General features: G+C 40.9%; 51 protein-coding genes (1 of these 51 running past the window's edge). 40 read left to right on the forward strand and 11 right to left on the reverse strand.

Annotated features, from left to right (window positions below):
• The first annotated feature begins 363 nt into the window (after nucleotides 1-363).
• The 5 genes from IEW76_RS08240 to IEW76_RS08260 all read left to right on the forward strand — a co-directional run bounded on the left by IEW76_RS08240 (nucleotide 364) and on the right by IEW76_RS08260 (nucleotide 8,079).
• Complete coding sequence (locus tag IEW76_RS08240; RefSeq protein ID WP_188652727.1) at nucleotides 364-1,023, forward strand: hypothetical protein; 660 nt, start codon at nucleotides 364-366, stop codon at nucleotides 1,021-1,023.
• A gap of 52 nt (nucleotides 1,024-1,075) precedes the next feature.
• Nucleotides 1,076-1,846 (forward strand): hypothetical protein, encoded by a 771-nt coding sequence (locus tag IEW76_RS08245; protein WP_188652729.1) that lies wholly within the window; start codon nucleotides 1,076-1,078, stop codon nucleotides 1,844-1,846.
• Between the two features lie 1,290 nt (nucleotides 1,847-3,136).
• The gene (locus tag IEW76_RS08250; RefSeq protein ID WP_188652731.1) at nucleotides 3,137-4,477 is read left to right on the forward strand and encodes an alkaline phosphatase; all 1,341 of its coding nucleotides are present in this window, start codon (nucleotides 3,137-3,139) and stop codon (nucleotides 4,475-4,477) included.
• Nucleotides 4,478-5,120: 643 nt separating this feature from the next.
• A complete protein-coding gene (locus IEW76_RS08255) occupies nucleotides 5,121-6,332 on the forward strand; it encodes a S8 family peptidase (protein WP_308422059.1) in 1,212 nt (403 codons plus the stop codon).
• 340 nt (nucleotides 6,333-6,672) lie between these two features.
• Nucleotides 6,673-8,079 carry a trypsin-like peptidase domain-containing protein gene (locus tag IEW76_RS08260; RefSeq protein ID WP_188652733.1) on the forward strand — a complete coding sequence of 469 codons (1,407 nt, stop codon included), beginning with the start codon at nucleotides 6,673-6,675 and terminating at the stop codon, nucleotides 8,077-8,079.
• Nucleotides 8,080-8,247: 168 nt separating this feature from the next.
• On the opposite strand, the gene IEW76_RS08265 is transcribed toward IEW76_RS08260, so the two are convergent.
• Complete coding sequence (locus tag IEW76_RS08265; protein ID WP_188652735.1) at nucleotides 8,248-9,561, reverse strand: HRDC domain-containing protein; 1,314 nt, start codon at nucleotides 9,559-9,561, stop codon at nucleotides 8,248-8,250.
• Nucleotides 9,562-10,099: 538 nt separating this feature from the next.
• Here IEW76_RS08265 and IEW76_RS08270 point away from each other — a divergent pair.
• Together IEW76_RS08270 and IEW76_RS08275 are read left to right on the forward strand one after the other, a co-directional pair.
• Complete coding sequence (locus IEW76_RS08270) at nucleotides 10,100-10,261, forward strand: hypothetical protein (protein ID WP_188652738.1); 162 nt, start codon at nucleotides 10,100-10,102, stop codon at nucleotides 10,259-10,261.
• 365 nt (nucleotides 10,262-10,626) lie between these two features.
• Nucleotides 10,627-10,791 carry a hypothetical protein gene (locus IEW76_RS08275; RefSeq protein ID WP_188652740.1) on the forward strand — a complete coding sequence of 55 codons (165 nt, stop codon included), beginning with the start codon at nucleotides 10,627-10,629 and terminating at the stop codon, nucleotides 10,789-10,791.
• A 101-nt stretch (nucleotides 10,792-10,892) separates the two neighbouring features.
• Here the strand turns inward: IEW76_RS08275 and IEW76_RS21055 are convergent, their stop codons facing one another.
• A complete protein-coding gene (locus IEW76_RS21055; RefSeq protein WP_373285967.1) occupies nucleotides 10,893-11,027 on the reverse strand; it encodes a DUF6904 family protein in 135 nt (44 codons plus the stop codon).
• 369 nt (nucleotides 11,028-11,396) lie between these two features.
• On the opposite strand from IEW76_RS21055, the gene IEW76_RS08280 reads away from it, so the two are divergent.
• The 3 genes from IEW76_RS08280 (at nucleotide 11,397) to IEW76_RS21065 (ending at nucleotide 13,638) form a co-directional block, all read left to right on the forward strand.
• On the forward strand, nucleotides 11,397-12,398 hold the full coding sequence (locus IEW76_RS08280) for a glycosyltransferase family 2 protein (protein WP_229721179.1): 1,002 nt from the start codon (nucleotides 11,397-11,399) through the stop codon (nucleotides 12,396-12,398).
• On the forward strand, nucleotides 12,395-12,826 hold the full coding sequence (locus IEW76_RS21060; protein WP_188652744.1) for a GtrA family protein: 432 nt from the start codon (nucleotides 12,395-12,397) through the stop codon (nucleotides 12,824-12,826). Before IEW76_RS08280 ends, IEW76_RS21060 begins: the two co-directional genes overlap by 4 nt.
• A 557-nt stretch (nucleotides 12,827-13,383) precedes the next feature.
• Entirely contained in the window at nucleotides 13,384-13,638 is a 255-nt protein-coding gene (locus IEW76_RS21065) for a 3-dehydroquinate synthase II domain-containing protein (RefSeq protein WP_373285968.1), read from the forward strand.
• Nucleotides 13,639-13,747: 109 nt separating this feature from the next.
• On the opposite strand, the gene IEW76_RS08295 is transcribed toward IEW76_RS21065, so the two are convergent.
• Nucleotides 13,748-13,927 (reverse strand): SE1832 family protein, encoded by a 180-nt coding sequence (locus tag IEW76_RS08295; RefSeq protein WP_188652746.1) that lies wholly within the window; start codon nucleotides 13,925-13,927, stop codon nucleotides 13,748-13,750.
• A gap of 338 nt (nucleotides 13,928-14,265) precedes the next feature.
• On the opposite strand from IEW76_RS08295, the gene IEW76_RS08300 reads away from it, so the two are divergent.
• The 7 genes from IEW76_RS08300 to IEW76_RS08330 all read left to right on the forward strand — a co-directional run bounded on the left by IEW76_RS08300 (nucleotide 14,266) and on the right by IEW76_RS08330 (nucleotide 18,957).
• The gene (locus tag IEW76_RS08300; protein WP_188652748.1) at nucleotides 14,266-14,727 is read left to right on the forward strand and encodes a hypothetical protein; all 462 of its coding nucleotides are present in this window, start codon (nucleotides 14,266-14,268) and stop codon (nucleotides 14,725-14,727) included.
• 238 nt (nucleotides 14,728-14,965) lie between these two features.
• The gene (locus IEW76_RS08305; protein WP_188652750.1) at nucleotides 14,966-15,133 is read left to right on the forward strand and encodes a hypothetical protein; all 168 of its coding nucleotides are present in this window, start codon (nucleotides 14,966-14,968) and stop codon (nucleotides 15,131-15,133) included.
• Between the two features lie 195 nt (nucleotides 15,134-15,328).
• Nucleotides 15,329-15,562, forward strand: a complete 234-nt coding sequence (locus IEW76_RS08310; RefSeq protein WP_188652752.1) for a hypothetical protein — start codon at nucleotides 15,329-15,331, stop codon at nucleotides 15,560-15,562.
• A gap of 71 nt (nucleotides 15,563-15,633) precedes the next feature.
• On the forward strand, nucleotides 15,634-15,831 hold the full coding sequence (locus IEW76_RS08315) for a hypothetical protein (RefSeq protein ID WP_188652754.1): 198 nt from the start codon (nucleotides 15,634-15,636) through the stop codon (nucleotides 15,829-15,831).
• Between the two features lie 19 nt (nucleotides 15,832-15,850).
• A complete protein-coding gene (locus tag IEW76_RS08320) occupies nucleotides 15,851-16,126 on the forward strand; it encodes a hypothetical protein (RefSeq protein WP_188652756.1) in 276 nt (91 codons plus the stop codon).
• A 218-nt stretch (nucleotides 16,127-16,344) separates the two neighbouring features.
• Complete coding sequence (locus tag IEW76_RS08325) at nucleotides 16,345-16,509, forward strand: hypothetical protein (protein ID WP_188652758.1); 165 nt, start codon at nucleotides 16,345-16,347, stop codon at nucleotides 16,507-16,509.
• A gap of 738 nt (nucleotides 16,510-17,247) precedes the next feature.
• Entirely contained in the window at nucleotides 17,248-18,957 is a 1,710-nt protein-coding gene (locus IEW76_RS08330) for a hypothetical protein (protein ID WP_188652760.1), read from the forward strand.
• An 89-nt stretch (nucleotides 18,958-19,046) separates the two neighbouring features.
• On the opposite strand, the gene IEW76_RS08335 is transcribed toward IEW76_RS08330, so the two are convergent.
• On the reverse strand, nucleotides 19,047-19,838 hold the full coding sequence (locus tag IEW76_RS08335; protein ID WP_188652762.1) for a zinc ribbon domain-containing protein: 792 nt from the start codon (nucleotides 19,836-19,838) through the stop codon (nucleotides 19,047-19,049).
• 23 nt (nucleotides 19,839-19,861) lie between these two features.
• The gene (locus IEW76_RS08340) at nucleotides 19,862-21,283 is read right to left on the reverse strand and encodes a TcaA NTF2-like domain-containing protein (RefSeq protein ID WP_188652764.1); all 1,422 of its coding nucleotides are present in this window, start codon (nucleotides 21,281-21,283) and stop codon (nucleotides 19,862-19,864) included.
• A gap of 197 nt (nucleotides 21,284-21,480) precedes the next feature.
• Between IEW76_RS08340 and IEW76_RS08345 the strand changes: the two genes are divergently transcribed.
• From IEW76_RS08345 to IEW76_RS08400, 11 genes are all read left to right on the forward strand, one after another.
• Nucleotides 21,481-21,627 (forward strand): hypothetical protein, encoded by a 147-nt coding sequence (locus IEW76_RS08345; RefSeq protein WP_188652766.1) that lies wholly within the window; start codon nucleotides 21,481-21,483, stop codon nucleotides 21,625-21,627.
• A 317-nt stretch (nucleotides 21,628-21,944) separates the two neighbouring features.
• The gene (locus tag IEW76_RS08350; protein WP_188652768.1) at nucleotides 21,945-22,487 is read left to right on the forward strand and encodes a 3-dehydroquinate synthase II domain-containing protein; all 543 of its coding nucleotides are present in this window, start codon (nucleotides 21,945-21,947) and stop codon (nucleotides 22,485-22,487) included.
• Nucleotides 22,488-22,620: 133 nt separating this feature from the next.
• Entirely contained in the window at nucleotides 22,621-22,770 is a 150-nt protein-coding gene (locus IEW76_RS08355; RefSeq protein WP_188652771.1) for a hypothetical protein, read from the forward strand.
• Nucleotides 22,771-23,111: 341 nt separating this feature from the next.
• The gene (locus IEW76_RS08360; protein WP_188652773.1) at nucleotides 23,112-23,621 is read left to right on the forward strand and encodes an IS3 family transposase; all 510 of its coding nucleotides are present in this window, start codon (nucleotides 23,112-23,114) and stop codon (nucleotides 23,619-23,621) included.
• A gap of 240 nt (nucleotides 23,622-23,861) precedes the next feature.
• Nucleotides 23,862-23,948 carry an IS3 family transposase gene (locus tag IEW76_RS21070; protein ID WP_188653021.1) on the forward strand — a complete coding sequence of 29 codons (87 nt, stop codon included), beginning with the start codon at nucleotides 23,862-23,864 and terminating at the stop codon, nucleotides 23,946-23,948.
• Between the two features lie 727 nt (nucleotides 23,949-24,675).
• On the forward strand, nucleotides 24,676-25,467 hold the full coding sequence (locus IEW76_RS08375; RefSeq protein ID WP_229721170.1) for an SDR family oxidoreductase: 792 nt from the start codon (nucleotides 24,676-24,678) through the stop codon (nucleotides 25,465-25,467).
• Nucleotides 25,468-25,505: 38 nt separating this feature from the next.
• Nucleotides 25,506-26,990: an FAD-binding oxidoreductase gene (locus IEW76_RS08380; protein WP_188652775.1), complete on the forward strand. Its 1,485-nt coding sequence runs from the start codon at nucleotides 25,506-25,508 to the stop codon at nucleotides 26,988-26,990.
• A gap of 5 nt (nucleotides 26,991-26,995) precedes the next feature.
• Nucleotides 26,996-28,429, forward strand: coding sequence for an FGGY-family carbohydrate kinase (locus tag IEW76_RS08385; RefSeq protein ID WP_188652778.1), 1,434 nt, complete (start codon nucleotides 26,996-26,998; stop codon nucleotides 28,427-28,429).
• Between the two features lie 17 nt (nucleotides 28,430-28,446).
• Nucleotides 28,447-29,739: an MFS transporter gene (locus IEW76_RS08390; protein WP_188652780.1), complete on the forward strand. Its 1,293-nt coding sequence runs from the start codon at nucleotides 28,447-28,449 to the stop codon at nucleotides 29,737-29,739.
• 112 nt (nucleotides 29,740-29,851) lie between these two features.
• Nucleotides 29,852-30,559 (forward strand): MurR/RpiR family transcriptional regulator, encoded by a 708-nt coding sequence (locus tag IEW76_RS08395; protein ID WP_188652782.1) that lies wholly within the window; start codon nucleotides 29,852-29,854, stop codon nucleotides 30,557-30,559.
• A gap of 286 nt (nucleotides 30,560-30,845) precedes the next feature.
• Complete coding sequence (locus IEW76_RS08400) at nucleotides 30,846-31,670, forward strand: transposase (RefSeq protein WP_188652784.1); 825 nt, start codon at nucleotides 30,846-30,848, stop codon at nucleotides 31,668-31,670.
• Nucleotides 31,671-32,194: 524 nt separating this feature from the next.
• On the opposite strand, the gene IEW76_RS08405 is transcribed toward IEW76_RS08400, so the two are convergent.
• Both IEW76_RS08405 and IEW76_RS08410 read right to left on the reverse strand, forming a co-directional pair.
• A complete protein-coding gene (locus IEW76_RS08405; RefSeq protein ID WP_188652786.1) occupies nucleotides 32,195-33,820 on the reverse strand; it encodes an L-lactate permease in 1,626 nt (541 codons plus the stop codon).
• Nucleotides 33,821-33,853: 33 nt separating this feature from the next.
• Nucleotides 33,854-34,807 (reverse strand): L-lactate dehydrogenase, encoded by a 954-nt coding sequence (locus IEW76_RS08410; RefSeq protein ID WP_188652788.1) that lies wholly within the window; start codon nucleotides 34,805-34,807, stop codon nucleotides 33,854-33,856.
• Nucleotides 34,808-35,427: 620 nt separating this feature from the next.
• On the opposite strand from IEW76_RS08410, the gene IEW76_RS08415 reads away from it, so the two are divergent.
• The gene (locus tag IEW76_RS08415; RefSeq protein ID WP_188652790.1) at nucleotides 35,428-36,912 is read left to right on the forward strand and encodes a methyl-accepting chemotaxis protein; all 1,485 of its coding nucleotides are present in this window, start codon (nucleotides 35,428-35,430) and stop codon (nucleotides 36,910-36,912) included.
• A gap of 177 nt (nucleotides 36,913-37,089) precedes the next feature.
• Here the strand turns inward: IEW76_RS08415 and IEW76_RS08420 are convergent, their stop codons facing one another.
• On the reverse strand, nucleotides 37,090-37,968 hold the full coding sequence (locus IEW76_RS08420) for a glycine betaine ABC transporter substrate-binding protein (protein ID WP_188652792.1): 879 nt from the start codon (nucleotides 37,966-37,968) through the stop codon (nucleotides 37,090-37,092).
• Nucleotides 37,969-38,147: 179 nt separating this feature from the next.
• Nucleotides 38,148-38,699, reverse strand: coding sequence for a choline uptake/conversion transcriptional regulator CudC (gene cudC / locus IEW76_RS08425; RefSeq protein WP_188652794.1), 552 nt, complete (start codon nucleotides 38,697-38,699; stop codon nucleotides 38,148-38,150).
• A 299-nt stretch (nucleotides 38,700-38,998) separates the two neighbouring features.
• Here cudC and betB point away from each other — a divergent pair, with 299 nt between their 5' ends.
• Both betB and betA read left to right on the forward strand, forming a co-directional pair.
• A complete protein-coding gene (gene betB / locus IEW76_RS08430; RefSeq protein ID WP_188653025.1) occupies nucleotides 38,999-40,471 on the forward strand; it encodes a betaine-aldehyde dehydrogenase in 1,473 nt (490 codons plus the stop codon).
• 61 nt (nucleotides 40,472-40,532) lie between these two features.
• A complete protein-coding gene (gene betA, locus IEW76_RS08435) occupies nucleotides 40,533-42,242 on the forward strand; it encodes a choline dehydrogenase (RefSeq protein WP_188652796.1) in 1,710 nt (569 codons plus the stop codon).
• Nucleotides 42,243-42,710: 468 nt separating this feature from the next.
• On the opposite strand, the gene IEW76_RS08440 is transcribed toward betA, so the two are convergent.
• The gene (locus IEW76_RS08440) at nucleotides 42,711-44,189 is read right to left on the reverse strand and encodes a S8 family serine peptidase (RefSeq protein ID WP_188652799.1); all 1,479 of its coding nucleotides are present in this window, start codon (nucleotides 44,187-44,189) and stop codon (nucleotides 42,711-42,713) included.
• Nucleotides 44,190-44,605: 416 nt separating this feature from the next.
• Here IEW76_RS08440 and IEW76_RS08445 point away from each other — a divergent pair, with 416 nt between their 5' ends.
• The 9 genes from IEW76_RS08445 to IEW76_RS08485 all read left to right on the forward strand — a co-directional run bounded on the left by IEW76_RS08445 (nucleotide 44,606) and on the right by IEW76_RS08485 (nucleotide 57,246).
• On the forward strand, nucleotides 44,606-46,708 hold the full coding sequence (locus IEW76_RS08445; RefSeq protein ID WP_188652801.1) for a BglG family transcription antiterminator: 2,103 nt from the start codon (nucleotides 44,606-44,608) through the stop codon (nucleotides 46,706-46,708).
• Between the two features lie 21 nt (nucleotides 46,709-46,729).
• Nucleotides 46,730-46,996 carry a PTS sugar transporter subunit IIB gene (locus tag IEW76_RS08450; RefSeq protein WP_188652803.1) on the forward strand — a complete coding sequence of 89 codons (267 nt, stop codon included), beginning with the start codon at nucleotides 46,730-46,732 and terminating at the stop codon, nucleotides 46,994-46,996.
• 30 nt (nucleotides 46,997-47,026) lie between these two features.
• Complete coding sequence (ulaA, locus tag IEW76_RS08455) at nucleotides 47,027-48,391, forward strand: PTS ascorbate transporter subunit IIC (RefSeq protein ID WP_188652805.1); 1,365 nt, start codon at nucleotides 47,027-47,029, stop codon at nucleotides 48,389-48,391.
• 687 nt (nucleotides 48,392-49,078) lie between these two features.
• A complete protein-coding gene (locus IEW76_RS08460) occupies nucleotides 49,079-49,456 on the forward strand; it encodes a YbaN family protein (protein ID WP_229721171.1) in 378 nt (125 codons plus the stop codon).
• Between the two features lie 1,130 nt (nucleotides 49,457-50,586).
• Nucleotides 50,587-51,795: a M20 metallopeptidase family protein gene (locus tag IEW76_RS08465; RefSeq protein ID WP_188652807.1), complete on the forward strand. Its 1,209-nt coding sequence runs from the start codon at nucleotides 50,587-50,589 to the stop codon at nucleotides 51,793-51,795.
• Nucleotides 51,788-53,089 (forward strand): amidohydrolase, encoded by a 1,302-nt coding sequence (locus tag IEW76_RS08470; protein ID WP_188652809.1) that lies wholly within the window; start codon nucleotides 51,788-51,790, stop codon nucleotides 53,087-53,089. The genes IEW76_RS08465 and IEW76_RS08470 overlap by 8 nt, the downstream gene beginning before the upstream one ends.
• On the forward strand, nucleotides 53,070-54,353 hold the full coding sequence (locus IEW76_RS08475) for a M20 family metallo-hydrolase (protein WP_188652811.1): 1,284 nt from the start codon (nucleotides 53,070-53,072) through the stop codon (nucleotides 54,351-54,353). The genes IEW76_RS08470 and IEW76_RS08475 overlap by 20 nt, the downstream gene beginning before the upstream one ends.
• Nucleotides 54,310-55,617 (forward strand): hypothetical protein, encoded by a 1,308-nt coding sequence (locus IEW76_RS08480; protein ID WP_188652812.1) that lies wholly within the window; start codon nucleotides 54,310-54,312, stop codon nucleotides 55,615-55,617. The genes IEW76_RS08475 and IEW76_RS08480 overlap by 44 nt, the downstream gene beginning before the upstream one ends.
• Nucleotides 55,618-55,704: 87 nt before the next feature.
• Nucleotides 55,705-57,246 carry an AbgT family transporter gene (locus IEW76_RS08485; RefSeq protein WP_188652813.1) on the forward strand — a complete coding sequence of 514 codons (1,542 nt, stop codon included), beginning with the start codon at nucleotides 55,705-55,707 and terminating at the stop codon, nucleotides 57,244-57,246.
• A 392-nt stretch (nucleotides 57,247-57,638) separates the two neighbouring features.
• On the opposite strand, the gene IEW76_RS08490 is transcribed toward IEW76_RS08485, so the two are convergent.
• On the reverse strand, nucleotides 57,639-57,671 hold the end of the coding sequence (locus IEW76_RS08490) for a hypothetical protein (protein WP_188652814.1). 1,173 nt of this gene lie beyond the right edge of the window; 33 of the gene's 1,206 nt are visible here — the last part of the coding sequence; its start codon lies off the right edge, out of view; it ends in the stop codon at nucleotides 57,639-57,641.

Below are 57,671 nucleotides of genomic sequence, written 5' to 3' on the forward strand. Positions count from 1 at the left end.
TAGGGCTTCGTAGTTTATCTCATCGATATAAATTTCTACGTCAAACTTAGGGAAACCGCCGAGTACGGGTCCGTACGCTCGGTGGTGTGAGAGGACGGAGGTTAGTCACCTCCTCCTACTCGATTAATTATGAATATCCTCATATTTATTTTAAAAAAAGAGGAACATTCTTATATCGCACACAGAAACTTCGTTTACTCAACGTAATAGGCTTAAACCATTTTTTGTATGATCCTGCATTAATGGTATAAATATAATACATCAACAAAACAAACCACTTACTTAAATAGATAGTAGCACGATTCCAAGAGTAGCCAAAAATGAATACACTAGATAGTTAAGCAAAGGATTGGAGAGGTGAAGATGCGACACATAAATAAAATCCCTTTTCTTTTATTAGTAATAATAGGAATACTAATCGTGCCTGGTTGCGTAGAAAAAACAGAACAATTAGAAATTAAGGATGGAGATTTAACTAAAGAATCTACTAAAAAAATGTATACAGAGAATGATAATGAAGTAGATATTGAGGAACCCCATGGTAAAGATGCTCTAACTTTTGAAGAATATCAACAGCTATTTATGGACATGTCAAAAGAGCTAGAGTTAAAAGGTTTAGAACTCAAGAAAGCTACTACTGGCAAGGATGTAAAGATTGTTGAAAAGGAAGCCACATTTGGAAAGCGAAAATATTTAACCTTAGATGGAACCTTAGACATGAGTAATGTCCGCTCAACTCAAGAAAGTCTTATCTATGAGGACCGGGAGTCCACTAAACACCTATCCATTACAATAGCCTACAGCAAGTACATGAATGGGAACGACTTACTTATGTGGCCTTCTATCCGAAAATATGAGGGTGTAAACGATAATCTCGTCGAACACGTTGATACAGCCACGTTAGCTTATAAGAATGTAATAATCTTTATATTACAATCTACTGATGGATCTGAAAAAGCTGATACTGTATTGACACATGATGTTATTACATCATTAATAGACTATCTAAATGAGAAAGAGTAAATAGCAATCATTTGCTTTTACTATAAAACACAATTACTAAGGAGGATTTTTCATGAAACTGAAAGGATTAATTTGCTCGACAGCGTTAGCCAGCTCGCTATTAGTTACAGGGATTACTACTGCTCATGCAGAGAGCAATAGCGAAATTCCCCAGCACGTATTAGACAAAGCAAAAAGCAAAGTGAATGAAGTTCAGTTTGAGCCGGAAAAGCAAGGTTTGTACAAGGTAATGCCGGACGGAAGTGAAGTAAAAGTAGATGATAACATTTTAAAAGATGGAAAGAAAACGATGACATTAAAGAAATCAAGTAGTAAGAACGGGGTTTCTACGCAATCAGTCCCAAATGATGGGTATCAATATGTTTATTTCGACTATCAAGCAGATGACGTAGATATTGACTGGAATTATAAAATTGCAGGCAGTGTCCGTGTGGAAAATCCATTGAGTGGTTCTACTGAAGTCACGTACACTCAATCCCAGACTGAGACTACTACTTGGAGTGTGGCAGGAGAGATTTCAGGTACAACAGAAATCGGTAATGATTTTATAGGAAGTGTTGAAGCCACGGCAAGTGCAAGTGCTGGTAGAGATCGAACGTTCTATAGTGGTAATTCATATGGTCTGAAAAAAGATATTACTGGGAAAACGGTAGCCTACTTAACCAATTATGCCGTTGGGGGAAATACTAACGGAGCTATTAGATACAAGAAATACTCTCCGTCTGGAACATCTTATTTAGGCATCTATAAAGACTATCAGGGTGGAACAGCAGTTATGGATACTTTTGATAACGTAGAAATCACATCTACCTCCCCATTGTAAGATGTACTAGAATACTAAAAACAGGCACACCTCATCATTACTATATGAGGTGTGCCTGTTTATATTAACCTAGTATTCTTCCGTAATTGCATTTGTAGTTCAAGTAGAATTAAAACGTCTTCCGTGCTTCTTTCTATATGAATATATTGGTTGTGGGGAAGCACTATAACCGTCCCTATGCTTCTCGTTAGAACCAAACGCTATTTTAAAGTAGATTAAAATATGTAAAATAATTTTTTTACTTATTTTGGTTACTAGAATATCATGAGCCGGTTTGGTTGTTTTGAAGACTTGCTCATATCAATAAACTTCTAGGAGGTAATAAAGTTGAAAAAATTTCTGGTTTCTATGATGACTTTAATTGTAGTTTCTATGGGTGGTCTTTTTACAAGCCAAAGCGTAGAAGCAACAAGAACAGTGGAAGGGCCGTTTTACACTACTTTTACAGGGGCAGAATTGACATCTTCTTATTATGGTACTCTAGCTAGGAGATGTGAATCAGCCGTAGAAGATTACGGTAGCACAATTAGATCCGATTCTAAATATACATGCCAATGGTATAATCGAATAGACAGAGGCAGGTCTTCTACTATAGGGGTAATAATTGATGTGACGTACTCTCCATACTATATCTATTACTAAATGCACATACATTTTTATTGAAAATATCCTTGTGTGGAAACGACCATATCAAAACATAGAATAATAGATTTCTACGACGGGAACGGTCCATTGGCATAAGTTATGAAAGCCAAGGGAGCCTCTAGTAATGTTAGAAGCACGGGGAGAATTCCTGTGCTTTTTTTATTGGTCAGGGGAAGCAGAGAGACGGTTGCTGCGTTTCCGTTTTACATTAAAAGCTTATGAACCATCTTTCTTGAAGCGCAAGAACCGTCCCCGTGCTTCAAAAAGAGAGGCAATAGCGCCCCTGCGGAAGCATTTCTATTCTACGAAGAATTCCGTATCAATATTTCTCTTTTTGACCTTATATGTTTTGTGAAGGGAGCGCTAGAACAGTCGAGTCGCTTTTAAATAACTAAACAGTTAATTAACAAAATATTGGCCATATTTTCCTTTGACTTTTTAACGGGTGAGAATAACAAGACTAATTTCAGGGTGAGGAAGTCCTGAATTTTTTGTCATCTTTATTAATCTAAGTGTTAAAATTACTTTCTATTAGGATGTTTGACTTATTTTTGGTCATGACTTCCATATTAACCTTTACTTTACATCCCCTTAAAATTAAGTTGCTATTATGATTGTGTAAAAAACTTGAAAGGGGATCTATTGATGTTTAAAAAAATGGCTACAGTTGCACTATGTGCAGGAGTGTTACTATCAGGAATGTACGTTAATGTAGGGTTTAATGAAGCTGAAGCAGATCATAAGGAAAAGGCCGGTAACGCTAACAGTAACGAGAAAGTCAAAAATGTAATCTATATGATTCCGGACGGTTACAACGCAGATTATGCAACAAACTATCGTTGGTTTAAAGGAGAAAAGTCTTCTTTCGACCCATACGTTAAGGGATTAATTCAAACCTATTCTGCTAATTCTGAAGTTACAGATTCCGCCGCAGCAGGTACAGCCATGGCAACAGGCGTGAAAACAAACAATGGAATGGTTAGTGTATCACCTGAAAAGGAAGAAGTAGATTCAATCCTCGATGCTGCTGAAGGTTCAAAGAAATCTACTGGATTGGTCGCAACTTCAACTATTACACACGCAACTCCAGCATCTTTTGGGGCAAGCGTGGTAGATCGTGGTGATCAGGCAAAGATTGCTCCACAATATTTTGATAATGATGTTGACGTCATCCTTGGGGGAGGTAGAGATTATTTCTTATCAACATCCGAAGGTGGAAAACAAACAGAAGGTAATTTAATCGAAGAAGCACAAAAGGATGGGTATGAATACGTAACCAATACGGATGAACTTTCTAAAGCTAGAGGAGAGAAAGTTCTTGGTTTATTTTCTGATGGGGCGATGGCCAGTGAACTTGAACGCCCGGAAACATCTCAACCTAGTTTGGCGGATATGACAGATGCTGCAATCAATGCCTTAGACCAAGATAAAGATGGCTTCTTCTTAATGGTTGAGGGTTCTCAAATTGACTGGGCTGGACATGCTAATGATGCAGCGTGGGCCATGCACGATTCAAAAGCTTTTGATGAAGCAGTAGCAGAAGCCATTGAGTTTGCGAAACAAGACGGTAAAACACTAGTTGTTGTAGCTGGAGACCACGAAACTGGCGGTATGTCAGTAGGAGCTAATGGCGAGTATGATGTGAAGACTGAAATTTTACGTGATGTTACGGCATCTGGTGCTTATATGGCTGAACAATTAAACGATAAACGCAGCAATGTAAAAGATGTTGTAAAAGAATACACAGGTCTTGAATTAACAGATAAAGAGGTTAAGCAAATTAAAGATGCTAGTGCTGCTGATAGCGCAATAAATAAAGTGATTAGCGACCGTGCTTTAATCGGCTGGACAAGCGGTGGACATACAGGCGTTGATCTCCCTATATATGCTTATGGTCCTCAATCCGAAAAATTTAATGGATTACTTAATAACGTTGATATTCCAATGATCATGGCAGAAGCAATGAAAATAGAACTTGAAAACTAATAGGAGGAAGTAAAAGGTGAATTCTCGCCTTTCGTGGATGGCGGACTCGATGCTATTTTAGGGGGTTACCATTCCATTATTATTAGTTCTTCTTTTAGTAATATATATCACTTGGCTCTATATATTTTGGTTAATTGTAAGCGTAAAAATAATAGATCTAGATTCATAGAGAGGTTGTTTGTTGCAACCTCTCTATTTTTTGATTATAGACTATTAAATATAGGGAACAGAGCGGTCCTAATATAAACCTTTTAATTCATCCATAATCATGAATTTCTTCGCCAGGAGGGATCTCCTCCAAACTGAGTAAGGTAGCTCAACGTGTGATATAGAGATAGTCGCCTTCTCCCTCGGTACTTTCACCATAATTTGCGCAAACAAACAGAATTTCAGGCGTTTTGGAAAAATGACATCGTTAAAGTACACCCCAGGTATACAAATGTTCCTATTTGAGGGGTGTAAACAGACGTTTTCCCAGTATTTACATAAATTCGCTCTTTTTTTAATAAATGCTAGCTGATTTCTGTCTGTTAATCCTTCAGTATTGCCTCATGTTTCCCAAGTGAGAGGAAGAGGGTTCTAGGGTCTAAGTGTGTAATTTTAACAATAAGTTAGACCGAAACTATGAGGGAGGAATGAGTTAATGAAAATGAAGATGAAAAAGCTTGCTGGTTTATCGTTAGCGGTTACGATGTTGGTGTCACCTGCGCTAGTGGAGGCTGCGCCTAAGGATGACGTTGACCAGCCAAAGCAAATTAAGGAAATCAATGTCCAAAAAGAAAAAGGAGCATTTGTAAAAGGAGAAGTCGTGGTTCAATTCAAGAAGGATACCCCTGGGAAAGCGAAGGACCAACTTTTAAAGGGGATGGGTGCGACTGAAGTTCCTGATACAGATGCTGTGAAATCCAAGTTTAGTGTTTTGAAGGTAGGAAATGTAGAAGCCGTTGTGAAAGCATTAAACAAGAATCCATTAGTTGAGTATGCTGAACCGAACTACCTTTTTGAAGCAACGTGGACACCTAATGATACGTATTATGCTGGTTACCAATACGGTCCTCAGAATACGGATACAGAGGCTGCATGGAATGTTACGAAGGGGAGTGCTTCACAAGAAATAGCTATTATTGACTCTGGCGTTGATTATAATCATCCTGATCTAAATGACAAAACTATCAGAGGATATGACTTTGTGGATAATGATTATTATCCAATGGATTTGAATGATCATGGTACTCACGTAGCCGGTACAGCTGCGGCAGAGACGAATAACTCAGCTGGGGTTGCGGGGATGGCTCCAAATACATCAATCCTTGCTGTCCGTGCATTGAATGCAAATGGAAGTGGTTCTCTAGCGGATATCGCTGATGCTATTACGTATTCTGCGGACTCAGGAGCGGAAGTCATCAACTTATCTCTTGGCTGTGACTGCAGTACGACCACTCTAAAGAATGCTGTGAATTATGCTTGGAATAGTGGTTCTGTTTTAGTTGCAGCGGCTGGAAATGATGGGGTTTCTACTACATTTGAACCTGCTTCTTATAGCAACGTTATTGCTGTAGGTGCAGTCGATCGTTACAACCGTAAAGCCTCCTTCTCAAATTATGGAACGTGGGTCGATGTTACAGCACCAGGCGTAAGTATAGCTTCCACTATGCCGTATAGTGGCTACGCTTATATGTCAGGAACTTCAATGGCTTCGCCTCATGTAGCTGGTTTAGCAGCTTTGTTGGCAAGTCAAGGGCGCAGCAATGCTGAGATTAGAGAAGCGATCGAAGTGACGGCTGATCCGATTTCGGGTACAGGGGTTTATTTTGAGCATGGGGTAATTAACTCGTTGGATGCTGTAAACTATTAATCTATTAAGGAAAGAAAGGGACTTAGGGACAGGTACATTGTCCCGTTTATAGAAGTATGAGAATAGAAATATATGATATAAATGAGTTGAGCAAGCTCTATATATGTCCCTTGTTGTTAGCAACAGATAAAGCAGCAGAGTACTCTTATGAGTACTCTGCTGCTTTTATATTGGGATGCGGGGACAGGTCCCTTGTCCCGCCACGCGTGAAATCCTTTTTTGTTATGAACCACCAAGATAAGAGAGACAACGTACCTGTCCCTTCATTTTCACATTATATCGTTCTAAATAACTATTTTAAGGTATAATATGGTTATGATATAGACAGGGGGAGGAGCTTATGAAGTGTCCGAACTGCCAATCTCAAAATATCCAACAAGCCCGTTTTTGTGTGAATTGTGGGTATTCGCTTACACGTGTTCCGAAACGAAACAACAAAATGTGGTGGGTTTTTGGTAGTATGTTGGTTGTCTTTTGTGTGATTTGGACAGCGGTGATCGTTGTGTATATGCAATCTCAAGAAGAAAAGGAAGTTGTGAAGTCGAGTGTGGAAAAGGCTGCCGTGCAAGAGGAACCTCCTGCTGAAGAGGAGAAGCCGGAAGCAGAACAGCCCCCGCAAGAGGAGGAAAAGGAGACGGTTGTTGCTCCTTCTAAGAAAGAATCCGAAACAAAAGAAGCGGCAGTAGAAGAAGACAAAGTCAATAAGAAAGAACTCATTGATCAGGCGCTTTCCAAAGTGTATACCGTTTTAACGAATGAAGGTCAAGGTTCAGGGTTCTTGTACCGGGATAGTGGCAAGGTTGTGACAAACGCGCATGTTGTTTATGGTTACTCCGACGTTATCGTGCAGGATCGAAGCGGGGTACGATATCCTGCGAGAGTTATAGGGGTATCAGATGAATATGATCTTGCCTTGCTATCTGTCGATGGCTTAAAAGGAGAGAAACCCCTTCCTATTGAATTAGAAAAGTCTATGACTGGAATGGAAGTCATTGCTGTAGGCAGTCCGCGCGGTTTACAGAATACTGCTTCCCCTGGATACCTGACAGGTGTAGGACGTCAATTCGATGATCCTCAGTATACCTACGAGAACCTATACCAAGTTGATGCTCAAATATCTCCCGGAAGCAGCGGTGGTCCGCTACTAAGCGCTGAAAACGGAAATGTGATTGGAATTAACTCGGCGATCCTCACAGATGATCAATCCATCGGGTTCTCCATGCCTATGTATACGATGGTGGACCTTCTGAATCAGTGGTCCCAATCGCCTATGACAGCTGCAGAGGTTAATGGAGTATACGGATATGATCAAGGATACGCTACGTCTGGTTCCTATGATACGTACGAGGGTGGTTATAACGATGAACCAGTGGAGGACGATTATCCCGATATAGGGAGAGAGTTGTCCGATTTCATTATCAGTTTTCGAAATAGCTATGAACAGGCTTTAGATTACCAGGACTTCTCCTATATTGAGGGTTTCTTAGAGTATGAGGGTGAAGCGTATTGGGAGCTTTATGATTATATTGAGGACACGAAAGGAAAGGGAATGAAGTTTGATTTCACTTCCAACGAGGTGACAAACGTCGTGGTCGAGGACGGCTATGCGATTGTTAGCACGTATGAGGTGTTTGATTTTATGAATGCTGCCGGGAATTGGAGTGTTTATGAGCGGGTTAAGGATTATACGGTTGTGGTGGATGAGTATGGGTATTATGTGATTTCTAGTATAGAGATTTATCAGTAGTGGTACAGGGGGACGGGTTCGTTGTCCCAGTGAGTATGACACCTTTACTAGTGGGCACAAAGGGCCTTCTGCTAAAAAAACCTTCTTGAGCGTCTGATCGTTCAAGAAGGTTTTTTATATACCATCAATTTAAGAGAAGTGGGCCAAGGTACCCGTCCCTATGCCCCATTAATTCTTGGTTTTTACAATATCTAAAATTTCCTGACCATAATCCTCGGCCTTTTTTGGTCCAATTCCTTCTATCTCTAAAAGTTCATTAATCGTTTGAGGGTTCTTATTGAGAATAGATTCTAAGGTGTTATTTGTGAAAATGTAAAAAGGTTTCACATTTAACTCTTTTGAACGTTTGGTTCGAAAGTCAGTTAAAGCTGTTTTTATTCCTTCTCTGCTGAGTTTTTGCGACTGGATTTTTGGATCCGGCTTTTTGGCTTCGTGATCATCGGTATGATTATTTTTTATAATAGCCAATAGATCCTCACCAAATTCCTCTACCTTTTTAGGACCAATCCCTTCAATTTCTAACAGTTGATCTTTGGTTAATGGTTTTCTCTCTAGGAGACTATCTAATATTTTATTCGTAAATATATGATAAGGCTTTACGTTAAGCTCTTTTGAACGGGTTAAACGATAAGTTGTTAGGGATGACTTTAAATTTAAATCAACACTACTGTTGTTAGTAACACTTGCATTAGGTTGCTCGTTTGTTAATTCCTTCTGTGGAGTATGCGGTTTATCCAGTATGTAATCCTCAATGTTAAATGGCTTTTCTTTACTATATTTTAAGATTGTATCAGCAATATTATAGACATGGTGATCTGCCATAAATACAGGGGACTTTACATCTAATTCACTTTTTATAAATGACTTAATTTGATCATGTCGAATAACACTTGAGTGTATACTTGCAGGAGCTTTTTTAGAAATGTCTAGAATGGTTTTAGGATTTGCGAACGTAACCGCATATTTGACTGGGCAATTTTGGATTGTTTTTTGATCTTTAAGGATTTTTTCGAGAATGGCTACATGTCTTTCTACTTGGTTGATCGGGCTATACATACCCTCTTTGTTGACGGTTTTATTATTCTTCTTTATCACTCGTTGGAATTCACCTTTATCGGTAATATGTATATTGCCAAATAATTTTTTAACTTCTAGAACCATAATGAATTTATGAGTAATGATAACGAAATCTAACTGAGCCTGGTAATCCTCATATTCAAGATATACATCATGAAGAACCAGCATGGGAAGCATTGAATGTTGTAACTCAAATAGGACGTTTTTCTCACCTGTCTGACCTATGGAAAACAATTTCAAGTGGCTTTCCACTTTCTTTAAGTCGACGTTCGGTGCTTGATCTTCTGCTAATCTAGTTAAGTTTGTAATTAAAGGGGATTTTTCGTTAAATTCTTTATAAATCGCGGGCTCTTTAATTTCTCTTTTATCTGTTAAGACATTGAAAACATTTTTTAAGAAAGACATTCTGTATCCCACTTTCTAGTATTATTATGCGAAATAATATATGTAACATTTTGTAAGTTGTGGTTTAATTATAGCAAAGAATGGGGATTAGTTGTCGACCTTATGATGGGGAATGGTTAAAAGGCATGGAGGTGCGATGTGAAGAAGAGGAATATTGTTGTAACCTATAGCCTCGTGAACATTGCTCTTATTCCCTTGTATTTGCTCTTTTTATTATCGTTTTTTATGGGTGCGATTAACATGGACGAAGACGAACCATTTAGGAACTTATTTAATGTCACCGTTTATGCTTTGATTGTTAACCTCCCTAACGTAGCTATTTATTTCTTCTTGAGGGTTAAGGGTCTAAGGGAAAACGCGCGAGTAAATCAATTTTGTTTGTTTTTCTTTTCTTTTGGAGTTATAGGTGTTTATCTTTATTTGTTTGGAAGGTTTTTGTTTTAGGGTTAAGTGGTGTGAGAAGGATCTTCGATTGATCTTATTCTAAGACGAATGTATACTCCAAGGGTGTAGAAGAGAATTGTAAAAGGAGTATGTTATGGAAGATCATCAAAAGCAAGAAGCGCTGAAAGCTCAAGATGAAATGATGGAAATAGCGGATCGTTTATTCCAGGAAGGGAAGTCAGAAGCGGAAGTAAGGAAAGTTCTTTCTGAATATCTTGACCAAAAACGGGCTGAGGTGCAGAAGAATGAGGGATAGGGGGATTTCGGGCTTTATTGTACTGCCTTATTCATTTCAAATAAAGCAGGATAGCTATGTTATCTACATAGCCCTCTTGCTTTATTTTTTTTATAGATGGACAGAGGAGCGAAGACATAATCCTGTCATTAATACCGATAAACATTTTAGTAATCGTTCGATCTTGATACAAAATATTAATCATTTCTCTTCTTTACAAATGATAAAATTCTTGCACCTGTTATTTGGTGGAAAAGTCCATGTATCTTGTAGGTGGTTCTGTTCTTCTTTGTTTTACAGTGGGATTTGCATTCGAAGCATATAAGTTCTGAAACGACCGAAGGTCATGAAAACAGAAGCGTGCAGATATCCTAAAAGCATACATCATGTTCACTTCATTTGGTGCGGTGCTTTCATCCGTTGGCTTCCTAGAACATGGAGCAACGGAGTCGATGATGTACTTAACTTCTGACTTAGCGGAAACCGCTATGTTCGATATCGTGGCCATAAATGGAACCGTCGTCACGGTCGCGTTAGCTGAGGGGTCCTAAGATACTTCTGGGAAGTGAAAAAGGGAGTAACGGCAAACGAGGTTAATAATGGAGTTTCCAATTTATCGTCCTCCTATTCATTAAGTTTACTGATGTAATTATTAATCAAAGATTTTTGGATAGTTATTCTTTAATTGAACTTCATCAGTGTGACACTGGTGTTTATCTGCAGCACGTATTTCGTCTTCTAGCTTATGATATTCTTTTCCTCTTTCTGTTAGTGATTTAGCAATAATGGATAAATTGTGATGACATTATCAAAAGCCTTCACCTATGAAGGTGACTCACTGGTTTCTAAGGGAAGTAAGGGAAATGTACCCGCTCATTTAAGAAACTTAATTATAATAGAAATCTATTCCACCTTTCATTATAATAATAGTATATGAGTTTTGTTTAAAGTTCTCCTTATATGTTGGATTGAGATTATATTTGGTGGCGAAAAATATGATTTTACTAATGAAAATAAAATGAAACTTATTTTCCAAAAGCAATTATAAAAAATTTATGCCTTTACCGAACCAGGGGTTTATTTTTAGCGCCAAAAGGGATATATTTGACATTCGAGTATCATTTAGGGATTCTATTTATAATATTAGAGAAGGTGGATTAGTTTGAAAGATATACTATATATTGTAGTCCCTTGTTATAACGAGGAAGAAGTCTTATTAGAGACATCTAAACGGCTGGAAGAAAAACTAAATCAGTTAATTAGAATGGATATGATTTCATTAGAGAGCAGGATTGTTTTTGTGAATGATGGTTCAAAGGATAGTACTTGGGATATGATAGAATCCCTTCACGATAGCAATCCGCTGATTTCTGGGATCAATTTATCTAAAAATAGAGGACATCAGAATGCCCTTCTTGCAGGACTATTAACTTCAAAAGAGCATGCAGATTTAGTTATTTCGATGGATGCTGATCTACAAGATGACATTAATGCCGTAGATGAAATGATAGAGAAATATTATCAGGGATGCGATATTGTTTATGGAGTGAGAAGCGCCAGAGAAAAAGATACTATGTTTAAACGATTTACTGCCCAGTCTTTTTATAAAGTAATGAACATGTTAGGTGCAAAGGTTGTATATAATCATGCTGATTATAGGCTGATGAGCAAAAAGGCATTAGAAGGGTTGGAGAATTTTAAAGAGGTGAATCTCTTCTTGCGAGGATTAGTTCCAATGCTTGGCTTTAAAACAGACATTGTGACTTATGAACGCTCAGAAAGATTCGCAGGCGAAAGTAAATATCCCTTAAAAAAAATGTTTGCTTTAGCGTTTGAAGGTATTACGTCACTTTCAACAGTACCCATAAAGATGATTACACGTTTAGGTATAGGCATATTTTTTATTAGTATACTAATGTTAATTTATTCTGTTGGACAGTATTTTAGGGGGGAAACGGTTGTAGGTTGGTCAAGTCTTATTGTTTCAATTTGGGCTATTGGAGGTTTGATCCTCTTCTCTATTGGTATCATTGGAGAGTATATTGGAAAAGTGTACTTAGAAACCAAGAATAGACCGAGGTTTATAATAGATTCATTTATTAATACAACTCAACCTAAAGAACAAACAGAACAAGATCAAACTAGACAACGCGTATGAAAAGAATAGTTTCATTAATCGACGTTAGTGTGATCAAATTTATAGTTGTAGGTGTTATTAATACGCTCGTTGGAACTCTTATTATGTTTAGTTGTTATAATATTATTGGATTAAACTATTGGATTTCAACATCAGCAAACTATATAGTGGGTAGTGTTTTGAGCTATTTTCTAAATAAATATTGGACATTTCAACACAAAGAAAAATCCATCAAGATTATTCTGAAATTTGTAGTTAATATTATAATATGCTATTTTCTTGCCTACAGTTTAGCGAAATATTTGGTTAACTTAGTATTAAGTCAATTCAATAACAACATCCAGGACAATGTATCAATGATAATTGGTCTTATACTTTTTACAGTTTTAAACTATTCTGGTCAAAAATATTTTGCCTTTAAGAAAAACGAAGGGACAGAGGTAGTATGAGTTGAGGGGGCATAGGGTCAGGTCCCTCGGCCCGTTTCATAAGTAAAACCCGTAGCCATGTAGCTACGGGTTTTACTTTTACTAACTTTTTGCAAATACTTTGAAGATCGCTGTTAGTCCAGAAATAGATATTCTGTTCATGTCTTCGTTAACATTTAGGTTATCCTCATGACTTGCCTTAAACTCATCTTGAGTATCTTGAGCGAGTTGAGGTTATAGTTTGTAGCTGCTTTACGCTATCAGAAACTTTTTCATCAGCGCTGGCTATTCCTTCCCTCTCCCAAGAAGAACATACCTTTAAAGATATCTCTAAATCTACTAAGGAAAAAATTTTTTTCAGCTTCTTCATCAACTTCGAAGGGGGATGGGGCTTTGCTATTGATCAAATGTTTTATCAATATTGGTTCGAGTGCTAGGCCAGTATAGGATTTTTCTGTCCCATATATATTTAAATCAAGGTGATCGAACGCTTTACCTTCATGAAGTAACAACAGGGGAAGCCTTCACGCTTACTAGCCTTGAGGGAGAACGAGATCGATACGCTGGGAGAGTGAATAATTGGGAAGCGGCCGTTAGTAAGAGTTGAATGTGAGGGCCATGATGGAACGATCTCGGCCACATTTCAGAATTTTTCTAGTGTTTCTGTTCACGAAGAGAATGAAGGGGAGCTTTCGGTTCAGGATATTACAATTGGGCAGCGGATATTGTATCTTACGGATGAACCTCGTCGTCGATTGGGTGAGAGGGTTGAAGGGACTATTTTTGAGAAGTGGAATAGAAGGGAGCAAAGTGAGATGTTTTGCCCCATCTAGTAGCAAAATGAGCATAAAATAATTAAAAGCAGAAGGATACCTGTTAAACCTGGGAACCTTCTGCTTTTTATTGATCAAACGTTTGATCAATTCTTACAATGACTATTCATTAAACCTTTGCCTCGAACTGATTATTAAGTTCTGCTAACTCATCTTCCAACTGTATTAATTGCCTCTCCAACTTCTCCGTATTCCCACCAACGGATTCCATCTTTTCTAAATCTCCCTGGATTCGTATGTAATCCGATTTCACAACATTAATTTGATCTTGTAGCTCTCTCTTCGTCATACCAGCAAAGCACTCCTTTTCAATTTTAATTACCCTAAAGTATAAATCATAGAGTGTAATTATGGCTACTATAGGGACGAGATACCTGTCCCCCTATGTCCATGAATATGTCGACATAATTTTCTGTGAATCTACTCTCCTATTGAGGAGTCCTCCCTAAATTAGCTCTATTCAATCTAGCAACTCTATAAGTTGTTCTAGTATTTTTACGAGATTTAAGTTCTAGGTATTTTATCCACTAATTCTCCATATCTCTCTAGAATGATGAATGTTTACTCACACTATGATTAGGGAGCGATAGGATGAAACGGTGGATCTAGATTGGGTTACTCGTTGTCTTGATTATTTGGGGAGGAAGAGGTGGTTATGGTTACTTTGGGAACAACACAAATGCAAAACATACGGCACCTCCCGTAGTTTTTAATAAAGAAGAAGCAGAACGAACGGTGCAGACGCCAGAAGCAGAAGTCGTGTATGATGTTGGGATGGACGAAGCTGTGACAATACAGTTTGAAAAAGCTTTGAACAAGGCCACTATTTCCAATCAAGTAATAACTTTAACAAAGAATAATGGAGAAACTGTGCCCTTGTGTGAAGAAGGCGGGGCATATCACATAAAGGTGAGCGAATCGGTTCAGTACCAAAACGGGGACACACTGGAATCAACTATTAAAAGGGATGTATATATTCAACGGGAAGAGGTTGCAAAAGCAAAACGAAACGATCATGACATTGCTTTGCCTTTTCTTGAATTACAATTTACTGAAAAACCTGCAGTTCATTTATGCGCAAGAAATTGAGGTAGTGGCAGAAACAGAAGTAGAAATCTCCGGGTGAGCAAGAAGCATTGCTCTCCTCAGATTGGGTTGTCACAACAGATCACCAGCCATTTTCGGTTGAGAAGAAGTCACATGTATCAGGCCATTTCGAGATAGAAGGGGAATCCTTTAAGCTTAAAGGAGCAGAGCTTTCCTTCGATGCAGATGTGTATCTAAAAGAGCCTGAATTAAAGAGGGTGAGGGAATCTTTGAGGATGTTATGGAACGAGAAGAAAAGAAACTGCCTATCTTAAACGAAGGCAACTCTAGTTCTTTATCGATCTCTTCTCCTGTAACGGGTGATGTGGAGTTGAAAGTATTAGAGGGGGGAGAATATATAGTGAAAGTTCCTATTTTACCAACTGCAATACAAGGGGAACACACCTAGGAGCTTTCATTCAAAGATGAAAACACGGGTAAAACACATCGTAAGACGATTCCTTTCATCATTAAAACCTTTCCACCTTACGACATTGCTCAACTAATAGCAGAACTAAATAATGCATACAGCTTCGATCATTTTCCTACAAATGATGAATGGATTGTACAAAATTACTCTAGTCGCAGCGCGATTTTTGATTCGATGTCCTATATTGCAACCCGTGACTTTTTGGAAGGATACATTGGTTACTTATTTGAAGAAACAGAAAAAGGCATAAGGACGGTCATCACGGAAACACCACCAAGCATTGATTTCTATTCCCCTTATGAGGTAGAAGAAAAAGAAAATGAAATCATCGTCCGTCAAACACTAGCGGAGCTAACAGATTGGAGAAAAGAACGGTGTGAATACTGCAGGAATTATATTCATGATTAGGGTTTTTGAATTATGGATCTTCGTAAGACATATTGTAAACAATAAATCCGGTACTAAAGCGAGGGGCGCACATGCTTATAAAGAAAGTTTTAGTATACATAGGTCTTTTAGTGATGGTGGTTGCCTGTTCACAACTAGACGTATTACATAAGGGTAATGGGATTCCTCATCATAAGGATGTTCAATCTCAATTGGTAGAATCAGTTCATGCTCAGCAAGGTGGATCAGAAGATGACAATACGAGTAACAGTCCTACTGTATTAAATTGAAGAGTTAGTGGACCAACAAATGAAAGAGCTTAAAAGTAGTGAAGCGGATGGGTTTGATATTGAACTTCAACCATTCTACATTACGGGGAATGATATACCTGAAATTCTAGAAATTAAAGCCGAAAAAGTTGCTTATCTTGAGGAGGCTGAGGTACAGGTTTCTATTTATCAATATGATTCTCATAAAGAGGAATGGGCCGTATCCTTACAAAAGGGAATGACTGAAATGGAAGCCACATACCGTCCTATTATTCAACTGGACATATCATGGGAGACAAACGTGAACAGCTTATAATTGGTAGAATACGGGGAGTGGTGGCTACTTAAGTCTATTCGTCCTTGGGAGTAAGGACATAGTGAATGTGGAAGCATAGGGGGGCCGGCGATTCAGGCTGCTTTTAGAGCAGGAGAAAGCTTTAATAGTCTAAAGATACGATTGATCTTATCGAATGACGCCATGTATACTACAAAGATGTAATAAAGAATGTATTTTATGCGCAAAAGGAGTATTTCATGGAAGATCAACAAAAGCAAGTCGCACAAAAAGCTCAAGATGAAATGATGAAATTAGCAGAGAGATTGTTTCAAGAAGGGAAGTCAGAAGATGAAGTAAGGAAAGCCCTCTCTGATTACCTTGATCAAAAACGAGCTGAGGTGCAGCAGAATAAAGGAGTGTAAGCGCGGTGATGGACCGCGCTTTTTTATGTTCTCCTATTAAGATATAATCCTCTTAATCGTCCTAAAGACTATAATGATTATCAATATCAAAACAAAGTAAATTATAGAGTTAAGGAAAAAGGCTCCCATTAATACTTCACCAGCCGCTTCACATTCGAATCCAACGTATGCGGGAGCGGGGCATGAAACGTATCTAGTGAACCTGCTTGGGCACCTTCTGTTTTTTTTAATTAATCAAACGTTTGATTAATTAAAATGTAGCCTGCTAAATGACTTTGTACTATTTCTGCTTTACTGATCTTCTTTCTATGCACCTATTATTATATAAATACAGTTTTTTGATATTTTCCATATTCAGAAAATTTCTAACATGGTAAAAATAGTCCTGACTGTCTTGATCATTAAATTCATATAAATCCTTGCCTGTTTGTCTTCAAAATTTTTAGTTTGTTTAAAACAGTCTCTTGTAGTTTGTAAGAGTATTCTCGTTATCATTTTAGTTAAGAAATTTCATCTTAAACTGTTCTTCGTAAAATTCTGGTGGTTGTACACTCATACTGAATGGTCCCTTCTATATGAGTAATGAGTAATATTTAGTAAATGCCATTGTGTGGGAATTTGTTTATGAAGTCAAAGGTTGAAAGAAAGCATCTGATATGTAAATCATACTATAAATCCCCCACTTAAAGGGAGGTATCATTTTTTTCATGAAGAAATGGTCATGGAGGGGGGATTATAGTGCAAGGAACAAGGGATTTAAAAGAAAAAATGCTAGATTATTTGGATAAGGAAATAGATGCATTAATTAATCAACAGAATAAAGAAATTCAAGGGTTAAAAGAGGTAATTGAAACGAAGGAGAAAAAGATCTTTAAATTAACCGATAAAATGGTCGAGCAACAAAATAGGGAATATAAACACAAGAATGAGGATTCACAATTACGTTTGGAAGCGGATCTGTTGCTTGGTGTCCTATACAATTGTGGCGATCTAGAGTTCATTAAAGCTTACTTAACAAAGTATAGAGAGCAAGTACCAACATGTTGGGTAGAGAAGTATATCACTGTTATGAAAGAATTGATGAAAGCGGGAGATTATCAAAATTCTGCTCTAATCATTCAATTTTTATTAGAAAGCCTGGGAGAAGAGGGGCATGAGTTACAAACCTCAACTTATAATCACTTATTAGAAATGGGTCCGTTTTTCCTCTTAGAAGAACCAGATGTAGACCACCTTGAATATCCATACAACCTAACCAATGTATTATACTTTTATCGCTCAATGGCTACCCTTTCGGGGAGTCGTTCTATCAAACAGTTTCTTAAAGATCATGTGGCAGTCATTAAGAAAAATGTTTTCAGATGTAACTCACCAAAGTCCATTACAGAATTGATTAGATGTTATTTTGCTTATGATTTAATTGATGGATTGGACGCTGTTTTTACTGATCTCGAAGTAGTATGGCCATCTATTAAGGGGAAACTTACAGCAGAACAACTATCTATTATATTGCTCATCGCTCTATACTTAAATAGAGATAGAGTGCTATTGCCAAATGCATATGACGATAAATACCACAACAAATCAAGACCAGAAATGAAACTATATTGGTTATACAAGAAAACCAAAAACAATAAGGCAGATAACTTAGAAAATCGAAAAGATATGGAAATGCTAATACACCAATCTAAGCTGCTCTCGCGATATGAGAAAGAATACTTTACTGAATGCTTTACAAACAGATGGGTGGAGACATCAAAACAGACTTTTAAGATTAAAGATGAAGGCACAAATAACAAACTGACCAGCTTAAAAGTTATTTCTGTTCTTCCTGCTAAACAAAAGAAAAGGCATTCCAAGAAATTCGAACATACTATGATTAGAATAGCTTTATACAAAAGTGGAAAATCCCAGACTGTGCATGAATATTTCAACACACCTGCTATGAAAGTAGTAGGGAAAGAAAAGTATTATCTCACGGATAATCAACTGAATAATATCAAAAAGAAACGAGCTGGATATTGGATGAATGTCGGCCAGGTAGATGAGGGGCTAATTTTAATGAACACTAAACGAACTCAACTTAAATCTCCTCTCGTTACTTCGAATAATAAGCAACCTATCTCGAAGGAAGATCATGTACATATGACAAATGAAACAAAATTAAGCGATAAAAGCCAACTTCGTAAATTAGGTTATCAGATTACGGGGACCACAAGGGTGAAGAGGTGGGAGATCCTTTCGAAGAAGGCTGTACCTCAGATGGGGGTGAAAGAAGTTGCTTCTATCATAGCTTTCCTTATTCGAGGAAGAAAAGCGATGAAAAATGGTGAAAGTAAAAATCGCTACTCTATATCAGAGTGGGAGTATGATTTGAATAGGCTGAAAAGAACCTATTTTAAGAATGATTTCAATTGGCCTTCTACAACTGTAAGAACATATCCCTAATGTGGCAAATTTAGGAAGCGTGGGAACCGTCCCCGCGCTTCCAAGGCAAAAAAGCAGACCGAAATCGGTCTGCTTTTTTATATGATGGATTACCACATAAACATGCTTGTTAATTCATCTATAAACACCATAAGGCGTGTGACGATAATAATATATGAAACTAATATAGAAGCCCCGGCTGCGAGGATTGCCCAGTAGATGGATTGATCGGCTTTATTACTTCTTTGGCAATGATGGTATACGTAAATGGGAGGGAGGAGATTAATAACAATTGATAAAGACAGCATAAGCAAGATAAGGGAAAATATAATAAATCCTCCGAAGCCAGCTACCAGGGAGATCGCATTTAGCATCATGAATGGGGCTAGTATGCCACCGTATCGTGCGATGAATGTCTTAAAGCTATGGCCAACCTGGGTGATCAACTGTATAACAAATAGACATAAGGCCGATCCAGCTATAACGAGAAAAAAGTTACCTGTTAAGGGTGCAACCATACTAAAGAAGGGAAGAGAACCTGTAATTGAATCAGCTCCAGTTGCTCCGTATAAATGATTGAAAATAACATATAGGGTTATTGCGAATAGGACTACATAAACCGCAAGCGATACTACTCCTTTTAAGAATCCTACTTCTGTAGCGGAAAAGGCCTGATTCGGTTGTTTTACAAATCCCATCACTTCTTGGAGGTATCCTTTCGATAAAGCTTTAGCTCTTTCTACATTTTCGTTTGGAGCGGACGGCGCTACTGTTGCAGTAGCACTAGCTGTAGGTTGTGAACTACCTGTTGAAGGTGATGTTTCTCCAGGGTTTAAATCAAATCCACAATTCCCGCAAAATCTTCCGCTCTCTTGCTCGTGGTTACAGTTCGTACAGATCATCGCATTCTTACTTCCTATGTGTTTTATAAGTTTTCTCGAATCGTATCGTTTATCAGGATTTTTTGAATCTTGTAGAATCCATTCTCATACACCACAATGTATCGCTTTGTTCGATCATAGCGAGTTTGTTCACTTAGGTGGTTTGTAAAGATAAACATTTCTTCCATATCCACTTCAAACGTATCGCTAGCAGATTTGTTTGCTTGGATTATCGAGTTTTCTTTAAAGTCATAAGTGTAGACGGAACTGTTTAGCTCGCGGAGATAATCGTATAATTCTTCCTCAGCATGACTTCCATTTTGTAAATAGGGTTCAATCAGATTGAAATTGTGCTCATTCAAAGCCTGTTCATACGCGCTTCTGAAAGCTACGACATGATTGGCTGCTGCTTCTGCTGTTGCGTTTAGGCTACTTGAATGGATGGTGCTTTCCTGTTCTTTTTCCTCTTCTTTAGGTTCAGGCGTTTTCTCGACTACTTTTGGTTTCTCAATCGTTAATTCAACGTGATCTCCTTGAATATAAAGCGTATCAATAACTTCAGATCGGAGAACATCTCCAGAATCTGTTGCCCACTCGGCGTGGACTTTGATCGATTCCTTGACTGGGACGGGGCCAATTTGATTTAGCTCTGATAGAGGAAGACCTGTGCTAGTGCCGTTAATATAAAGAATGGCCGAAGATTCATTGCTCGAGAGGGAGTAGTTTTTATATTCGAAAGGGAAGGAGAATTCTTGTTTTGTTCCAGGTTGATCAATGTGTACTTCTAATTGGTTCTCAAACGTTCCGTACTCATTTTGCGCTTCACCATGAATTTTGAATGTACCTGGATAGGCCTTTGCAAGGTTGTAAGAGGTATCTGTATTTGTAATTTCAACAGAATGTTCACCGGCTGTAATAATGCTTGATGGGGCAAGGGCGGAATGAACGGAAATGGTTGCAGGGAGCGCTTCCATATCGTATGTATAGAAGAGTTTTGGGATGATTGCTCGTTTCTTAGCAAGGAAAACGGGCTCTCCGTAATCATTTACTATTTGTTGCGCAGTCTTGTCATCCTTATTCGCTTCAACAATTTGAGAAAATTGCTCTTTCATCGTCTCCCACCCAGCTTCACTAAGGTAGGTGAGGTATTCCTCTTTGTTTAAGAGCGCTTCTTCTTCTAATGAGAGCTCATCCATTAGTGCTGATGAATCTTTCGTCTTCATCGCTTGGTCCATCGCTTGTATCTTCTTCATAGGATCAAAAATCGAAGACAGGGCCATATGAGTAAAGAATAATACAACGGCAAGAATTCCAATCGAACCGAGCGTCCATTTTCGCTTTTTTGACATGGGTCGGGCAGGTTGATCGTAGTGATCGGTAGGATTGTTGGAAAACTGCGCACCACATGAGGTACAAAAGTCCTGCTCCTCGCTCAATGTATGACCGCATTCCGTACAAAAGCGCATTTTTTCAACTCCTTTCTCGTTAAGGGTTCAAGCGCACAAAACTATACTATTGGTTAATATAGGAAAATATGACTGATCTTTTATGATCGGTCTTCTATTGTTCATAAACCATGTAAATAAAAGTTTTTAGGCCTATTTTATTATTGGATTTATATAATTAGAAAGGACGTTAAGACACTTTGCAAGGGAGAGAGAAGATGAAGAGAAGGGTTTGGTGGGTAGGTGCTATCGTTGTTACTTTAGTCATTAGTGGATGGTACATAGGTGCTCGTGCATTAGGGAAGAAAGAGGTTGTAGTAACAGCGAAGCCAGCAGAAGATTATAAGCATGTTGAAACCGTCTGAAGATAGGAAGGGCATTACGATCTCTCCCTCAAATGGAAAATGGGCAACTGGAGAACAATACGTAGTATTCGGGAATAATAGTATGTAGAAAAGTAAAAACAGCAAAGTACTAATTGGAGTACTTTGCTGTTTTTGTTCTTTTATACGTATCCGCCGAGACAATGAACCTGTCCCCCTGTCCCTTGAAAACTTAGTTCAATTAGCTCAAGATAGAAAGTTATAAGAGATAGTATGACAGATCCATGGTAACGGTTTTCAGGCTCAATGTAGAGTGAGACAGAGGGCTACATCCGTGTTTTTGTGTTAGGAGTGCGAAAATGAAGGAACAAACTCAGTACTTTGAAGTATCAAAAATTATAGAAGTAGGAGAAGGCATGAGGGTGTGTTTAGATTTTACTGATATCTTGGCACCTTTAGAAGGTCTTTTCGTAGGGAACACCGGTCATGGGTATGTGCACGTTCTCTCAGAAAACCGCGAAACAGGCGATTATCCCGCTAGACCGTTTCGTATTAACTGCGGAGCGTTTCATCAGTATTTACATCAAGGGGAGCGAACGCTCTACCTTCATGAGGTAACTCCGGGAGAACCTCTTACGCTTTCTAGCCTTGAGGGGGAGAGAGATCGGTACGTTGGGAGAGTAAAGATTGAGAAGCGGTCGTTTATAAGAGTGGAGTGTGAAGGTCAGGACGGGAAGATCTCGGCCACACTTCAGAATTCTTCTAGTGTTTTTGTTCGGGAAGAGAGCCAAGGAGAGCTTTCTGTTCAGGATCTAGCCGTTGGTCAACGGATCTTGTGTCTGCCGGATCAGCCTGGGCGTCATTTGGGAGAGAGGATTGAGGAGACTATTTTTGAGAAGTAGAGGGACATAGGGACAGGTGGACTATACCCTGAATAATGGACACCAATAACTTGGGACGTTATTCAGGGTTTTCTATGTCATCAAAAAGAAAACCCGTTTATAATAAAAAGAATATTATGAGCGGAGGCTACACATGAATAAAAGAACATGTTCCCAAGAACAAGTGAAAGCATTGAAACAAAATCCGAACGTACTAGAAGTAAAATCAAATGGAGTTACTTACACTCCAGAGTTTAAAGTGAAAGCTGTAGAAGCTAGTCTTAGAGGGAAAAATCCTCTTTAGATCTTTAAGGAACTGGGGTTATTTGACCTGGATATCATCGGCAAAGATGTTCCGAGAAAACGAATCTATAATTGGAAAAAGATCTATGACGAACACGGAGAAGTAGGGTTATATTTCAATAAGAGAAGTTCAGCTGGGCAAGGTGGATCGTCTAACAACAAATCTGCCGAGGAAAAACTAAGAAAAGCAGAGGCTAGAATTAAGTTTCTAGAAACCGAGAATGAATTCTTAAAAAAGTTAGAAGAACAAGAGAGGCAGGCGTTGAGAAAGAAACAAGACTAACCCCTTCTGAAAAATATCAAATCATCTATCAAACCATTAACTGCGGGGATTTGAAGTATATGGTTCGTTACTTATGCAGATTAGCTTGTGTAAGCAGAAGTGGTTTTTATGCATGGCTTAAGGCAGCCCCTAAGCGACAACGACGAGAAGAACAAGACCAAGCCGATCTTGAGCGTATTACATCAATTCTCAACTCCAAAAATCAAAAGGCCGGTATTCGCCAGATTAAAATGGTTTTGGAGAACGAACACGGTTTAGTTGTGAACCTAAAGAAAATCGTGCGGTTAATGAGGAAAGAAGGATTGAAATCAAAAATCAGAAAGGCAAACCCTTATAAACGCCTAGGTAAAGCCACTCAGGAACATCAGACCTGCCCAAATGTGTTAAATCGTAATTTCGATCAAGGAAAGCCTGGGAAAGTGTTTTTAACGAATATCACCTATTTACAGTACGGAAATGGTCAAGTCGCCTATTTATCATGTGTTAAAGATGGAAGTACGAATGAAATCCTGGCGCACAATCTATCAACCACTTTAGGTATGGATATTGTTTATCAAACAATGAGCTGACTCAGACAAGTTCATCCTATAATTGGTGAATCTATTCTTCATTCCGATCAGGGTTTCCATTACACCAACCCTGACTTCCAGAAGAACATCAAAAATCTAGGAATCATTCAATCTATGTCGCGTAAGGGAAATTGTTGGGATAACGCTCCTATGGAAGCTTTCTTCGGAACCTTGAAAGATGAAGTAAACCATAGAGAGTGTAAAAACCTAAAAGAACTGACCAGTTATATAGATTAATTTATAAGTTATTACAACCAAAAAAGGTATCAATGGGGATTAGGGAAGATGAGCCCGGTACAATACCGAACTCACCTCTTAGCAGCATAGTCGTCCCTTATTCAAGTGTCTATTTTAGAGGGTACAGTCCAGAAATGAAATGAGTATTACATACAGAATGAAAAAGCAGAAGGAGCCCCAATTAGATCGGGAGCTCCTTCTGCTTTTTTGTTGATCAAACGTTTGATCAATTGTTGCCAAGACTATTTATTAAACCTTCGCCTGCTCATGATTCAGTTCTGCTAACTCATCTTCTAACTGTTTTAACTGTGTCTCCAACTTCTCCGTATTCCCGCCAACCGATGATTCCATTTTTCTAAATCTCCCTGGATTCGTATGTAGTCTGATTTTACAACGTTAATTTGGTTTTCTAGTTCTCTTTTTGTCATATCAGCAAAAGCACTCATTTTTACTTTTATTACCTTAGAGTATAAATCATGTAAGGGGGTATGGCGAATATAGGGAAATGTAGGGGTACCGTTCCCGCCTCATTTGGCCGGGACAGGCTTGTTTTCACGAAATGAACAGGTAGTTAACGAGTGAATGTTTAAAACAACGCAGGCTGAACTTTAAGTTTGTGTTTATTTGTGATCATTCTTTTTGTTAGCGAGAAGTTACCTAAGGAGTACAATATCCCTGAGCAGTTCGACGTATAGAGAAATTTCTCTTGATCAAAGGATAAAATAAAAAAATAAAGAAATTTCTTAAAAAATCATTGATTTTGAAAGCGGATACAGTATACAATAAATTCAGAAAATTAAAAGGAAGGCGGGATCCAATGGACGCCGTAAAAACGAACATAACAGATTTTAATATGAACTTCTTTAATTTAGAGGGCAAAGTAGCGTTGATTACTGGAGGGAATTCTGGTTTAGGCCAAGGGTTCGCGCTGGCTCTTGCTAAGGCGGGAGCAGATATCTTTGCTGTTAGTATGGCTGAAGACGAAGAAACAAAGCAGCTCATTGAAGCGGAAGGTGTTCAGTATCACTTAATGATTTCTGATATTACTGAAGACGGTGCTTGTAAACAGGTGGTTGAAAAGTGTCTCTCTGTATACGGGAAGATCGACATCCTACTCAATAATGCTGGTATTAACATTAATGAAAAGGATGTAACGAAATTCACACGACTTCAATGGGACAAGATGGTGTCAGTAAACCTTACTGCACCTTTTGATTTAGCGCATGAAGTAGCAAAATATATGATTCCTCAAAAGAGCGGCAAGATTATTAATACATGTTCGTTATTCTCTTACCTTGGTGGACAGTGGTCTCCTGCTTATGCTGCTACTAAGCATGGTTTATCAGGTTTCACAAAAGCTTATTGCGATGAATTAGCTCAATATAACATACAAGTAAATGGAATAGCGCCAGGGTATTTCGCCACAGATGTGACCGAGGTTACGAGAGCCGATCCTGAAAGTAATAAACGTATTTTGGATCATATCCCTGCAAACAGATGGGGAAATATTCAGGATCTAATGGGAACAATGGTTTTCTTGGCTTCTGATGCATCCAATTACGTAAACGGCACGCTGATCAATGTTGATGGCGGATACTTAGTTCGATAGATAGCTAGACTACTTATGAAAATAAAGGGGACGAAGAAATGACTATTAAAACGAATTCGATTGTTGAAGATTTAAAAGGGCTACTTTCCGAGGGTCAGGTTGTCACAGACGATGCTGCTTTATATGATGCATCTGCCGATCGGTATAAGAAATATGCAAAGACGAAGAATGTTCTTGATGTACCTAAACCGTTAGCCATCGTTTATCCTCTTTCCAATGATGAAGTTAAAAGTCTTCTTATGTATTGTAACGAAAAACTCATCAACGTCATTCCACGGAGTGGGAAGACGGGGACAGAAGGTGGGCTAGAGAACTGGAAACAGACAACCGTTGTAATCGATGGATCGAAGATGAATGAGATTACGAATATTGATACCTACAATATGCAGGCAACTGTTCAATCAGGTGTTAAGCTGCAAACGTTAGAAGACGAACTTCGTAAACTAGGGTATACAACAGGACACTCTCCTCAGTCGAAGCCTGTTGCTCAACTTGGTGGGTTAGTTGCTACTCGAAGCATCGGTCAGTTCTCGACCCTTTATGGAGCTATGGAAGATATGCTTGTAGGATTAGAATGTGTATTCCCAGAAGGAAACATTTCTAAGATTAAGAATGTCCCAAGAAGATCAGGAGGACCTGATATTCGTCACATTGCGCTAGGGAATGAGGGGGCGCTTTGTTATATCACAGAAGTAACGGTGAAAATCTTTAAATACACCCCTGAGAATAATGAGTTCCATGGCTATTTAATTGAAGATATGGAGACTGGTATTAGCATTTTAAGAGAGGTCATGGTGAATGGATTCAGACCATCAGTTGCCCGTTGTTATTCAGAAGAAGATGCGAGAAATCATTTCGGCAATTTCTACGAAGGGAAATGCGTACTCCTCTTTATGGCTGAGGGAGCCAAGGGTCTTGTGAAAGCGACGAGTGAGGCGATTACAGAAGCGGTAGAGAAATTCCAGTCAGGCATTGTGAAGCAAGTAGATTCTTCACTTATAGAAGATTGGTTCAACAACTTGAATTGGGATCAGAGTAGGATTGATGCTGAGATCGAAGAAATGATTAAGCATAATTCTCACGATGGCTTTACTACAGAAATTTCTGCTGATTGGGAGAACGTTATTAAGATCTACAACAATGTTATAGAGCGAGTGAGAAATGAATTTAAGCGCGCTGATGAGTTAACGATGCTTGGTGGGCATTCTTCTCATAGTTATTTAAACGGGACGAACATGTATTTCGTCTACAACTATACAATTAATTGCGACCCTGAAGATGAATTACTCGAATATCATCATCCGATTCACGAGATCATCATTGAAGAGACTCTGAAGCTAGGTGGGTCTATGTGTCACCACCACGGCATTGGAAAGTATCGTTCAGAATGGACAAAAGAAGAGCATGGTTCAGCTTATTACATGCTAGAGAAATTAAAAGAAGCCTTCGATCCAAACGGAATCATGAACCATGGGACCATCTTCCCTCAATACAATGAAGTGAAGAAATATATCAGAGGATGATGAGTATGAGTAATCAATATATCATGGGAATTGACAGTGGTTCTCAAAGTACGAAAGTTGTAATTTTTGATATAGAGGGAAATGAATTGGCTTATGGTTCCTCTTCTTTAAAAGAGACCCTTTCTCCTGAGCCAGGAGTCGTCGTTCACCCTGATGATGATTTGTGGGACAGTCTTTACGAAGCGGTGAATCGATGTTTAAACGATTTTGAAGGGGACCGGAAAGAGATTATTGGGATTGGATTATGTACCATTAGGTGCTGTCGTGTTCTTTTAGATGAGCATGGAAATCTGGCCCATCCAGTTATTAGCTGGATGGATACCAGGTTATCCAAGCCATATGAGCATACCGACGATCGTGTTCACTATGTAACTACCACCTCCGGATACCTCGGTCTGAAATTAACGGGACAATACAATGATACAGCTGCAAATTATGAAGTGTTCTGGCCTGTGAATCGAGAAACGCTAGATTGGTCTACAGATGATGAGGAGATAGCAGCCCATGGACTTAGGCGTGATATACTCTTTAATCTTGTGAAACCAGGTGAAGAGCTAGGTACACTACGAGGAGATCTAGCTAAAGAATTTGGATTGAATGAAAACGTCTCAGTTGTGGCTACAGCAAATGATAAAGCTGTAGAAGCGTTAGGATCAGGCATCCATGATGAGCATTCGATTATGATTTCACTTGGAACATTTATCTCATCCATGATGCTCAGGGAAACCTATTTTGAAAACGCTACCAACTTCTTTCCAACCTTTGCATCCATCCCTTATCAGTACGCATACGAATCAAATGGGATTCGAAGAGGATTATGGACAGTGAGTTGGTTTAAGAAACTAATTGGTGAAGAACTTGTGAAAGAAGCGGAGAAGGCAGGCATTTCTGAGGAGGAATTTCTGAATCGTAAAGCGACAGAAATCCCGGCAGGTAGTGATGGATTGTTTACGGTTTTAGACTGGTTAGCCTCACCGGACACTCCTTATCGAAAAGGAATGATGATTGGGTTCGACCAACGCCATACACGCTATCATATCTATCGCTCTATATTAGAAGCGATCGCTTATGAAATGAAGAATAATATCGACACCATGGCTAAAGAAATTGGAGTGGAAGTGAATGACATCGTTGTGATTGGTGGAGGGTCTAAAAGCGATCTTATGATGCAAATTCTTTCAGATGTATTTGGGCTTCCAACCTATAGAAGGACAGGAAGTAGTAGTGCTTGTGTAGGGGCTGCAATTTGTGCATCTCGATCATTAGGTATCTATGAGGACTTCAACTCCGCTATTCATCAAATGGTTAAAACAGAGTCAGAATTTACTCCTGATGCACATGCTCATTCGTTCTACACGAAGGTAAATGAACATGTGGTTAAGCACATACGAAAGCATACTGACGAAGTCGCTAAGCTTATTTATCCTATATTTAATTAAAGGATTGGGTGGTGTCTGTGAAATCAAATAATGTGAAGAGGTATTTCCAGTTTTTCTTGATTGTTATAGCAGCAGGGGCGATTTTCCCCCTCATCTATCTTAGAACCAACTACCAAGGAACGATTCTAGAAGTATACGATATGAGCCTATCACAACTAAATAGCATATTCTCTGTGTTAGGAATCGCCTACATTGTAGGTTACTTTCCAAGTGGTTGGATTGCAGATCGATTTTCAGCGAAGAAATTAATTTCTATTTCCTTACTTTGTGTTGGGTTAGCGGGAATCTGGTTTGCACAGGTACCGAGTTATCCAGTGGTGATTTTGATATTCGTCATATGGGGAATCTTCTCTGTTCTGACATTCTGGTCTGCCCATTTAAAGATTGTTAAAGTTATTTCAAAGAAAGAGGAAGAAGGTCGTTTCTTTGGCATCTTAGATGGCGGGCGAGGAGTTGTTGAAGCTTCTCTAGCTAGTATAGCGGTCTTAATATTCTCCTCTGTACTAGGAGCAAGTGAGGCTGTTGCAGATAAGCAAGATGCTCTGGTAAATGTTATTTATTTATACTCAGGAGTCTTAATCCTTGTATCTGTTTTAATTTACTTCTTTGTAAATGTGGATGAAGAGAATGAAGAGGCTGCAGAAGAGTCGAAAGAGAACGGTAGCAAGCTCAGTATGAAGCTTGTGAAGAAAGTGGTTTTTAATAAGTATGTGTGGCTATTGGGCGGGATTATCTTTATGTCCTATGTAGTCACATGGACTGTGTACTACTTTGGTGGCTTCCTTGGAACAAACATTCAACTTGATGCCTCTACAGTCGGAACGATAACCGTAACGATGTTGTGGATGCGTCCGATTGGCGGAGTAGCTGGAGGCTTTCTTGGCGATAAGTTTGGTAAGAGTAACATATTAATGTTCGCTTTAGGTTTGGCGACGGTATTTCTCTTCCTCATCCCAATCCTTCCAACATCTTTACCGAATATGGTCTTTAGTTCACTCGTGATCTTGAGTGGACTTGCAATATATACAATTCGCGGTCTATATTGGTCCCTTCTTGGTGATTGTAATATTAATAAAGAAGTGCTAGGGCTCTCAATCGGATTCGTTTCATTAATTGGTTATCTCCCTGATGTATTACTGCCGCTTGTGATGAGTAGTATGATCTCAAGTTTTGGTGATGCAGGTGGATACAATGCCTACTTCATATTAAGTGCAATTGCTGGTATTCTAGCGATCGTGATTACATTCATTTTCAAGCAAACGGTTAACAAAAATACGGTTGTGCAAGATCAACAGACCTATTCTGCATAAGTGTAAGAGTTAAATAGGGACAATTATCATTTCTTAAGTTAGAGAATGATAGTTGTTCCTTTTTCACGAGTTGAGTAAACAAGATACATAAAAAAGAGAGGAGGGAGCAAAGGTGTTAAGGTTAAACACGGAGCAGTTGACGAAGTTGGAGAAAGATGTACATGATAAGGTGTCTAAATTAGTAAAGGAAAATGATCGGTTAAAAATTGTAGAAGCGGCAGACATTTGCAACGTAGCTCCTTCTAAAGTGTCTACTTTGGTTCGAAAGTTGGGGTTTGATAATTTCAAACAATACAAGCGTTACTTCAGTGGCCAAGAAATTAATGTTGAGAGTGAAAAGAAGACTGAAGAATTGGAACGATTGATGATGTTCTTAGAACACTTTGATCATAGCTCAGTAGATGAATTTATATCGGTCTATCATAAGTTTGATAAAGTGATTCTATTTGGTTTAGGCCCTTCATTTATTAGCGCGGAATATTTCGCTTATAAGCTGGATATCGTTTCAGATAAAAATATTAAGGTAACTCATAGTGAAGATTACGTGAAGCAGATGGCTGATGAAGATACATTGTTAATTGTTTTTTCGGTGACCGGTAAGTTTTCCACATTCGAGAATCTCTTCCAAGAAGCGAAAAATCAAGGATCAGAAATCATGTTGATTTTAGAAGAGTTCGCAACTATTCAGGATTCACTAGTGGATTATGTCTTCCATCTTTCTAAATACAATCAAAGTGAACAATTACTCCCATTTGAGAAAACCAGAACCATCTTCTTTATTTTTATGGAAGAGATCGCAACTAAACTGAGGGGTACGTAGTGGGATGGGGGGGACAGGTACCTCGTCCCTTCGTTTCACGAAATAAACACTTAATTGACTAGCTAATGTTAATAAACGGGCTGAAATACATGCGATATTGTGTGGGGGGTAAAACACTGCATACTAGGACGATGAACCTGTCCCCTTGGCCCGTCTTTCATGTTTTTGAAGGAATTTTAAAGGGATGGTAGAAATATAAAGAAGAGCACACCCCCCAGCTTTCCCTTCATAGTCTTCCCCTATCTCTCACCCCATCCGCCTCTAACGAAAGGAGGTCCCCCAAAAAATGCCCAGAAAAGCGAGAAAACAAAGCCGTACTGGCATCTACCACATTATGCTGAGAGGCATCAACCAACAAACGATCTTCGAAGACGAAACAGACAAACATCAATTTCTACTAACCTTAAAACGATATAAGGAACTCTGTCATTTTAAGCTTTATAGTTATTGTATTATGGACAATCATGTGCATCTTTTATTAGAAGAAGGAGAGGAGTCAGTTTCCCATTTTCTGAAGCGGATCAGTTCGAGCTATGTGTACTGGTACAACTTGAAGTACGACCGACACGGACACTTGTTTCAGGGACGTTTTAATAGCGAGTGTGTAAACGATATGGAGTATTTCCTAACGGTAGTGAGATATATTCATCAAAATCCATTGAAGGCTGCGGTTGTCCGGAACGTGTGGGATAGTAAATGGACGAGCATCCATGCGTATCTCGGTGGTCGTTCTGATTTAGTCGATACGGAAAAATATCTGGCCTTATTAGCGTTAGATGATGCCTCAGCTTTGAGGCGTTATAAGATCTTTATGGAAGAGGTGAATGAGGACCAGTGCCTCGATATTATTGTGAATAGGAGGGTGCAAGATTGTGAAGTGAGAGAATATTTGATTAACCTGGGCGTTCCGCATAGCAGCGTCCTTCAGCAAATGGACCGGGGGAAGCGGGATGAGATTTTAGCAAGTCTGAAGGCAATCGAAGGGGTGTCATGTAGGCAAATATCGCGTGTCACTGGCATTTCTAAAAGCGTAGTAGGTCGTGTGCTGGGTCGGAGGGACAGGTACGTTGTCCCGTCTGAAACGAACGAACGAGTAAAAAAGCAGAACTAGACGTTCTGCTTTTTTATATGAATAGATAGTTAGGGAAACGATGGGACGAGGAACCTGTCCCTCTGGCCCTGCGGTCTAATCATCAAAGAAAGAGGCTTCTTCTTCCAAGTCACGAAACCACTTTTTCTTGTAGGAATGAAAGGTATGGCCTTTTGCTTCAGGATCGGTTTTCATTTCTTGTTCAATCCATTGATTTTGCTCAAGGATCGCTCTTTCTGTGCGAATTTTACCTTTTCCTTTGCAAACAAAACAAATGCCGTCATCGATATGTTTGTACCGTCTTATTCTTCCTTTTCGTCCTGGTTCACTACTGCAGTGCGGACATTCTATCGTTGGATAGGGATGGGTCGATACATCAAATGGGAACCGAATAGGGATCTCCTCCTGGGTAAATTATGAAAGTTAATCTATTTTATTCCTTTTTTACTTCTCACATTCTACCATATATAGGACAAAAGGACGAGAATCCACCTCGCAGGCTAAGCGGAAATGATGGTACGAGGTACCTGTCCCCCCGGCCCAGCTCAAACGCCCATCAAAGAGAGGACAAACGTGCATACACATACAACTGCTAGTAACCCAAGGCTATAGTAGAGCGTCTTCTGGAAGAGGGCAGATTCTTTACCCGTTTGTTTAACAGCAGCAGTCGCAATGGCGATAGATTGAGGAGAAATGAGTTTTGCCATAACGCCTCCGGCTGTATTTGCTGCCAGTAGTAGTGCTGGATTTGCTGTAATTTGTTCAGCTGTTACGACTTGTAGGTGACCGAATAGGGCGTTGTTACTAACAACAGAACCTGTAATGAAGACACCGAGCCAGCCTAAGATTGGGCTGAAGAGTGGGAACAGGTCGCCTGTTTTAGATAGCGCTAATCCAATCGTAGAGCTGAGGCCTGCAAAGTTTGATAGATTCGCAAAGCCCATAACAAAGCAGATCGTCAGGACGGGTACCCATAATTCTTTTACGGTTATTTTTAAAGAGTTCATTCCTTGCGGTAATGTGATCGCAGAGCTGAATAGTCCTGTTAGGAGTACAGCCACAAGAATCGCGGTCCCTGTTGCAGAGATGATGTCTAATTTAAATAGTGCATCGAGCGCGACGGTTTCTGGAGAGATCGGTGGTGCTTTCATAATAGTCTCATGCAGAAACGGCATCGGAATCATTTTTGTTGTATTCTCTAAAAGTCCATTCTCACTGAATAACGCTTTAAAAGCAGGTAGGCTCCAGATCGTAATCGTTGCGGTTAAGATATAGAACGGAGACCAAGCTTTTACAATTTCCTTAAGAGAATAGGTTTCCATTTGTGTTGTTTCAGGAGCATCGCCTTCACGATAAATCGTTTTTGGCTTCCATTTTCTTAAGAACAGAGCAAGGCCTGCCATGCTAAGAAGTGCGGCTAGTATGTTCGCTAGTTCAGGTCCTAAGAATATAATGGTGAAAGCTTGAGTCCCTGTATAAATTCCGCTTACGACAAGTAGAGCCGGAAGTGTTTCTTTAATTCCCTTCATACCATTCAAAATAAAGACGAGTAAAAATGGAATAGCAAAAGAAATCATAGGTAGCGTGAATGCGAGCATTCTAGAGAGTTCCATCGTTTCCAAGTTGCCCATCTGAGCCCCGACGATGACAGGGATCCCGATGGCTCCGAAAGCGCCAGATGCGGCATTGGCGATCAAGCATAGGGCAGCAGCTTTCAGGGGACGGAAGCCGAGTTCAACAAGTAAGGCTGCACTGATCGCAATCGGAACACCGAAGCCGGCAGCCCCTTCAAGGAATGCGTTAAAACTAAAACCGATTAATAATAGCTGTAAGCGTTGGTCTTCTGAAATATTGGCGATGCTAGCCCGGATCACGGTGAATTTACCTGTCCGGACAGCGATTTTGTAAAGCCAAACGGCCATGATGACGATGTAACCGATCGGCCATAACCCCTTTGCAACGCCTAATACAGAAGCGGATAGGGCCTGGGCAAGCGGCATATCAAAGAATAGGACAGAGACCGCCACACTCAAACAAAGAGTAAGAAAGGCAGCGAGTATGCCTTTCATTCTAAACTTTGTTAAAGCGAGAAAGAAAAACAAGATTGGTAGAAATGCTATAAAGGCACTGATTAATTCGTTTCCAAATGGATCGTACTGTTGTAACCACATCGGATATCATCTCTTTCTAATACAGAATAATCGTTATGCTTCAAAGTTTTGTTCTAAGATGTCTTTCAATACGCGTGCACTATGGTTGAATTGTTCTGTTTCCTCGGCATTCAAGCTCACTTCAACCACATTACGGATCCCGTTACGATTAATCACAGCCGGAACCCCGATATACACCTCTTCTGTGTTGTACTCTCCGTTCAAGTAGGCACTCACTGTCATGATGCTATTCTCATTGTTTAGGATCGCTTTTGTAATTCGAGTCAGTCCCATTGCGATGCCGTAGTAAGTAGCGCCTTTTTTCTCAATGATGTGATAAGCGGCGTCACGAACGTTTGTGAAAATCTCGTCCAAGTCTTCAAGTTTGTAGTCTGGGCGTTGTTTCATCATTTCTAAAACAGGTACGCCTCCTACTGTTGCATGACTCCAGACAGGCAGTTCTGTGTCGCCATGCTCACCGATGATGGTTGCATGGATATTAGATGGTGCTACTTCGAAATATTCGCCAAGCATGTATCGGAAGCGGCCAGAGTCAAGGATTGTCCCACTGCCGATCACGCGCTCTTTTGGCAATCCGCTGAACTTCCATGTTGCGTATGTTAAGATATCGACTGGGTTGGTAGCGACAAGGAAGATTCCATTGAAGCCACTAGCCATTACGTTCGTTACGATAGTGTGGAAGATAGATAGATTCTTCTTCACTAAATCCAATCGAGTTTCACCTGGTTTTTGGTTGGCTCCTGCACAGATGCAAACAATATCGGCATCTTTACAATCGTCGTATTGTCCGTACCATGTTTTTGTTGGGTTAGGGGCGAATACTTTTCCATGATTTAGGTCCATAGCGTCGCCCATCGCTTTGCCCTCGTTTAAGTCAATGATTACTAATTCTTCTGTTACGGCTTGGTTTAACATGGCAAAAGCATAGCTGCTCCCTACGGATCCTGCTCCAATTAGTGCCACGCGGTTTACATTTTTAGTTGTCATTTTAAATTCCTCCGTAGAAAAATGTTTTATGTGAATTACTTCACAATCTTATTATGCAATGCTTTTGATATGGAATCAATACCACATGTGAAACTTTTCACAAAAAGAAACAAAAGTAACTAAAAGAGCGCTTACATGTTCACGGATTGTTCACAAACTGGGGTGGGATGAGGGGACAGGTTCCTTGTCCCAGTTAGTGTGGTGGGCCGGAGGGACAGGTACAGTGTCCCAGCAGTTTATGATTCTCTTTTGTTGGCCATAATGGTTGTAAAAGAGTTGGGGGAGGGAAGTTGGAATGCAGGAAGATGGGAATTTCTTTAAAGGGTTTATGTGGGCGTTGGTGCTTAGTCTACCAATCTGGGCAGTCATTATAGGAGTTATTAGTATAGTAGTGTCTTTTTAAATAGAAGCATATAGGAATCTAAAATATTCATAAGCCTCTCTCGACTTGATCAAACGTTTGATCAAGTCGAGAGAGGCTTATTTTATAGGCGTTGAAAGGGAAGGGGGGGACAATGTACCTGTCCCTCCGTCCCGAAATTAAGGAAAAATTATAAAGATTATAGTAATATGTAGAAATGGGCTATTATGCCTAAATGTGCTTTAGAAGGGACCGTTTTATGGGAGAGGATAAAAAGTTATCGTTACTAAACGATCGTAACAAATTAATCATTAAATTATCATGGTTTTCAATTGTGCTAAGTATTTTAACGAACTTCACAAGTCACGCAGATTGGGTAATCGCAGGAATTATTTTGGGGATTGGAGGTACTTTTACCACAATAGGCACGATTTTAACTTGGAAAGAAATTGGCGTTAAGTATGTGATGTACATAGTTATGTTCAGTCTGACATTAATCACCTACTTTATGGTCGAAAGCAATCCACATATGATCTCTTACTTAATGGTTTATTATAATTTAGCCGTTATATCTGTTTATCAGCTAATGAAACCAATTGCAGTCATCTCATCCTTGCAAATTGTTTTAACCATTCTGTTTTATATACAGTTTGGCACGGTTATGTTCCCGAATTACGGCGTGGAAGGTTTGATTTCACTTATTCTGTACATTGTTTTAGTGACGGCTTTTCTAATGTTCCAGGCAGGGATGAATACTAAACTTCAAGAAGAATCGAGTGCGAACGAAGAAGAAGCTCTATCAGCAAAGCAGCATGCGGAAGAGATGGTTACACAAGTAAAAGGTTCCTTAGAAACGCTTAGTAATTTTAGTGATAGTTTAAAGGGGAATATTGATGTAACAGGTCGTGTTTCTTCTGAAGTGACCAAGACATTTAATGAAATGGCCTCAGCTATTGAGCACCAGGCGGCTGGTGTTATGGATATCACTAGCCTTGTTGATCGAAGTAAGTCAAATGTAGATGATGTGAATGTAAGTTCAACTTCCATGAAGGAAAATACCCAAAAGTCGGTTGAAGTAGCGAATCTAGCATTTGATCAAATGAATCATTTGAATGGAGAGATTGAAAGCGTAAATTCCATCATGATGCAGGCGGAAGATTCTATGAACCAATTAAAACAAGAAGCAGATGAAATTAGCGATATCATAAATGTCATCAATAATGTCTCTGAGCAAACGAATCTTCTCGCTTTAAACGCTGCCATTGAAGCCGCCCGCGCAGGAGAGCATGGTAAAGGCTTCGCAGTTGTAGCGGATGAAGTTAGGAAATTAGCTGAGGAGTCCAAAGCCTCTACTGTTAAAATCGCTTCTATATTAGAAAAGATTCAGCACAACATTAATGGATCAGTAGAGAAGGTTACAGAAGGAAGAGTGGCAGTTACGTCCAGTCAGGCAAACTCATCAGAGATAAAAAATGTGCTAGAAACCATTAAAGAAAATGGCAACAACGTGGTTGTTCAATCTCAGACCGTTGATGAAAACATAAAGCAATTACTAGAATCGTCTCAACTAACGAGTGATCAAATCAACGAGGTCTCTTCGATTACGCAACAGACGGCAGCGGGAGTTGAAGAAGTTCTGGCCAGTGTAGAAGAACAGAATACGAAAGTGAATGAAATCGTTGAGGATTACTCTACATTAGAAGAGTCCATTCAATCGTTTGTAAACATCGTCAACCGCTCATAATGTGGGATGGAGTGGGATGGAGGGACAGGTACCTTGTCCCACCACCGATCCCCGCCTGAACAGAATAGCGCATTAGAAAAAGCAGAACTACTAGTTCTGCTTTTTTCTGTGACCGGAGAGACCAGTCCATATGATTTAGTGAAACGAAGGGACAATGTACCTGTCCCCCAGTCCCGTTTATTTAACCCATTCACCAATCAGGTCTTGATTTTCTTCTACCCATTTGCGGGCGCCGTCGATGGGTTCTTCACTATTTTCTACAACGTTGATCAGTTCGCCGATTTGCTGGTCGTTCATCTTCCAGTTCTTAAACCATTCTTTTACTTCGGGATAGTCTTCTGCAAAGCCTAGTCGTGTTGCGTGGTGGATTTTTTCTATTCCGCCATATACTTTCTTCGGATCCTCTAAGAATTTCAGGTCATATTTTGAAAAGATCCAGTGTGGGCTCCAAAGAGGGGCCACGATTGGTTGTTTATCTTTTATAGCTTCGCCAATTTCAGCTAGCATCGCTGGTTCAGAGCTTGATTGAAGGACATAATTAAGATCGTAGTCCTTAATTAATTGTTCCGTTACTTCCATCGTTCCTGCGCCGGGGTCAAGGCCGACGATGTTGCCTTCAAATTTTTCCTTATGTTCATTCAAGTCTTCGATGCTATTCACATCTTCCATATAGGCTGGGACGACAAGTCCTACTTTCGCGTTGTCATACCAAGTCGCATCTGAGAAATTCACGGTATCCTGATAACTCTCTAAGTAATTGGCATCCTGAACCGGTAACCAGATCTCTAAACTGGCATCCAGGTCACCGCTTTTTAACGCAGCCATCGTACTGCCCATGTTCAGATTAGTCAGCTTCACGTCATACCCTTTATCCTCTAAAATCACTTTCCACATATTCGTAACCGCGATGTTTTCAGCCCAGCTAACTTGGCCAATCGAGATTTTCTTATCCGCTTTCTCCTCGCCACCGGCTTCCTCGGTGCTCCCACAGGCTGTTAGTACCGCCATAATCATGATGACTAACATCATACTCCATGATTTTTTCCACTTGTTCATGTTGTTCAACTCCCCTTTTCTTTGTGATATCTATATCTTAAATACATTTAACGTTAAATGTATTAAGAATTTTTTTAACAAAATTGCAAAACGAAATCCTCTCTTTTATGTAAGAGTGGAACGTGTTGAGTTCGGGGAGTCTGTCCTAAAACAGGCGTCCCCCGAACCTACTATTTCATTTAATCTTTCTGATCTTTTGGTAAGAAATTATAGATCTCACCGCTTCGAATGCTTTCTGCTAATTCACCGAGCCAATGATAATACGTCTTCGATTCTTCCAATTGGTCGTAGTATTCCTTCGCTTTAGCAACAATATCTGGTGTGCTGCTGGAATCTTTCATAACTTCTACAAAATCTTCCTGGGCTGATTCAATCGCCCCGAGATTTGTTTTCACTTCGCGTTCCCACATCTGGCAGTAAAACGCCATAAAGGAATGGAAGAAATCTTTTTCCGCTGCATATGTGTGCTTTCTTGAACCGCGAGTAAATGTTTTTTTCACCATTTCTATTTCCTGAAGCTTGCGGACGCTCGTACTCATGCTTGGCTTACTCATTCCAAGTTCCGTACGCATCTCATCAAGCGTCATCTGACCTTCAAAGTACATGGTCGCATAAAGGTTCGCAGCCGCCGGGGTGACCCCGTATAAATCCATCGTTTCTGCAATCGCACCCATGACTTTATCTTTTGCTTCTTCTATTTTGAGTTGTGGCCTCTCATTTGACTCACTCATAAGGTCGCTCCTTCAACAAAAATATCTTTTATTAAATAATTCTCAAATATTCTTTACGAACTTTATGTTAACGCGTACAGATTAAATGTCAAATGCCAAACGTGATTTTAAGAAAATATGAAGAACCGCGGATCAGTCCCCTGTAGGGTTTTAATCAATTCCTGTTTTTCTACAAATTGTAATCATGAAGTTATTTTGACAGAGATTAAAAGTAGTGTTATCGTTAAAAACGTTAAATAAATATTTAATAAACTTAATATAAATCGAATAAAAAAGTTGAGGAGTTGATTGAATTGGATCTGAAACTAAAGCTGCAACATTATATAAATGGGAAATGGGTTGGCGCGGACTCAAGCGACACGCGTACGATCATTAATCCATATAATCAGGAAGTCATTGCGACGGTTCCAGAAGGGAATGAAACGGAAGCAAAAGAAGCGATCGCTGCGGCGAGAGCAGCTTTTGATAACGGAGAATGGGCCGCAACCCCGGCGACAGAGCGTGGGGCGATTTTGCGTACGATTGCTGAATTCATTGAAAGAGATAAAGAAGAGCTAGCTTACTTAGAGTCACTCGATACGGGCAAAACAGTAGAAGAAAGTCGCGGCGACATGGAGGATATCGCTGGAGTCTTTCGCTATTATGCAGAACTTGCAGATAAAGATGGCGGGGAAATGATTGATTCACCAGTTGCAAACTCCATCAGTAAAGTCGTTCGTGAACCAGTTGGTGTGTGCGGACAGATTACACCTTGGAATTATCCTTTACTTCAAGCGTCGTGGAAATTGGCTCCCGCACTTGCCACGGGCAATACGTTAATTATGAAGCCAAGTGAAATTACGCCGCTTACGACAGTGAAAGTATTCCAACTCATCGAGGAAGCAGGCGTTCCTGCTGGTGTTGCCAACCTCGTCCTTGGTGCAGGCAGCACGATCGGGGCGGAGCTATCTGCGAATGAGGATGTCGATCTTATTTCGTTTACAGGCGGAATTGTGACCGGGAAGAAGATCATGCAAGCAGCAAGTTCGAACGTGAAAAAACTTGCGCTTGAGCTTGGTGGGAAAAATCCGAATATCATATTCGCGGATGCTGATTTTGAAACAGCCGTTGACCAGGCATTAAACGGTGTGTTCTTCCACGCCGGACAAATTTGTTCCGCTGGCACAAGGTTAATTGTAGAAGAAAGCATTCACGATGAATTCGTTCAAGCGCTTGTTGAGCGAGTGAAGAAGTTCAAGCTTGGGAGCGGCTTTGATGAAGATACGCAAATGGGACCACTCATTTCAGCAGAACACCTTCAGAAGGTAGAGCAGTATGTAGAAGCAGGCGTTCAAGAAGGTGCAACGTTAGCCGTAGGCGGCAAACGCCCAGAAGATCCTGAATTGCAAAAAGGGTTCTTCTACCTGCCTACGATCTTCACGGACTGTACTTCAGATATGACGGTTGTTCAAGAAGAAGCGTTCGGACCGATTATTACGGTTGAGAAATTCAGCACCGAAGAGGAAGCCGTTAAGATCTCCAACGACTCGATCTACGGACTTGCTGGCGGTGTTTGGACAAATGACACGAGAAAAGCAGAACGCTGCGCCGCGAAGATGCGCATGGGAACGGTTTGGGTTAACGACTTTAACCTATATTTCCCTCACGCACCGTGGGGAGGCTTTAAGCAGTCTGGTATTGGACGCGAGCTGGGCAAATTAGGTCTTGAAGAATATACGGAAACGAAACATATTTTCCAAAACCTTAATCCAGAACCGATCAACTGGTTCTAAGCCATTTTATAAAACGATTTCAATTATATAGGAAGAAAAAATTCATCAAGGAGGAACACATATGACAGAAGCATACGATATTGTAATTGTTGGAGGCGGGAGTGCAGGCTCAGTGCTTGGTAATCGCCTAAGTGAAGATGGGAAGAAAAGCGTTCTTATTTTAGAAGCGGGACGTAGCGACTATTCATGGGATCTTCTAATCCAGATGCCAGCGGCTTTGCCGTTTCCTGCAGGGAAAAGCTTGTACGATTGGAAGTACGAATCTGACCCTGAACCGCATATGAACGGCCGACGCATCAAGCATGCGAGAGGAAAAGTTCTTGGCGGTTCTAGTTCAATCAACGGTATGATTTATCAGCGTGGAAATCCGTTAGACTATGAGCGCTGGGGAGCAGATGAAGGAATGGATACGTGGGATTTTGCCCATTGTCTTCCGTACTTTAAGCGTTTAGAAAATGCGTTAGCTTCACCGGACGATGAGATGCGTGGCCATGATGGTCCTATCAAATTGGAACGCGGGCCAGCTAAGAATCCTTTATTCCAGGCGTTCTTTGACTCAGGTGTAGAGGCAGGCTACTCAAGAACTCCTGATGTGAACGGGTTCCGCCAAGAAGGATTCGGGCCGTTTGATAAGCACGTATATAAGGGACAGCGCATGTCAGCTTCACGTGCTTACTTGCACCCGGTTATGGACCGTGAAAATTTAACGGTTAAAACACGTGCATTCGTTAAGCATATTGATTTTGACGGGAAGAAGGCTACAGGCTTAACGTATTTCCGAAATGGACAGACTCACCAGGTAAAAGCAGGTGAAGTCATCCTTTCAGGTGGTGCGATTAACACGCCACAGATGCTTCAGCTATCAGGTGTGGGTGATGCGGATCACCTTATGTCCCTTGGCATTAAACCAGTTGTTGATCTTCCGGGAGTAGGGGAGAACCTGCAGGACCACCTTGAAGCCTACATCCAGTACACGTGCCCGGAGCCGGTTTCTGAACAGCCAAACTTAAATAAAGCGCGCATGCCTTGGATTGGGTTGCAGTGGATGTTCGGACGTACAGGACCAGCTGCGACGAACCACTTCGAAGGTGGAGGATTTGTTCGTTCGAATGAAGACGTAGATTATCCGAATCTGATGTATCATTTCCTTCCGGTGGCGGTACGTTACGATGGGCAAAAAGCGGCAACGAAGCACGGCTTCCAGGTACACGTTGGACCGATGTACTCCGATGCTCGCGGGTCATTAAAGATCCGTTCAAAAGATCCGAAAGAGCATCCAAGCATGGTATACAACTATCTTTCTACTGAACAAGACCGACGTGAGTGGATTGAAGCTGTACGAGTAACGCGAAACATTATGGCCCAGCCATCTATGAAAACATACAACGGAGGGGAAATCTCACCAGGGCCTTCTGTGCAAACAGACGAAGAGATCTTAGAGTGGGTAAAAGAAGATGCCGAAACAGCTCTTCACCCGTCCTGTACAGCCAAAATGGGACCAGCAACAGACCCAATGGCCGTAGTAGATCCACATTCAATGAAGGTTCACGGAGTCGAGAACTTACGCGTAGTCGACGCATCCGCTATGCCTTACGTAACAAACGGCAATATCCATGCACCTGTATTGATGCTTGCTGAGAAAGCTGCTGATTTGATTTTAGGACGTAAGCCACTTAAGCCGATCCATGCTGACTTCTATCGTCATGGCGTGCACGACCCGGAAGCGGGTACGGTGGGGAAGTCTAAAACCAAACAAGCTGTTTTGAGATAAATGCCGGGACGTGGGGACACGGGACGTGGGGACAGGTTCATTGTCCCGCTGCAGCGCGGGACGTGGGGACAGGTCCCTTGTCCCGGTGAGTTCCTGTCGTGATTTAGATAAAAAACCCTTTCTTGATCAAACGTTTGATCAAGAAAGGGTTTTTTGCGTTAAAGAAAGCCTTAGCATGTTGTGGGGCTATCTTTTTGAAGGGTTCTGTGACGTTTTTGTGGTGTGGATGGGGCAAAAGGTCATAGATCATGTGGTTCTCTTACGTTTTGGTTCGTTGAAACAATGGAAAGGTCACAGATCGTGCTTGTCTGTGACCCTTTGAAGTCAATACAATGGTAAAGCGTCACAGATCGCTATTATCTCTTACCTTTTGTGTCTATAAATCTTGTGAAATGTAAGAGAGGGACGATGTACCTGTCCCCCTGGCCCAAAAGAAAAAGCCCTGCCATTAATCGCAGGGCTCAAATCTTATTCAAACGCAGAATATACAGTTGTAAGACCATGTCCGAACTCTTTGTCATGTCCTGTGACACCAATGTCTTCCGCTGTTTGCTGAAGCATGACTTTAACATCTTTAGGACTTGCTCCAGAATGTTCATCGAACAATAGCGCTGCGATGGCAGCTACTTTTGGAGCGGCCATTGAAGTTCCGACTTTCCAGCCGTAGGAAGGTTCTACATATCTGTAATTCCTGATAGAACCATCTTTATTATAAGTATACTCAACACTTGGAACTGTACTAAAAGCAAACTCATTAATCTGCAGTTGATTCGATAAATATTCATTTAACTTCCCAGCTCGAAGGTATTCCAAATATAACTCATAATTTCCACCTGGTGCTGCTACATCTACATAACCATTGCCGTAAGTAGAGTAGAGGGCTAGTTCATCTTCAGGACCGGTTGAAGACACTGTCACGACATTTGGAAGGTCACCTGGTGCGTAAACGCTAGCTCCCTGAAACTCATAACCCAGTTCGCCGTATTTTTCATTTGCTAAATCGGTGACTGTTCTAGGGTTACCTGCATTAATTGCGTCATTACCAGCTGAAGTGACAATTAAAGCACCTTTCTTCTCAGCATACTTAGCAGCTTTTTGATAAGCTACATACTCAGCAATATCGCTTCCTAATCGTTCTTTTTCTCCGGTTACAGGGTTGTGGTAGTATACTTGCCCTTTTGAACATATGCCACCTAGGCTCATGTTAATAACGTCTACGCCATCATTTGCAGCGGATACGATTGCGGCCATTATCCAGGCGGACTGAGCACCACCTTCAGCGCCGAATACACGGTAGGCTTTGAAACCGGCGTTTGGTGCTACACCTAACATGGCGCCATTCGCTGCAATGCTTCCGGCTACGTGCGTTCCGTGTCCGTTTCGGTCTTGGACGTCAGTGGGATCAGCCTTCTCTGATTTATCAGCTCCGTATATGCCACCGGCTGGTACAAAATTCTTAGAACCTGGGAGTAAGTTTTTCTGTACATCAGGATGGTTTAAATCGATACCCGTATCAATAATTCCAACTACTACGTCGTGGCTACCGCTATGTTCTTCGAAAGTCGCTCCGTTATTTGTTAGTCGCTTTATGTCCCATTGATACGTTTCCCAAAGTGCTGCGTCTTCTGTTGAAACAGAACTAGACTCAAAAGGGATAGACGCTACTTCTGGCGCTTCAAAGGTGAGGGTAGGGTTGGCCGCTGTCACTCCTTCTAAGTTAACGGCTTTCTTAGCGAAGTCAGATGGAGCTTCGACTTGCGCAAGACCAATCTCGGGTACTTCATAAGTTATAGTACCTCCTAAGTTCTCTATGGATGCCCTATCAATTTGATCATTTTTGAAAACGACCGTAAATGTTGTTTGTTCCTCTTGACCTTTAGCAGAGACCGGACTGACGACTCCAAGTGCAAGAACCAAACTTAACACCAAACCAAAAAGCTTTTTCATGTGCTTCCTCCCCATAATTTAATTAATTTAACCAACTATTATTTCGAGATGGTTTATGTCTTTCCTTCCTTATTTACAAAAGCTCTGAAGATTAGTGATTTCGCGAGTTTCTTCGACAAGGGACAAGGTACCTGTCCCCCTGGCCCATTCAATTTCTGTCAAATCAGTCAAAACCATGCAAGAAAAACTTGATCAAATATTTGGACAAATCCTCCGCTACCACTATCTATGGCGGGGCTTTTTCTCAAAAATTGTTCCAACTGTTCAATTTTGCAAACTTCAATGTGACAGTTGTTATACAGTGAAACCCCTTTCACGTTTAGTGTATAGGGGTTATACTAAGTTTGTATTCAACATCATGATGACTTTGAATAAACATTTTGCAAACTTCATCATCCGGAGGTGAAGAGCAGGACATGGTTTTAGATAAACGACGAACTTATGTATTAACGCAGTTGTACCAGTCAGATACACCCATCTCAACGAAATGGTTGCAGAAGAAAATGGGCGTTTCGGCTCGTACCATATACTATGATATTCAACAAATTAACGATTGGCTCGAAGATCAGGATCTTGAGGGCATTCAGCGGGAGAGAGGCAAGGGATTTTTCCTCACCGCTAAGACAGAAACTCAGATTCCTCAGAAGATCAAGCTTTCTGATCGCTGGGATTACCGGTTATCCAGGGAAGAGAGGAAGGTATTACTCCTCTTATACTTGTTAACCAACACCTCGGTCATTCGTATGAAAGATCTAATCGATCATACGCAAATGAGCCGTGGCAGCATTAGTAAAGACCTTGATCAGATAAAAGAGTACTTCTTGGAACATAGGCTGGATCTTCGGTACTCGAAGACGAAGGGTTACTACCTCGAAGGACAGGAATTGCACAAGCGCCAGCTTCTTTCACACATTTTAGTTTCGGTGAAAACCGATGAGAAATGGCAAGGAATTAGAAGTGAAGCGTATGAGATTTTGTTATCCATGTCACCTGATCAGACGAAGCTGACTCCTTTCTTAAAGAAAGTCTTATACGAGACAGAAAAAGAGCTAGGACTTGTGTTCACCGATGAAATGATTACGATTTTATCCATGCAAATTATCATTTCTTTGGAAAGGCTTACACATGGTCAGAAGATCGAGTTAGATGAAGATGAACGACAAGCATTAGCAAAAACGAAAGCGTTTTCTGCTGCGAAGCGGATTAGTGAACAACTTCACGCTGAAGGATATGCAAAACTTTCAGAGGATGAAATAGGCTTTTTGTCTATGAATCTCTTAAGCTCGAAAGTGCATCAGGAACCGCCTTCATCTCCTTACGAGGATCCAGAGGCGCCTGGTTTAAAACGAGTGATTCGTAGCATGGTTGATGACTTTCAGGTGTATTCCTGCGTATTGTTCGAACATCGCGATCAATTAGAAGCGAATTTACTCTTACATTTGAAGCCGGTTTTTTACCGTTTGAAGTACGATGTTCCTTCTAACAATGAGCTGTCTGAGCACATCCAGGAACATTATCAAGAGATCTTCAAACTGACCAAGCGCTCGATCATTCACTTGGAGCGTTATATGGAAAAGGCAATACCAGATGAAGAAATTGCTTATATCGCAATGCACTTTGGCGGTTGGCTTTCAAAGGAAGACCAAACGATTGAGAAGAAGTACAAAGCAATCATTGTTTGCGAGAACGGCATTGGAACATCAAACATGTTGAAAGCTCAGTTAGAAGCAATGATGACCGGGATTGATGTTGTTGCGACACTTTCCTTCCGGGAATATCAGGACACAGCATTACGAGCGGATGTCATCTTTGCAACAAATTTCTTAAAAGAAAAAGAAACACCTGTCATTCATGTTCCGGCTCTTCTTCAAGACGCAGACAAGGAATACGTTTTGAAGCAATTGAATCATCGGCTTCAGGAAGCACCTGGAGAAATGGATCAGGCAGATGAGCTGATGGCGGTAATCAAGAAGCATGCCACCGTGCACGATGAAGATGCATTAAAGCAACAGCTTCTCTCTTATCAGGCCCATCAGACCTTTTCGATAAAGGAGCATTACAAACCTATGTTAAATGAATTGCTTACCTCAGATACGATTCAATTTGAATCATCCGTATCCACTTGGGAAGATGCGATTACGCAAGCATCCCAGCCTCTTTTAGAGAGTGGAAAGATTGGCCAAGGTTACATCGATGCCATGATTAACAACGTAAATGAATTAGGACCTTACATCGTGATTGCACCAAAAATCGCAATCCCACACGCTCGCCCAGAAGCGGGAGTAGAACAATTAGGGATGAGCTTATTAAAAGTCGATGAACCGGTACCTTTTTCAGACCAGGAAAAACACAAGGCGAACCTAATCATTGTGTTAGCCGCGATTGACAACGAAACGCATTTAACAGCTTTATCTCAGCTCACGACAATGCTGTCAGAGCCAGAGAATATGGAACAGTTATTAAACGCTAAGAATACAGACGATGTATTAAGCTTAGTAAACAATTATTCGCACGTATAAAAAAACTTGGAGGGATTTCAAATGAAAAAAGTATTAGTAGTATGTGGTAATGGACTAGGAAGCAGCATGATTGTGGAGATGAACGTGAAAAGCATTTTGAAAGATCTTAACAAAGAAGCAGAAGTATCTCACACGGACCTTTCTTCTGCAAAATCAGAGCCAGCAGACCTATACCTTGGATCTGAAGATATTGTTGGCGGCTTAGACGATGGAAGCAGAAATGTTGTTCAACTGAAGAATCTAATGGACAAGAACGAACTAAGAGAAGCGTTAGAACAAAACATCTAGAGACAGGTAAACAAGAGGAGGGAATACACTATGATCGATTTAATTATGAAAGATATTCTGGGAACGCCCGCCATCCTGGTTGGGCTGTTCGCCCTCATTGGTCTAGTAGCTCAGCGTAAGAATTTCGCTGACACGTTATCAGGTACGCTTAAGACAATAATGGGTTTTGTGATTCTTGGGGCTGGTGCAGAATTCCTCATTAAATCATTAACGCAATTTAGTGCCATGTTTGATCATGCATTCAGTGTAAATGGAGTCATTCCAAATAATGAAGCGATTGTCGCTATGGCCCAAGAAAGTTTCGGTACAGAGACAGCGATGATCATGTTATTTGGAATGGTAGCGAACATTGTAATCGCTCGTTTCACGCCATTTAAGTACATTTTCCTAACAGGTCACCATACAATGTTTATGTCCTGCCTGATTGCCGTTATCCTTACGACAGGCGGACTATCTGGAGCGACTCTTGTCATTATCGGATCTATTATTCTTGGTTCATTGATGGTGCTATTCCCAGCGATCTTGCAACCTTACACTAGAGAGATCACGGGTTCAGACGATTTTGCTGTTGGCCACTTCGGATCTACAGGATATTTTGTTTCCGCTTTCATCGGAAAGCGCATTGGTAAAAATTCTAAATCAACAGAAGAGATTAAGGTTCCAAAATCCCTTGGTTTCCTTCGTGACACATCTGTATCTGTTTCCTTAACGATGGTCATCTTGTTCTTCGTTGTTGCAGCATTCGCAGGACCTGCGTTTATCGAAACAGAACTAAGTGGAGGACAGAACTTCCTAGTCTTCTCCTTCATGCAAGGTCTTACATTCGCAGCTGGTGTTTATATCATTTTACAAGGTGTGCGTATGTTACTTGCTGAGATTGTTCCAGCCTTTAAAGGTATTGCGGACAAGGTTGTTCCAAACGCGAAGCCAGCCCTTGACGCACCAGCGGTCTTCCCGTTCGCGAGTAACGCTGTTATCATCGGTTTCTTAACGAGTTTCGTAGCAGGACTATTAAGCATGTTCTTCCTGCCGCTATTTGGCCTGAAAGTCATCGTACCAGGTCTAGTGCCGCACTTCTTCACAGGTGCAGCAGCCGGAGTATTCGGTAACGCTACCGGCGGTCGACGCGGAGCAGTGGTCGGATCATTCGCAAACGGTGCGATCATCAGTTTCCTTCCAGCTCTTTTACTACCAGTACTCGGCTCTCTCGGATTTGAAGGAACGACGTTCGGAGATGCTGACTTCGGATTTGTAGGAATCATTTTAGGAAATCTAATTCGCCTATTCGAATCGAACTTCCTCTTCATTGCTAGCGCATTTGTACTTCTTGTTCTTGCCTTCTTCGTAAGTTGGAAAACAAGAGGCTCAAAAGGTGAATCTTCTGAAGCAGCGTAAATTTTAATAGGATTACTGAGAAAGCCTTCTCTTGATGAGGAGGCTTTCTTTTTTGGGGGGAGAGGATGGCTGAATTCGTAGAGCGGACGGCCGGATTCGGATGACTGGGAAAGCCTTCTCTTAATGAGGAGGCTTTCTTTTTTTGGGGGAGAGGATGGCTGAATTCGTGGATCGGACGGCCAGATTCTGTTGAGTGACGGCTGAATTGTGGGATCGGACGGCTAGATTCTGTTGAGTGACGGCTGAATTGTGGGATCGGACGGCCGGATTCGGTTGAGTGATGGCTGAATTCGTAGAGCGGACGGCCAGATTCTGTTGAGTGACGGCTGAATTCGTGGATCGGATGGCCAGATTCGGTTGAGTGACGGCTGAATTCGTAGAGCGGACGACCAGATTCAGTTGAGTGACGGCTGAATTCGTAGAGCGGACGGCCAGATTCTACTTGAAGACGGCTGAATTCATTGAGAGCATGGCTAGATCCGGCGGAGGCACGACGAGATTAAGCGGTAGCATGGCTGAATCTAGTCAGAGCACATCTGAATTCGGAAGAAGTATCACCAAAATCAATCGAAGTTCACTTAATTGTAATCTTATATCATTACAATTCATCTCATTTGTCGTACAATTTATGTGGGTTATAGAATACAAATAATGAGTTAAAACAATTCGTTGATGAAATAAAAGGTGATGACTATTAAACACATAAAAAATCTCGTCTTTGCTATATTAGGGATCCTTTCACTTGGTGTGGGCATTGCAGGTACCATTCTTCCTGTACTACCGGGAGGCCCTTTTTATTTATTTGCGGCTTTTTGTTTTTCGAAAAGTTCTAAGCGTATTGAAAACTGGTTTAAAAGCACCAAGGTCTATCAAAAATATGTCTTAGCATTTCTTCAAAAGAAAGGGTTAACGAAGAGAGAAAAGATTCGAATTAACATTATTGCAGATAGTTTTATTATCGCCTCATTCATTATGGTAGATATTATGATTGCTAGGATTTTTATGGTCGTGCTTGCTCTGTATAAACATTATTACTTTATTTATAAGATTGAAACGATTGAGTAGGGCCAGGGGGACAGGTACCTCGTCCCTTCGCCTCGCGAAATAGCAGAAGGAAATCTGACGCAGAAGCTCTTTTTAAATAAGGGTCTTCTGTGTTTTTTATTGCAATGTTGAAAACTATGAATAAGAGATAACGGTTCTAAGGGGGGAGGAGGGACAATGTACCTGTCCCCCTGACCCACCTAAATGATAGGCCCATAGGTGAATAGGAGAAACATGGCTATGTAAAGGGTTATTTGTAAAACTACAACCAGCATTACTCCGAGCAAAAGTAATCGGAATGCTTGCTTAAATCCTTTGCCAGTTGTCATGTGGATCATGAAGAGGATGATAGCGGGGAATGAGCCTAATACAATATGCATAGGGATGACCCAGTATAAATTAGAGATAATTTCATCAGTACTGTTTGCTTGGCTTATGCTCATAGACATTGCAAATAAAATCGCTGGCTGATATAGCAATCCTATAAGTAGATTTAGATATATGTAACGCTTTTTCATCAGATATTAGACCTCCGATTCGTAAAAAAGAGAGATAAGGGTTACCATTTCTTTCATATTACATTACTAAGGGCCATGGGGATAGGGGATAGGTACTTCTCCCTTCGTCTCTCGTAAATATCAACACAGAAGTCCTTCTTGGAAACGACTTTTGTGTTGATATTTTGTTATAAACGATTAATGTAGCATTGCCCTAATTTGATCAATGACCTTTTTCTACTCGATACCATACAAAGCGTCTTAGAAAGAAAGGGTCAGTGACGTTTTGAGGGTGTTCATATGAAAAAACGTCACTGATCTACGGGTTCTCTGACATTTCTAGGGTATTTATCGAAGGGAAGGTCACAGATCGGCTTCTTCTATGACCTTTTAAAGACTATAAGTTAATAAAACGTCAGAGAAAGAGTCTATAGCCCCCGAGAGCAAGCTACAATTAGATACTTCGTGATTCGAAGGGACAATGTACCTGTCCCCCCGACCCACCCGACCCACGGCCCAGAATCCCAAATAAATGTAAAAATTTCAGAATTCTCAAATATTAACATGGACAGATCGTGAAGTTTCCCTTATAGTGTTATATAACATCATTTAAGGAACATTTAAGGAATATGTCCTTAATTAAGGAGTGTCGGAATGGTTGCTACGTTTCAAGAAATCATAAAACCGATCGAAAACGACATAATAGAGTTTCGACGATATTTACACCAAAATCCTGAATTAAGCACACAGGAATGGAATACATCTCGTTTTATTCAGGAGCAGCTTAAGGAATACGGAATTCCGTTTAAAGCGGGCTACGCGGATACGGGTGTATTGGGCATTATTGAAGGTGAGCGGACTGGGAAAACGGTTGCTTTACGAGCCGATATCGATGCGCTTCCTATTACGGAACAAACGAACCATGATTTTCGGTCAACAAATGAAGGAGTTATGCACGCATGCGGTCACGATGCCCATACGTCCATGTTGCTCGGGGCAGGTTATGCACTGAATCAACGTAAGAGTGAGCTTGCTGGTACTGTCCTACTTGTGTTTCAGCCGGCTGAGGAGAATTCACCAACAGGGGGAGCGGCTCAGATGATGGATGACGGTGTCTTTGATGACTATGAGCCAGATGTGATTTACGGACAACATGTTTGGCCGAGTCTACCTGTAGGTCAAGTTGGAATTCGTGATCAAGAAATGATGGGGGCTTCTGATCGTTTTACAGTTACGGTAAAAGGTAAAGGCGGACATGCGAGCATGCCTCAGGATGGAAATGATGCGATTATTATTGCCAACCAAATCATCACAAGTCTTCAAACCATCGTGAGTCGAAACGTTAACCCAATTGAATCGGCAGTCGTGACAGTCGGAAGTATCCACGGTGGATACGCCCATAATGTGATTGCAGATAAAGTCACGTTAGAAGGGACAGTACGTACCTATCAACCTTCCGTGAAAGAAAAAGTGAAGCAACGTTTTCACTCTATTGTAGAACACGTCACGGAAGCCTTCGAAGGTGAAGTGGACATTACGTATTTAGATGGCTATCCAGCTACGATTAATACACCGAAATGGGCCGAAGTCGCTCGTAAATCCACACAAAAAATTCTAGGTCCAGATTCAACGCCAACCGTCGATCCTGTATTAGCAGGGGAGGACTTCTCCAGATTCTTAAATCGTTACCCTGGCGCTTTCATCTGGTTAGGAACGCAAATTGACTCAAAAGAAGATCAAATGGGGCTTCATAACCCAGGCTTCATGTTAAACGAAAAGGCTCTCTCTTCAGGAAGCGCCATGCTAGCACAAGTAGCTAGTGATACACTCGTTCATCTGCAAGAAGGTGAAACAAGTGAATGAGGAATCATTAACGACCATTCTAAAAAATTGGCGACGCACCTTTCATCAGCATCCTGAACTTGGCTTCCTGGAATACCGAACGACTTTTACAATCGGAAAAGAGCTAGAATCACTTGGCTTTACTCTCCACATTGGACAAGACGCACTACGTTCTGAATCTCGTAAAGGCGTGCCTTCCAAACAAGAGTTAGAGAAGCACGAAGCTGAGGCTATAGAGTGGGGCGTTGAACAGTCGTGGATGGAACTCATGAAAGGCGGACACACAGGAGTCGTCGCTACATGGGATACAGGAAAGCCTGGTAAACATAGTGCTTTTCGTTTTGATATCGATGCCCTTCCGATTCATGAAACCCATGACTCTACGCACCTTCCTTTTCAAGAAGGTTTTCACTCCAGGGTAGATGGTGCTATGCATGCTTGTGGGCATGATGGACATACGGCCATCGGGATCGCGCTGGCTCATTATATCCATAACAATAACGAATCGCTCTCAGGTACATTCACCCTTCTTTTCCAACCAGCAGAAGAGGGAGGAAGAGGGGCCAAGGCGATGACGGACAACGGATGGCTACAACATGTGGATGAGTTTTATACCGGCCATATCGGCATTCACTCCATGCCAGTAGGAACGATTGCTGCTTCTGTCGAGGGATTCCTTGCCTCATCGAAGTTAAACGTAACGTATAAAGGTCGTTCAGCTCATGCCGGGATGAATCCTGAAGAGGGTAAAAATGCGCTCTTAGCTGCAGCGACTGCCTCTACTCAGCTTTATACCATTCCTAGACACAGCGCAGGGGCTTCTAGAATCAACGTTGGAAAACTACAAGCTGGAGCAGGCAGAAATGTGATTGCGGATCGTGGGTATCTAGAACTTGAGACAAGAGGAGAAAACGCGAAGATTCAAGATTTTGTCCACACTGAAGCGACTCGTATGATTCAAGCTGTTGGAGATCTGTACGATGTCTCAACGGAGATCGAGGAAGTTGGGGAAACGTCCTCCTTTGAATGTAGTCAAGAAGCGGTCGATGCCGTTCAAGCGAGGTGTATAGGGAGTTCGACCATACAAGAGATCCTCCCTGTTACAGCGGTATCCGGTTCTGAAGACGCGAGCTTTATGGTGAATGAGGTGCAACAGCAAGGTGGCATTGCTACGTATATGTTATTTGGAACACCTTTAGCCTTCGGTCATCATCATCCGTCTTTTGACTTTGACGAAGAGGTTTTACCTGTAGCTTTAGAGACATACATCAACATTGTAAAAGGGGGTCACACATGTGCAGGCTTGGTTAAGTGATACATTAAAAAAATTGAACACGACAAGTGATATGAACCAACCGAATGGATTTTCAAGGCTTAGTTATAGTCCTGAGGAAGCGAAGGCTCACGAAGCTTTCCGAAATGTTGCTACAGAACTTGGGCTTACCGTAGAGCAAGATGAAGCCGGGAATCAATGGGCAACGTGGGAAGTAGGAGACGATGCCCCGACGATTGCAGTAGGCTCACACCTTGATACCGTCCATGGCGGCGGAGGATACGATGGGGTCGCTGGCGTGCTAACAGGGTTAGCGGCCGTGAAGCAATTGAAAGATCAGGGCATCGCACCGAAGAAAAACATTGCGGTCATCTGCTTTGCCTCTGAAGAATCCGCTCGATTTGGTGTATCTACAATAGGAAGTAAAGCGGTATCCGGGCTACTTGATAAGGCTGACTTAGCTGATGTACCCGATCAAGATGGGCATACAGTCAAAGAAGTTTGCGAGTCGTTTGGATTGAACTGGGATACGATTGATGGAGCCGAGAAGCCATCCTCCTATCTAGAGAGCTTCTTAGAACTCCACATTGAACAAGGAACACAGGTGGAAGATCATGAAGCGGATATTGGGATTGTCGAAGGTGTGGCTTGTCCGATCAGGTTAAAGATCACCGCTCAAGGCATGGCGAACCATACGGGTACAACCCCGATGCACAAACGCCAAGATGCTCTTGCGGCAGTAGCTCCTCTCATTACTTTTGTAGAAGAAGAGGCTTTGAAACGAAACGACACTCTCCAGAAACAACTCGTTGCAACGGTTAGTACATTAAATGTAGAGCCAAATGCAATGAACGTCATTCCAGGAGAAGTCCAGGTCGGCATTGATATTAGAAGTGTAGACGACGCGGCAAAGCGAAATCTCGCAGAAGATATCGGGGAGTATTGTAAACACATTGAAGCTCAACGCAACGTGAAATTCCGTGTAGAAGTTGCTGTCGATAACGATTCTGTTACGTTAGACGAATCGATGCAACACCAACTTCATTCGATTTGTCAGTCCCTGGACTATAAGGCAATGAGCATGGACAGCGGGGCAGGACACGATGTCATGAACATGGCATTAAGATGGCCTTCAGCACTCTTGTTCATTCCGTGTAAAGAAGGGATTAGTCATCATCCTGCAGAATATGCCACTATGGCCGATTTAGAAAAAGGAAGCCATATTATAGCAGAATACTTAAAGGTAGAGACAGGTGATGAATATGAAAACCAAGATCGGAGTCATCGCGCCATCGGACTCTCTTGAGCAAATCTTATATGTAACAGATGAATTTGAAGGAATCGAAGTCGTTTCCTATACGTACGAACAACTATCTGATGTGGAAGATATTTTATCGGCTCATCGATATGAAGTGGATCAATGGTTTTTCTCCGGAATACTCAATTACACGTATGCTTATGAGAAAAACTTAATTACGCCAGAAGAGGGGAGTTATCCACCTCTACATGGTTCTAGCTTTTTCGGAATCTTACTAGAAGCGCAGCTTACGAGTAAGAAAGTCTTTGAGAGAGTGAGCATCGATACGATTACGGATGAAGAAATTGATAAGATTCTATCGTATTATGACCTTCAATCGCTGACGTATTACAACCATCCATTTGAGGGGTATCAATACTCCGATGAGCTTGTAGAATTCCACGCCAAACGATATCAAGAAGGCAAAACAGAAGTTGCGATCACGTCCATTAAGACCGTCTACAGGCAGCTAAAAGAGTTAGGGGTTCCGGTGTTCAGAGTAACGCCTTCCTATTTATCTATAAAACTCATTCTTCAATTTTTAGAAGAGCGGGCTCAGTCGAAGCGCTTGCGTAATGCACAGGTAGCAACGATTGGGTGTCGGATTGATTTCGAATTGAATAAGCTTGAAGAACTTCATTATTCGTTTCGGATGAAACACCAGGAACTAGATTTACGACGGTTCTTGCTTAGTATCGCTGAGAAAACAAGCGGTTCACTTATGCAGCTTGGCGACGGTTTGTTCTTTATTTTCACCACTCGTGGACAAATGGGAGTGGAAGTAGAAGAGGAACTATTTACTCTTATTCAAAACGTTGAAATGCAAACCTCTAGTCAGGTGAACATCGCGATTGGAATCGGGGAAACCGTGTCACAGGCGGAGCAAAATGTGCGTCTAGGCTTTAGAAATTATAAATCTTTTGATGAGCCGACGCTTTTAATTGTAGATGAATATCAAGAAATCACACTCAAACAACAGGATAAGAAAATTTCTTATCAAACGGTAGGTGCTGGCGAAGAGTGGGCCGAGAAATTAAAAGATGCACACCTTAGTCCTGGTGTTGTTTCAAAAATTATTTCTTATGTGCATCACTACCAACGATCGACCTTTACATCGCAAGACCTTTCTCGTTGGCTACAAAGCACAGAACGAAATGGTCGGAGAATTCTTAATGAGATGGAGAAAGTCGGACTAGTTGAACAAAGTGGTGAAGCGCAATCTGGCGAACGGGGGAGACCTAGAAAAGTCTTTTCCCTTGTCCTGAATGAATAAGTACGGGGGAACTTTCCCCCTTCTTTCTCTTCCTATTTACGGAAGAATAAAGGAATATAACCATTAAAAGTGAGAAAGGGTGGGTTTATGGCATTACCAGAAACAAATGTATCACAAGCGGAGGAAAAGGAGTCAAAGTTCTTATCTAAGTTTTTGAATGGTATTGAAAAAGCAGGGAATAAGCTTCCGGATCCATTTATGTTATTTGTGTATCTCGCTCTCTTTATGATTTTACTTTCTTGGGTCGTTTCTTCATTTGGGGTTTCCGTGGTTCAGCCAGGTTCTGGTGAAGAAGTAGCGATCAAGAGCTTGTTGTCTGCTGAAGGTATTCAGTACATGTTAACTTCGATGCTTGAGAACTTTACAGGCTTCAAACCTTTAGGTCTTGTTTTGGCGATGATGTTAGGAATTGGTTTAGCTGAGAAGGTAGGTCTTATTGAGACGGCTATTAAGAGCACCATCCTCAAGGCACCAGCCAGCCTAACGACTTATGCAGTTATATTTGTCGGAATATTGGGGAATTTAGCCTCTGATGCAGCGTTTGTCATTGTTCCACCTCTTGCGGCTATGGTCTTTTACACAGTTGGCAGACACCCGCTTGCTGGACTTGCAGCCGGTTTTGCTGGTGTAGGTTCTGGTTTTACAGCGAATATTGTAATTGCGGGTACAGACGCATTGTTATCAGGAATTTCCACTGAAGTTATGCAGAGCCTTGATTCTAGTGTTGTAGTAACACCTGTTGATAACTGGTACTTTATGGTCGTTTCTGTTTTTGTTCTATCCATTACAGGTGCTCTAGTAACGGAGAAAATCGTTGAGCCACGTCTTGGTAAATACGATGGGGATCTGAAGAAAGAAATGAAAGCTTCCACTCCTTTAGAGAAGAAGGGGTTAAAGAATGCAGCCATCGCTTTAGTTACTTACATTGGTTTGTTACTAGTTGCTTTATTCTGGCCGAACTCTCCATTACGTAACGAAACGGGCGGGATTATTCCATCCACATTCTTAGATGGTATTATTCCAATTATCCTCTTTATGTTTATCGCAGTTTCGGTGACATACGGGATTACCGTTAATAAGATTGAGAAGACGAAAGATATCTCCACATTTATGGGAGATGCGATTAAAGATATGTCAGGATTCATTGTTTTAATTTTCGCTGCAGCTCAGTTCATTGCGTACTTCGATTGGACAAACATTGGGACATGGATTGCTGTAAGTGGAGCAGGATTCCTAGAATCATTAGGGTTAACAGGTATCCCTGTTATTATCGGCTTCGTATTCTTAACAGCCCTTATGAACCTTCTAGTCTTCAGTGGTTCAGCACAGTGGGCGTTAGAAGCACCGATCTTTATTAAAATGTTCTATATCTTAGACTATCATCCCGCTTTCATTCAAGCGGCTTACCGTATCGCGGATTCATCTACCAATATCATTACACCGATGAACCCGTATATCATTATCGTGTTAGCGTTTATGAGAGAATACGATAAGAAAGCAGGACTTGGTACACTCATTTCCTTAATGCTACCGTACAGCATTATCTTCTTATCCGTCTGGATCGTACTACTACTAGCCTTTGCATTACTAGGCATTCCGTTTGGACCTGGCGTGCATATGTATCTATAGTGGGCCATGGGGACAGGTACCTCGTCCCTTCGCTTTTCGAAATAAAGAGTAATTAGAATCACAGAAGTCTTTATCTACAAAAGACTTCTGTGTTTTTTTATTTGTAACCTTTTAAACTATGAAAAAGGACTAACGCTCTGCTATTCATTGACTTTTTTCTCCCCATTTGCATAGAAAACGTCACAGAGAAAAGGCCTCTGTGACGTTTTGGGATGGTAAATCTACTAAAAGGTAACAGTTCGGTTTCTTCTCTGACCTTTTTGGGGGAGACATGAGTTTGAAACGTTTTAGAAAGACTCCGCTTGTGACTAGAGTGGCTCTGAAAGGGGATGTTCCGGAAATCAAAGGGACGAGGTACCTGTCCCTCCGGTCCAGCACCCCTCCGGCCACCGTTAGATAGCGGATCGGATCTTGGACCAGGTCCA

The sequence above is a fragment of the Pontibacillus salipaludis genome (genome assembly GCF_014642405.1).
In the GTDB taxonomy this organism is placed as follows: Bacteria; Bacillota; Bacilli; order Bacillales; family BH030062; genus Pontibacillus; species Pontibacillus salipaludis.

What these genes read in the sequence shown, in the direction of transcription:
- cudC (WP_188652794.1), bottom strand. Translation starts at nt 38,699, where the DNA reads ATGAGTGAGTCAAATGAGAGGCCACAACTCAAAATAGAAGAAGCAAAA.
- IEW76_RS08415 (WP_188652790.1), top strand. Translation starts at nt 35,428, where the DNA reads ATGGGAGAGGATAAAAAGTTATCGTTACTAAACGATCGTAACAAATTA.
- IEW76_RS08270 (WP_188652738.1), top strand. Translation starts at nt 10,100, where the DNA reads ATGGAAGATCATCAAAAGCAAGAAGCGCTGAAAGCTCAAGATGAAATG.
- IEW76_RS08310 (WP_188652752.1), top strand. Translation starts at nt 15,329, where the DNA reads ATGTCCTATATTGCAACCCGTGACTTTTTGGAAGGATACATTGGTTAC.
- IEW76_RS08315 (WP_188652754.1), top strand. Translation starts at nt 15,634, where the DNA reads ATGCTTATAAAGAAAGTTTTAGTATACATAGGTCTTTTAGTGATGGTG.
- betA (WP_188652796.1), top strand. Translation starts at nt 40,533, where the DNA reads ATGACAGAAGCATACGATATTGTAATTGTTGGAGGCGGGAGTGCAGGC.
- IEW76_RS08305 (WP_188652750.1), top strand. Translation starts at nt 14,966, where the DNA reads ATGGAACGAGAAGAAAAGAAACTGCCTATCTTAAACGAAGGCAACTCT.
- IEW76_RS08240 (WP_188652727.1), top strand. Translation starts at nt 364, where the DNA reads ATGCGACACATAAATAAAATCCCTTTTCTTTTATTAGTAATAATAGGA.
- IEW76_RS08260 (WP_188652733.1), top strand. Translation starts at nt 6,673, where the DNA reads ATGAAGTGTCCGAACTGCCAATCTCAAAATATCCAACAAGCCCGTTTT.
- IEW76_RS08485 (WP_188652813.1), top strand. Translation starts at nt 55,705, where the DNA reads ATGGCATTACCAGAAACAAATGTATCACAAGCGGAGGAAAAGGAGTCA.
- IEW76_RS08335 (WP_188652762.1), bottom strand. Translation starts at nt 19,838, where the DNA reads ATGATCTGTACGAACTGTAACCACGAGCAAGAGAGCGGAAGATTTTGC.
- IEW76_RS08340 (WP_188652764.1), bottom strand. Translation starts at nt 21,283, where the DNA reads ATGCGCTTTTGTACGGAATGCGGTCATACATTGAGCGAGGAGCAGGAC.
- IEW76_RS08245 (WP_188652729.1), top strand. Translation starts at nt 1,076, where the DNA reads ATGAAACTGAAAGGATTAATTTGCTCGACAGCGTTAGCCAGCTCGCTA.
- ulaA (WP_188652805.1), top strand. Translation starts at nt 47,027, where the DNA reads ATGATCGATTTAATTATGAAAGATATTCTGGGAACGCCCGCCATCCTG.
- IEW76_RS08345 (WP_188652766.1), top strand. Translation starts at nt 21,481, where the DNA reads ATGAAGAGAAGGGTTTGGTGGGTAGGTGCTATCGTTGTTACTTTAGTC.
- IEW76_RS08295 (WP_188652746.1), bottom strand. Translation starts at nt 13,927, where the DNA reads ATGACGAAGAGAGAGCTACAAGATCAAATTAATGTTGTGAAATCGGAT.
- IEW76_RS08275 (WP_188652740.1), top strand. Translation starts at nt 10,627, where the DNA reads ATGTTCACTTCATTTGGTGCGGTGCTTTCATCCGTTGGCTTCCTAGAA.
- IEW76_RS08445 (WP_188652801.1), top strand. Translation starts at nt 44,606, where the DNA reads ATGGTTTTAGATAAACGACGAACTTATGTATTAACGCAGTTGTACCAG.
- IEW76_RS08265 (WP_188652735.1), bottom strand. Translation starts at nt 9,561, where the DNA reads ATGTCTTTCTTAAAAAATGTTTTCAATGTCTTAACAGATAAAAGAGAA.
- IEW76_RS08380 (WP_188652775.1), top strand. Translation starts at nt 25,506, where the DNA reads ATGACTATTAAAACGAATTCGATTGTTGAAGATTTAAAAGGGCTACTT.
- IEW76_RS08385 (WP_188652778.1), top strand. Translation starts at nt 26,996, where the DNA reads ATGAGTAATCAATATATCATGGGAATTGACAGTGGTTCTCAAAGTACG.
- IEW76_RS08420 (WP_188652792.1), bottom strand. Translation starts at nt 37,968, where the DNA reads ATGAACAAGTGGAAAAAATCATGGAGTATGATGTTAGTCATCATGATT.
- IEW76_RS08360 (WP_188652773.1), top strand. Translation starts at nt 23,112, where the DNA reads ATGGTTCGTTACTTATGCAGATTAGCTTGTGTAAGCAGAAGTGGTTTT.
- IEW76_RS08465 (WP_188652807.1), top strand. Translation starts at nt 50,587, where the DNA reads ATGGTTGCTACGTTTCAAGAAATCATAAAACCGATCGAAAACGACATA.
- IEW76_RS08250 (WP_188652731.1), top strand. Translation starts at nt 3,137, where the DNA reads ATGTTTAAAAAAATGGCTACAGTTGCACTATGTGCAGGAGTGTTACTA.
- IEW76_RS08480 (WP_188652812.1), top strand. Translation starts at nt 54,310, where the DNA reads ATGAAAACCAAGATCGGAGTCATCGCGCCATCGGACTCTCTTGAGCAA.
- IEW76_RS08255 (WP_308422059.1), top strand. Translation starts at nt 5,121, where the DNA reads ATGAAAATGAAGATGAAAAAGCTTGCTGGTTTATCGTTAGCGGTTACG.
- IEW76_RS08405 (WP_188652786.1), bottom strand. Translation starts at nt 33,820, where the DNA reads ATGTGGTTACAACAGTACGATCCATTTGGAAACGAATTAATCAGTGCC.
- IEW76_RS08325 (WP_188652758.1), top strand. Translation starts at nt 16,345, where the DNA reads ATGGAAGATCAACAAAAGCAAGTCGCACAAAAAGCTCAAGATGAAATG.
- IEW76_RS08450 (WP_188652803.1), top strand. Translation starts at nt 46,730, where the DNA reads ATGAAAAAAGTATTAGTAGTATGTGGTAATGGACTAGGAAGCAGCATG.
- IEW76_RS08355 (WP_188652771.1), top strand. Translation starts at nt 22,621, where the DNA reads ATGAATAAAAGAACATGTTCCCAAGAACAAGTGAAAGCATTGAAACAA.
- IEW76_RS08460 (WP_229721171.1), top strand. Translation starts at nt 49,079, where the DNA reads ATGACTATTAAACACATAAAAAATCTCGTCTTTGCTATATTAGGGATC.
- IEW76_RS08400 (WP_188652784.1), top strand. Translation starts at nt 30,846, where the DNA reads ATGCCCAGAAAAGCGAGAAAACAAAGCCGTACTGGCATCTACCACATT.
- IEW76_RS08440 (WP_188652799.1), bottom strand. Translation starts at nt 44,189, where the DNA reads ATGAAAAAGCTTTTTGGTTTGGTGTTAAGTTTGGTTCTTGCACTTGGA.
- IEW76_RS08320 (WP_188652756.1), top strand. Translation starts at nt 15,851, where the DNA reads ATGAAAGAGCTTAAAAGTAGTGAAGCGGATGGGTTTGATATTGAACTT.
- IEW76_RS08410 (WP_188652788.1), bottom strand. Translation starts at nt 34,807, where the DNA reads ATGACAACTAAAAATGTAAACCGCGTGGCACTAATTGGAGCAGGATCC.
- IEW76_RS21060 (WP_188652744.1), top strand. Translation starts at nt 12,395, where the DNA reads ATGAAAAGAATAGTTTCATTAATCGACGTTAGTGTGATCAAATTTATA.
- IEW76_RS08350 (WP_188652768.1), top strand. Translation starts at nt 21,945, where the DNA reads ATGAAGGAACAAACTCAGTACTTTGAAGTATCAAAAATTATAGAAGTA.
- IEW76_RS08375 (WP_229721170.1), top strand. Translation starts at nt 24,676, where the DNA reads ATGGACGCCGTAAAAACGAACATAACAGATTTTAATATGAACTTCTTT.